Here is a 42,984-nt window from a genome sequence, read left to right as displayed (position 1 = left end):
CAACTCTCCTTGCGCCCGCTCTGGGGCGGTGGGTTTTCAAACAGTGACAATTAAATCGGATGTGGGTGGCTGATCCCCCCATAACCAAGAACCATGCCAAAAGGTTTTTATAATTGATTATACAAAAAAATCGCATGAATAGGATTATTATCTCCGTTTCATGCAATATTATCATTCCGCCAGAGTCCGGGATTCCGGACACTTTCAGACCAAATCAGTGTGTGAAAAAAAAGACAACTGTCACGATCAGGTTGAGCGGACGCTCAACCTGCTGCAACAAAAGGATTTAATTTGTCCGAAAAAAAAGACAGGGAGCTACAGGCTCAGCCCGTATTTCTTGAGGAGTGCGTAAAAATGGGAGCGTGACAGGCCGGATACGGAGAGGATGTCGGAGACCTCTCCCGACCCTTGTCGGATGAGCTCTTCAAGGTATGCCTTTTCAGCCATTCCTTTAAAGTCCCGCAATGTCGGGAGTTCCTGTTCGAAAATCTCTTCGAAGATATCCTGTCCGATTTTTCGGACAGGCTCGGGACCGGTTTCGGGCGCGCTTTCGACGCCGGTCATCTTCCTGACCTGCGCACGGGCGACCTTGATGCGCAGTTCACGCGGAAGGTGCATGGAATACAGGGTCTTTTCCTCCCCTGCTCCAACGACGGTCTGTTCGATGATGTTCAGGAGTTCACGAACGTTGCCCGGCCATTCATAGCTCTCCAGCGTGGGGATGAAGTCGGACCCGAAACCCTTTTCGGCCATGCCGTAACGGCGACAGACACGCTCGGCCTGCCACTGCGCCAGCGCACGGATATCCTCCGGCCGCATCCTGAGCGGCGGAAGATGGATCTGCATGGTTTTCAGCCGAAAAAGCAGGTCGCTACGGAACTCGCCCTGTTCTACCAGCAACTCCAGATTCTTGTTCGTTGCGGATAGCAACCTGAAATCACTGGATAATTCCGTGGTGCCGCCCACAGGCCGGAACGTGCGCTCCTGCAACACGCGCAGGAACGATTTCTGGATGGCCAGCGGCATCTCCCCGACCTCGTCGAGAAAGAGCGTCCCGCCGTCAGCGAGCTTGACAAGACCAGTGCGATCAGAGTGCGCGCCGGTGAACGCGCCCTTTCGATGGCCGAAAAGCGTACTTTCTACAAGGGTTTCCGTAAGTGCGGCACAGTCAACGACCACGAACTTTCCGCCCTTTCGGGCACTGTTCTGGTGGATGGTGCGCGCAAAAAGCTCCTTGCCTGTCCCGGTCTCCCCGGTGACGAGAATATTCGCGCCAGACCGTGCGCCTTCGGCAAGCTGACGGAGACTGCCCTGAAACGTGGGACTTTCGCCCACAACACCGCAAAGATCGAGACTGTCCATCACCGACTTGGTAAGCTTCTGCTCGCGGTATTTTAGGGCGCGTCCGAGGGTCAGGGTCATTTCACGCACGGAACTGGGCTTGAGGAGATAGTCCCACACGCCCTGCTGAATGGCGAGCTCCGCACCGTCTGGATCGCCCCGTCCGGTCAGGATGATCACTTCCGGGGCGTCGGGGAGCGACACGATCTCGGGCAGCAGATCCAGCCCGTTGCCGTCCGGCAGGCGGACGTCAAGAAAGACCACATCATATCCGCCCTCGCGGACCTGTTTTGCGCCTTGCGAAAGAGTAAGTGCCTGATCTGCCTCGTGCGCCATGCGCGTGGCAAGACTTTCAATCGTCCCGCAAACTTGAGGGTCGTCGTCTATGATCAGAATTCGCGCCACGTATTACCTCTCTTCCAAGCCGCCGAGAACGGCGGCAACGGCCTGTGCCATCATGGTTTTGTCGTACGGCTTGATAACAATGCGTCCTATATTTGGCAAACCGGAGGCCGCTGTCACGGCGTCTTCCCGTCCGGAGACCAGTATAACCGGAAGCCCCGGCGCTATGGCCTGCAACGCTTCAGCAAGTTCCACGCCATTGGCGCCCGGCATGTCGAAATCCGTGATGACGAGATCGAAGTCCTCTTCACGTACCAGCATCTCGAGCGCGGCAGTCACGTCGGCGGCAGCGGAGACTCTGTAGCCGAGGCTTTCGAGTATCCTCGGCGTTGTCTCAAGCTGATCGGGATCATCTTCGACAAAAAGAATGCGCCCGCGCCCCTGCATGGCCTGCATGTCCGTAAGAATGGAAAACTCGGCGATTTGATCGTGCACCGGAAGATGAATCTCGAAACGGGTGCTGACTCCCGCCTCGCTGGACACCCTTATGCCGCCGTTATGGCCCTTGACAATGCCATGCACCACCGCGAGCCCAAGCCCTGTGCCTTCGGCCTTGCCTTTGGTGGTAAAGAACGGGTCGAAAATCTTGTCCAATATCTCTGACGGGATACCGGGACCATCATCTGCCACCACGATCCTGACGAACCGCCCCGGTTCAAGGTTGATGGTCCGGGCCTCGTCCTCGCTCAGACGCACTTCCTCAAGCTCAAGCAAGAGCTCCCCGCCGCCCACGTCGCGAAGCGCCTGAAAAGAATTGGTGCAAAGGTTCAGGATGACCTGATGCAACTGCGTGGGGTCAGCCCAGACGAGCGGCACCTCGCAATTCTCGTTTGCGTTGATGCGAATGTTTCCCGGCATGGACGCTTTGACCAGCCCAAGCACCTCGGAGATAACCTCGCAGATGTTCGTGGCCCGAAAGCTTCCTGCGAGGGTCGGCTGAAGGCGAGGATCTGCTTCACCACATGCCCGCCCCGCCGGGCCGCCTTGAGCACACGATCCAGGTCCTTCCCGGTGAGCGACTCAGGGTCAACGTCACCCATGGCCAGCTCGGTGGAGTTGATTATTGAAGTCAATATATTGTTGAAATCATGTGCAATTCCACCGGCAAGAGTCCCGATGGCTTCCATCTTCTGGGACTGGATGAGCTGTTTCTCAAGATCGCGCTCCTTGGTGATGTTCTCCGCTGTGGTCAGCGTCCCCACAACGTTACCGGTGGGGTCGAAGAGCGGGACCTTGTTGAGTTCCAGCCAGGCGTTGTCGCCATTGTTGCGGGTGACGCGGCGCTTGAGCTTGCGAAGCGCCTTTCGGGTCCGGACCACCTGCCGATCAAGTGCGCCGACCCACCCGGCAAACTCTCGTTGCGGCAGGGCTTCATTGTCGGTCTTGCCCATGACAGCCTGCGGATCATCTATGCCGAAAAACTCGCCAAAAGCCCTGTTGGCCCCAAGATAGCGCTGGTCGTTGTCCTTCCAGCACACCAGTTGCGGGATGGTGTCCATGAGGATTTCCTGAAAGGCCAGCTGCTCTTTGATCCGCTTTTCGATCCGCCTGCGCTCAATGATCGTATAAATAAGGAAAATCAGCACGTTGACCAGCACGAACATGAATATCATGATGGTCCAGAAAAGCTGCTTGGGCAGTTCGTAGAACGCCTTGGGCATGTTGATGATCCGGCTGCCGTCAGGGAGCTGGGACTCGTCCACGCCGAGCTTGTTCATTACATTATAATCGAAAAAGTAGGTGCCGAGCGGCCGCTCCACCATGGGAAGCTTGTCGGCCGGTGTGCCGCGCAAAATATCCAATGCCAGCTCTGCCGCCATGCGCCCATGCTGCTTGCCGCTCAAAAGGCTCCCTCCAAGCGCGCCATGCCCTATCAGAAACTCCCACGCGGTGAAAATCGGGATGTCCGTGCCTTCGGAGATGGCTTCCGCCACCTCTTCAGAAGTGTAGGAGCGACCATTTATCGTAATGTAATACGGGATGAAGAACATGAAGGCGTTGTCGGAGAGCTGGCGCGCCCGTTCCCTGACCTGACTGGCGCTGAGGTCGGCCCAGTACTCGAACTTCAATCTGTCCTCGTAGAACGGCATTACGGCCTCGACCTGTGCTCGAATGGTCCGCCCTGCCGTGGAAGAATCACCAACCACGACGATCTTTTCCATTTCAGGCCGCAGATTCAGGGCAAGGTCGATGGTGTCGGCTATGGGGAAGTTCTCAATGACCCCGGTCACATTCGGAATGCTGCGTGATTTGAGATCGTTCACTCCGCAAAAGACGATGGGAACGCCCGGAAACAATGTGTCGCGGTGCTCAAGCGCAAAGTTGAAGGCGTCGTTGTCGGAAACGATCACGACATCAAAACGCTCGTTGCGGAACTTGTCCCTGAAAAGCGGCAGCAGACGCTGCGCCGAGAAGTCATACGCATACTTCTTGGTGTCCATGTACTCGATTTGAAGATTGATCTTGAACTCGCTCTCGTCCAGTGTTGAACGAATGCCCTCGAAGATGTTGTCCGACCATCGGTACCCGTGATGATACGAGTTGATGTACAAAACATTCTTCTTGACCTTTTCCGCATGGGACACTGCGGGGAAAAGGCACAGGGCGAAAAGAAAGATGGTGCAGAGTATTGATCTCATGAATGCGCTCCGAAAAAGGTCGGCGGCGTGCCGACCGGAAACGGAACATGCGAATACCGGGCCGTTTTGTCAATGCGGAGAAATCGCACAAGGAAGATGACAAAAAGCAAGTGAGCGCGTATATACAGGGTATTCAAAACTATTTCGTCAGGAGTTACGCATGAGAAAAATCTTCATCGCGGCGGTGCTTACCGCATTCGTCGTCTCGGGATACGGCTGCGCGAACAAGGCCCAGTCGGGTGCGGGAATCGGCGCGCTGGCTGGCGCGACCATCGGCGCGCTCACCTTCAACAACAAGATCAGCGGCGCGGCCATCGGCGCGGGCGTGGGCCTGCTCATGGGCTACATCGTCGGCAACGAGTGGGACAAGCACGACGAAAAACAGGTCCAGCACACGCTTGAAAAGGGCAAATCCGGAGAATCCCACGACTGGGTGAACCCCGACACCGGCGCAAGCTACAGCGCCACGCCTTCTCCGCCGTATCATGAAGACGGACGCCTTTACCGCGACGTAGTCATCACCGAAAACGGCCCGGACGGAGACAAGGTCATGGCCAAGGCCTACCGCGACTCCAACGGCGAATGGCGGCTCAAGCAGTAAGCAAAAGCCCAGCACAAAACACAAGCCCGGCAAATGCCGGGCTTTTTTACAACTCAATCATTGACAGCGGGCAAGACCCTGCTATTTTTGCAATCGTGCATAATAGAATCAGCCATATTCTTCTTTTCACAATTCTCCTGTTCGTCATCGGCGCTCCCGTTGCCTCGGCAACGCCCGATAACGGCGAACTGGTCTTCTTCATGCCCGACACGGACTGGCCGCCGTACATGACCGCCCAGGACCCTGGCGAACCCAAAGGCGTATTGGTTGAAATTCTGGAAGAGGCCATCCGGCCTCTCGGCTATACCCTGATTATAAGGACACTCCCCGACCGCCGTGGCTGGGTCCAGCTAGAAAACGGCGATGTGGACGCCCACGCCAAAGCCAAAGAGTGGGTTGACGATCCAGAGAGGTTTCTCTGGACCGTTCCCTTCATCGAGTCAGAGGACACGCTCATCACCGCTGCGGGGGAAAAGTTCGAATATGACAGCCCCGCCAACCTGAAAGGTATGCGTGTTGCGGTGATAGGCAGTTTCGCCTACCCGGCGCTTGCCCCATACTTCGCTGACGGCAGCGTCACCCGCATCAACGTCAGCGACCCTTACCGGATGCTTGACCTTGTTGAAAAAGGTCGAGCCGACGCCGCAGTGGTGAACAAACGCGAAACCGAGTGGCTTTTCAAGACGAGACAGGACCTCTCCGCCAACCGCTTCACCATTCACGAAAAGCCCATAGACTCGGCCTGGTACCGATTTGCGTTCACCAGAGCCAACGGCTGGCAGCCCCACATCAAAAGGCTCAACATGGAACTGGAAGCCATGATTCAGGACGGGCGTCTGGACGCAATTCTCCAACGCTACAAATAAAAAAGGCCCCTTGAAGGGGCCTTTTTGTTTGTATAAACCTGACGAGTTAGCCGTTTTCCAGCGCTTTTTTCTTGCGCCCTTCCATACGGTGACGCTCGGTACCGGAGAGTGTGATCTTGCGCAGCCGGATGTTCTCCGGAGTCACTTCCACAAGCTCGTCCTCGGTAATGAAGTTCAGCGCCCGCTCAAGGGTCATGGGCTTCACCGGAGTCAGCACCACGGCCTCGTCCTTGCCGGAGGCGCGGACGTTGGTGAGCTTCTTTTCCTTGCAGGGGTTGACGTTGATGTCGCCGGAACGGTTGCGCTCCCCGACGATCATGCCCTCGTAAACCGACTCGCCCGCAGTGATGAACAGTTGGCCGCGCGGTTCGAGGTTGAACAGCGCATAGGCCACGCTCTTGCCCGAGCGGTCGCTGACGATGGAGCCGGAGCGACGGCTGGGGAACTCGCCCCGGTAGTCGTCGTACCCTTCAAGGTAAGAGTTCATGATGCCGGTCCCCTTGGTGTCGGTCAGGAACTCGTCGCGGTAGCCGATAAGCGAACGGGACGGGACCGAAAACTCCATGCGCACGCGGCCGGTGCCGTGGTTTACCATGTTGGTCATGCGCGCCTTGCGGGCGGAGAGCTTTTCGGTGACAACGCCGGTGAACTCTTCGTCGCAGTCAACGAACAGGCGTTCAATGGGTTCCTGCATCACGCCGTCCGTCTTCTTCATGATGACTTCAGGGCGACCAACGGAAAGCTCGAAACCCTCGCGGCGCATGGTCTCCACGAGAATCGCCATCTGGAATTCGCCGCGGCCCTTGACCACGAAAGAATCACGGCCTTCGGCGTCTTCAACCTGAATGGCCACGTTGAGCAGCGTTTCGCGGAACAGGCGTTCACGAATCTTGGTGCCCTGCACGATTTTGCCTTCAGTTCCTGCCAGCGGCGATGTGTTGATGCTGAACCGCATGGCCACGGTAGGCTCGTCCACGGTTATGCGCGGCAGAGCCTTGGGTTCTTCGATGTTGCAGATGGTGTCCCCGATCTTCACGTCCTCAATACCGGCAAGCACGACGATGTCGCCGGCTCCGCCGAATCGGTGGGGACGAGCTTGGGGCCTTCGTAGGTCTGCAGTTTGGTGACCTTGAGGCGCGCAGGCTTCCCGTCCTCGCTTATGCAGGCCAGCGTGTCGTTGGCCTTGACCCTGCCGTGGTGCACCTTGCCCACGGCCAGCCTGCCGAGATAGTCGGAGTAGGAAAGGTCGGAAACGAGCATCTGGAACGGCTCGTTTTCGTTATGCGCAGGGCCGGGGATTTCCTTGAGGATGAGGTCCAGCAGGATGTGCAGGTTCTCGCCGCGCTCGTCCGGGGACTCCATGGCGATTCCGTCGCGGCCCACCGCATAAAGAAGGGGAAATTCGAGTTGGTCTTCGGTGGCGTCGAGGTCGATGAAGAGGTCGTAGATTTCATTGAGGACTTCATCGGGACGGGCGTCCTGACGGTCGACCTTGTTGATGACCACCACGATGTTCAGGCCGCGATCAAGGGCTTTCTTGAGCACGAAACGGGTCTGGGGAAGCGGGCCTTCGGAGGCGTCCACCAGCAGGATTGCACCGTCGGCCATGGACAGGCTGCGTTCCACTTCACCGCCGAAGTCGGCGTGGCCGGGGGTATCGATGATGTTGATTTTCGTGCCTTTCCAGTGAACCGAACAGTTCTTGGCCGCGATGGTAATGCCGCGCTCCCGCTCAAGGTCCATGCTGTCCATGATGCGGTCGTCCACTTCCTGACCTTCGCGGAACAGCCCGGACTGCTTGAACATTCCATCAACCAGCGTGGTCTTGCCGTGGTCGACGTGGGCGATAATGGCGATATTTCTCAACGTATCATTGCGGACAAGGTCCTTCATGTGCTTTCCTGCCTGTATAAGGATTATGGCCCACCGGATGGCGGCGTGAACGAGGTACGGCATATCCCGGGACTTGTAAACATATACTTGATGACATGCGTGTGATAATTCTTTCCGTAGCACTCGATTTTGTGGGGAGCACCTGATGGACTGGCTCATTCCTTCAGTAACGGCGTCAAGCCTCGGCGTCCTGCTGCTGACATGCATTTACGTGTATCTGTACATGCACGATCGCAGTCAGGTACTGCTGATCTGGGCTGGCGGCTGGTTCCTGTATTTCCTGCGATTCATATTCATGCTGCTCATTCTGAGCGGCCTGAACAATCCCTTCATGTTCTCCGCAAGCCAGTCCGCTTCGATATTCTCCGGCATGCTCCTGCTGCAAGGGTCGTTCATGCGCATGGAACAGAAGGTCAGGCGACGCTGGTGGTCGCTGGCGTTTCTTTGCCTCGTCTGGTCCGTTGCCAGCAACGCCTTCTCCATGTCTTTTGAAACCAGTGCCCTGCCATCGTTCTTCTTCATCGGAGCGGTCTTCATTCGCATCGGCATAGAATACCTTCGCCGCAAGGACGCCGCCGCACGCGAACGGCAACTGCTCGGCTGGACATTCATCATCTGGGGGCTCCACAAGTTCGACTACCCCTTGTTGCGGCCCATCGAGTGGATCGCGCCGTTCGGGTACGCGCTTGGCGCGGTGCTGGCCATGCTCGTGGCCGCCGGTCTGCTGCTGTACCACTTCCGGTTGGTGCGCCATGAGCTTGACGAAAGCCGCCAGCAACTCGGCAACATCATCGAAAACATGCCCGTGCTTGTGGATGCCTTTGACGACAAGGGCAATGTGGTGCTCTGGAACAGGGAGTGCGAACGTGTCACAGGCATCCCACGCGAAGAAATTCTCGGCAGAAACGACTTTCTTGAACGACTCTACCCGGACAAAGAGGAACGCGAAACCGTCAATGCCCTAATAGAAAAACGCAAAGGCGACTTCCGTGACGTCGAACTCCGCCTGACCGCGATCGACGGCACCAACCGCATTGTCTCATGGTCGAATATTTCCGATGAATTCCCCATCGCCCCTTTCGCCACATGGGCTGTGGGCAAGGATGTCACCGAACGAGTGAAGGCGGAAAACGAATTGCGCAAGGCCATGATCGCAGCTGAGGCGGCAACCAAAGCCAAGGGCGAATTTCTGGCAAACATGAGCCACGAAATCCGCACGCCGCTCAATGGAGCGCTCGGCATGCTGCAACTGCTCCTCAAGACCAACCTCGACGAAAACCAGCGTGATCTTGCTCAAACCGGACTGCAGTCCTGCCGCAACCTGACGCAACTGCTCACGGACATCCTCGACCTTTCGCGCATGGAGGCGGGCAAGCTCGTGCTTCGCAAAAGGCCCTTCTCCATCCGGGGCATCATGAAGGAGATGGAAGCGACATTCCGCGTCGACAGCGAAGCCAAGCGCCTGAACATGCAGTACACCGTGGACGATGCGGTGCCGGAATACGTACTCGGCGACGATGTCAGGACTCGGCAACTGCTCATGAATCTGGTGGGCAACGCCGTCAAGTTCACCAACAAAGGCGTCATCGCGGTCTCGGTCTCGGTGCTGGGCGACCCTGCCGAAACCCCGGTGCGTATTCTCTTCACGGTCAGGGACAGCGGCATCGGCATCTCCGAAGAACATCTGACGCAGATTTTCGAGCCGTTCACTCAGGCCGAAGGCGGACTGACAAGGACGCATCAGGGCGTGGGACTTGGCCTTGGAATCGTCAAGCGCATCATTGAAAACCTTGGCGGAACACTCTCCATGGATACGGCTCCGAATGAGGGAACCGAGGTCGCCTTCACGCTCCGTTACGATCACGCCGACGCACCAGACCAGAGCGAGCTCATAGAAGAAGCTGCGCCTGAAAACGGCTACCGCATCCTCGTGGCCGAGGACGACCGGGTGAACCGCATCGCCACCGTGCGCATGGTGGAGCACCTCGGCTGGACCGTGGACACCGCCAACAACGGCCGCGAAGCCCTCGACAAGCTCATGACGACCCCTTACGACTGCGTGCTCATGGACGTCCAGATGCCGGAAATGGACGGCCTTGAAGCTGTCAGACGACTACGCGAGGCAGACCCGCCGGGCCCGAACCGGAAGACGCCGATTATCGCCCTCACTGCGCACGCCATGCAGGGCGACGACGAAGCCATCATCCAGGCGGGCATGGACGGATACCTCGCAAAGCCCGTGGACCTTGGCAAGCTGCGGAAGGAAGTCGCCCGCCTCAGCGGTAAATCGAAAGGATTCTAACGCCTTTCTTCACCCGTTGAACTCTGCTATGTTGCCCTCAACATCTCGTATTCCCGTTCACGCCGCGAACGTCACAGGGGGACGATCATGCAGAAAGCGACCACACAGGCCACGATAACCAACGCGCTCGTCGTCACGGGCAACATGGTGGGAGCGGGCATCCTCGCCCTGCCGGTCAACCTCGGTCCGGCCGGCCTGCTCCCGGCCCTCTGCGCCATCGCCTTCATGTGGTGCCTGATGACATGGACCGCGCTCATCTACTCCGAGCAGAAAAGCCTCGTGCAAAACGAGACCGCGGACCTGCCGACCTTCTTCGGCGCGGAGCTCGGCCCGGCCGGGAAGTGGGTCAGCATCGCCGCCAACCTCATCATCCTGTACGGCGTACTCGTGGCGTACCTCGCCGGGGTTTCGTCCATCATCAACCACCTCTTCGCCACCAGCCTCCCGGACTGGGTCTCCATGGTGGCCTACTTCGCCTTTGCCACGCTGATGACCAGCTTCGGGGCCGCTGTCATGGCCCGCGGCAACGCCCTGCTGATGATTCTCATGTGGGGAACCTTCGGCGCGCTGGTCTTCATGACCATACCGAACATGAGCAACCAGAACCTCGGCTTCGCGGACTGGACCTTCCTGCCCACGGCCCTGCCGGTGCTCATCACGGCGTTCCACTTCCACAACATCATCCCGACCATCTGCCGCTCGCTCAAGCAGGACCGCAAGGCCATCCGCACGGCCATCGTGGGCGGCACCTTCCTCGGACTGTTCATGAACGTCATCTGGGTCATCGTGGTCTGCCTCGCCCTGCCGCTGGCAGGCGGCGACATGTCCGAGGTCTATGCCTACAAGCACAACCTCCCGGCCACCATCCCGCTGGCCGAGATGATAACCACGCCCGGCTTCATGCAGATCGGGCTGGTCTTCTCCATCGTGGCCATGACCACGTCGTTCATGGCCAACGGCACCGCGCTGCTCTCGTTCATTCGGGACCTTACCAGCACCTACCTGAACATCTCGAAGATGAGCCTCGTCTGGCCGCTGGCCTTCCTGCCGCCGCTGGCCGTGGGCATCTTCTACCCCGACGTCTTCCTCATCGCGCTGAACATCGCGGGCGGGCTCGGGGAGAACATCCTTTTCGGCATTCTTCCGGGCGTGCTGCTGATCCGGTACTCGGCAGCGGGCAGCCTGCGAAAGAAATCGGGCTGGTTCCTCGTAGCCGCATTCGGCGCGGTCCTGCTCATCGAGCTCGGGCAGGAATTCGGCCTGCTGACCATCTCGCCGCATGTGGAATCCTGGACCGCAAAGCACGTCCCCAACTAACCCCGGCCCACAGGAGATTACGACCATGACCAATACCTGCCGCCTTGAACATGACTGCATCGGCCAGCTCGAAGTCCCCGAAGACGCCTACTACGGGTGCCAGACGCTGCGCGCGGCCAACAACTATCATATTACGGGAATCCCCATTTCCCACTACCCGCGGCTGATCCGCTCGCTGGCCTACATCAAGATGGCCTGCGCCGAGGCCAACGCGTCCCTCGGCCTGCTCGACGAGCAGATCGCCCGCGCCATCTTCAAGGCCTGCGAGGAGCTCGTGGACGGCAAAATGCACGACCAGTTCATCGTGGACGCCATTCAGGGCGGGGCCGGAACCTCCACCAACATGAACGCCAACGAGGTCATCTGCAATCGCGCGCTTGAGATCATGGGCCATGAAAAAGGGTGCTACGACATCATCCACCCCAACATTCACGTGAACATGTCCCAGTCCACCAACGACGTGTACCCCACCGCGCTCAGATTGGCGCTGATCCTCGAGATTCGGGACCTGATGATCGCCGTGGAATACCTGCACGACGCGCTGGCCTCCAAGGGCAAGGAGTTCGCGCACATCCTCAAGATGGGCCGCACCCAGCTTCAGGACGCCGTGCCCATGACGCTGGGTCAGGAATTCGACGCATGGGCCACCATGGTCGGCGAAGACGTTGACCGACTGCGCGAGGCACAAATGCTGGTGCACGAGATCAACATGGGCGCCACGGCCATCGGCACCGGACTGAACGCCCATCCCGATTACCAGCGCACCGTTCTGGAAAAGCTCACGGCCCTGACCTCCCTGCCGCTGGTGGGCGCGGCCAACCTCGTGGAAGCCACGCAGGATACCGGCGCGTACGTCCAGCTCTCCGGGGTCCTCAAACGGGTGGTGGTCAAGATTTCCAAGATATGCAACGACCTGCGGCTGCTCTCCAGCGGGCCCCGCTGCGGACTGAACGAGATCAACCTGCCGCCCATGGCCCCCGGCTCGTCCATCATGCCCGGCAAGGTCAACCCGGTCATCCCCGAGGTCTTCAACCAGATCGCCTTCCGGGTGATCGGCAACGACCTCACCGTGACCATGGCCGCCGAAGCGGGACAGCTCGAACTGAACGTCATGGAGCCGGTGCTCGGCCACAGCCTTTTCGAGTCGCTGAACATCATCCGCCGGGGCTGCTACACCCTCTCCGACCTCTGCGTGAAGGGCATCACCGCCAACGAGGACCGCTGCCGGGAGCTGGTGCAGAACTCCATCGGGCTGGTCACGGCCCTCAACCCGTACATCGGCTATGAACGGGCCACGGAAATCGCCAAGGAAGCCCTCAAGACAGGGCGTTCGGTTTATGACATCGTGCTGGAAAAACAGTACCTCACCAAGGAGGAACTGGAGGATGTCCTGAGTCCTCAGAACATGACCAAGCCACGCTACTTCCATCGTAACTAATTGCAATAAAACGGGAACCCCGAATATCGAGGTTCCCGTTTTTCATTTGGCACGCACTTTGAAAGATCAGGCCATCCAGAGGGAAAAACGTCGGAAAACCGTCACCCTGTCCATGGACCGGACAGGGAAACAGGAGGCAAGGATGCGCCGCTTCATTATTCTCACCACTGCACTGGCAGCCCTGATGCTCTCGTCCGGTTGTGCGAGCCTGAGCAAGTACAACCCCTTCCCGCAGCATGTGTTCTCGAGCCCGAGCCACAGCTCCAAGGACTCAAGCACTGCCACCCGCAGCGCCAAGACCAATCCATACACGGTCATGGGCCGCACCTACTACCCGCTCAAGAGCGCGGCAGGATATGATGAGACCGGCGTGGCCTCGTGGTATGGCAAGGACTTTCACGGCCGCAAGACCGCCAATGGTCAGATTTATGATATGTACGGCGTCTCCGCCGCACACAAGACCCTGCCCCTCGGCACCCGCGTGCGCGTCTCCAATCTGGAAAACGGCCGCGAAGTGACCCTCGTTGTCAACGACCGAGGCCCCTTTGTGAAGGGCCGCCTCATCGACCTTTCCTATGGCGCAGCAGACGGCTTGACATCGTGGATCAGGGTACGGCCAAGGTCCGCATCAAGGCCATCGGCACCGCCCCCTCGCCCACGGCGAACATGGCTTCGCGCACGGTCTACCACGTCCGTGTCGGCGCATACTCCAACAGGGACAACGCCGTTCGCACACACCGCGAACTGGTCCGCTCCGGGCACAAGGGCGCGCGCATCGCCACCATCAACAGCAGCGGCAGAACGCTCCATGTGGTGCAGGCCGGTTCCTACTCCAACAAGTCCAGGGCCGAACGGATGCTCAGGCAGCTCAGGCGGCAGTTCCCGTCCAGCTATATCTCCAGCTAGTCAGCGGATACTCCGACAGTTTACCGAAAGAAACGAAAAAGGCCGGGTTTTCCCGGCCTTTTTTTCTTGTCACGAAAGCACTCGCCTATTCAAAACGATAGGCGGCGATGATGGAGATGGGGTCAACGGGCACGTCATCAAACCCCTGATAGGAGCGGGTCTTGGTCTTGGCGATCTTTTCCACGACATCCATGCCGTCGGACACCTGCCCGAACACGCAGTAGCCGAAGCCTTCGTCGGAATCGTCCTTGTAGTCGATGTCCGTGTTGTCGGCCACGTTGATGAAGAACTGCGCCCGTGCGCTGTGGGCCTCCGGCTCGCGCGCCATGGCGAGCGTGCCCTTGAGGTTGGACAGGCCGTTGTTGGCCTCGTTCCCGATGGCCTCGCCGGTCTCCTTTTCCTCCATGGAAAAGGTCAGCCCGCCCCCCTGAATCATGAATCCTTTGATGACTCTGTGGAAGAGGGTTCCTTCGTAGAATCCGTCGTCAACGTACTTGAGGAAGTTTTCAACGGTCTTGGGCGCTTTGTCAGGGAACAGTTCAACGAGTATTTCTCCTGCGGCGGTTTCAAGCAGGACAAGCGGATTTTCCATTTTTTCATCTCCTTGGCGAGCGGCGAGAGCGCCGCACCTCCTTGCGAAATAATCTGAGGCGGCAAAATACCCGCAGACACCGATTCAGGCAAGCATTTCCGTCCCCGTCTCATACCTTTAGGGTATGCATTTGCCATTGTCCTTTCGTGCTTGTCTCGTGTACCGTGACGGCCAAACGTCCCAATCAGGAGGATCAATGAAAAACGGCAATTCCAAGCTCGTCATCGTCGCCATGCTCGCCTTCATCGGCGGCGCGTTCATGGGCAACGCCATAACCATGATGTACGTCTCGTCCGGCGGTTCCAGCGCCCCCGCGCAACAGCCCTCCGGACCGGCCACTGCAGATGCCCTGACCCGACTGAAGGCCGCCACAGCCGCGCATCCGGACGATGCAGGCGCGTGGATCGCGCTTGGCAACTACTACTTCGACCACGAACAACCGCATCTGGCCGTGCCTGCCTACGAAAAGGCCGTGGAACTGGCACCCGGCAACCCCAATGTCTGGTCCGACCTCGGCGTGATGTACCGCCGTACCGGCGCTCCGGAAAAAGCAGTGGACGCTTTCGACCACGCCGCAAAACTCGACACCGAGCACACCACGTCCCTGTTCAACAAGGGCATCGTCCTCTTCTACGATCTCGGCCGCAAACAGGAGGCCGTCAAGGCCTGGCGCGCCATTCTCGAAAAAGATCCGCAGGCCAAGGCCCCCAACGGTATGCCCGTGACAGAGTTCATACAAATGGCACTTGAACAGTAACTCTTTCGGGCCGTGATACCTCACGGCCCGTTTCCCCCACCCCCCGAAAAGAAAACCCATCATCTGTTTGAATTAATATAATTTCTCCGGACTGTTTTTTTCCATATGGTTAAATACATGAGAAGAGCAGAAAACCGCTTTCTTATCGAAAAGTGGGTTTCAGCTACCTTTTTTAACAAGATGGGGGGGGACATGCTCAAAAATCTCAAGCTCGGAACCAAGCTCATAGGCGGTTTTCTGATTGCCGCGCTGATAACGCTGGTTGTTGGCGGTGTGGGGTTCATTGAACTCGGCAATATGGGAGACCATATTAACACATTGGGCAATTCGGCACTCCCTAGCGTAAGAAATCTTCAGGAAACCGAGATCGGTATTCGCAGGCTTCAAACTGCCATGCTAACTCTTTCCAGCCCGTATCTGAACAAAGAGCAACGTTCGGAGACCTTCGACATTCTCAAAAGCAGTCGTGAGCAGTACGGCAAGGCTTTGAATAATTACGATGCCATACCCAAGGACGAAGCTGAGGCCAGAGAGCACAAACAGTTCATGGACTCGGCCAAGACTGCAGCCGCCCTCAACAGTCGGGTGGTTGAACTATCCGAAAAGATTGTTGAATCCGACATTCTTAATCCCGAGAAACTCGCAGGCACACTCCAGTCTTTCAGAGGAGATCACTACGAACTCGAATCCAAAGTCGCAGAGCTCCTGATCGGGGACAAGGCTTTCGAAGGCGGGGATAACCCCGAAACCTGCCGTTTCGGAAAGTGGATAGCCTCATACTCAGGAACAAACCCGACAATTCTGAAGCTCATAGAAGAAATCAAAGCTCCCCACGACAGATTTCACCGAGCAGTTGGGACGATCAAAAAGCAATACAGTTATGGAAATGACATTCAAGCTGGATACATCTTCAGCAATCAGATGATCCCGGCCGCCGAGGATGTGTTTTCCCTTTTCGCTCAGATGCAAGCCGAGGCCGAAAACACACGAGGACTCTTCGACGAAATGATCGCTCTTCTTCTCGGCGAAGCGGACGAGGCCATGGACGTCGTCTTCACTGAGCTGGGCGAACTGGTTTCCATGAACATCGAGGAGGCGGATCATGATGTGGCGGCCGCATTTGATAACGCCGCAATGGGAAGGACCACGGCCATTACAGGAACGATAGTCGGTTTTGTTCTCGCCATGGTTCTCGGCTTTATACTGACACGCGCCATCACCGGTCCGGTTAACAAGGGAGTTCAATTTGCAGAAGACATGGCTGGCGGCGATTTTACCAAGACCCTCGACATCGACCAAAATGACGAAATAGGCGTCCTTGCCGCCTCTCTGAACGCCATGGCGGACAAGCTGCGTTCCGTGGTGCAGGATGTGCGCGAGGCTACCGACAACGTGTCTTCCGGCAGCGAGGAGCTCTCCTCCATGGCCCAGAGCCTGTCACAGGGAGCAACACAGCAGGCCGCATCCATCGAGGAAGTCTCCTCCAGCATGGAGCAGATGGCCTCCAATATCCGACAGAACGCGGAAAACGCCCAACAGACCAACACATTGGCCACACAGGCCGCAGGCGAAGCACGCGATACGGGGCAGGCCGTCACCCAGACCGTCGAGGCCATGACCAACATCGCCGAAAAAATCGCCATTATCGAGGAGATTGCACGCCAGACCAATCTGTTGGCCCTAAACGCCGCAATCGAGGCCGCCCGGGCCGGAGAGCATGGCAAGGGGTTTGCCGTGGTCGCAGCAGAAGTCCGAAAGCTGGCAGAACGCAGCGGCAACGCCGCCGCCGAGATCAGCGAGCTCTCCGGCACCAGCGTGGCCGTTGCCGAAGACGCGGGGCGCAAGCTGAACGATCTGGTCCCGACCATCGAAAAGACTGCCGAACTCGTGCAGGAAATATCAGCCGCCACCAACGAACAGAACTCCGGTGCCGACCAGATCAACTCGGCAGTGGGCCAGCTCGACACGGTCATCCAGCAGAACGCTTCCGGCTCCGAAGAGATGGCCTCCACGAGCGAAGAGCTTGCCAGCCAGAGCCAGATGCTCAACGACACCATGAGCTTCTTCAAGGTCAGCGATTCACGCACACGCAGGCAATCCGCTCACAAGCCTGCCAAGCTCGCCACAGCCCGGACCGCACAGGCGGCCATCCCGCCGGGTGAAGGAGACCACCCGGAAGACGCTTCCGGCGACGACGAGTTCGAACGGTTCTAAAACGAAAAAAAGGCCCGCCAAATGGCGGGCCTTTTTCATGCTGCTTTTCAGTATCCAGTCTTAAGCCATGGCAGGAACAGCATCAAAGGCGTCGGAAGTTTCGGGGGCTTCTTCGGCAGCGGTATCAGCCTTGAGGACGACCTTTTCAAGATACAGGTCGGCGTTGACTTCAAGGTGACGGAGGAATTCGTTGTTCAAAGCATGGCCGGAAGCGAATACTTCGAAATGGCCCTGAAGCGGCAGGCCCATGATGGCCATGTCGCCAACGAAGTCGAGAATCTTGTGCCTGACGAACTCGTCGTCGAAACGGAGCCCTTCGGCGTTCAGGACGCCGTACTCATCAAGCACCACCGCGTTGTCCAGCGAACCGCCGAGGGCGAGACCGTTGGCGTGCAGATATTCGACTTCCTTGAGGAAACCGAAAGTCCGCGCCTTGGAAAGATGCTTGGCGAATACCTCGGGGGTAATCTCCATGGACACGGTCTGGCGACCGATGAGCGGATGCGAAAAATCGATGGTGTAATCAACGGAGAAACCATCATGCGGCGTGGCCTTGATGGATTTGCCGTCCTGCTCGAAGCTTACGGGCTTCTTGATGGCCAGCACAGTGCGGGCGCGAGACTGCTTGCGAACGCCCGCCTGCTTGAGCAGGTAGACGAAGGAAGCGGCGCTTCCGTCCATGATGGGCAACTCATGCCCTTCAACTTCGATGCGTATATTGTCGATTCCCATTCCCCGAATGGCGGCGAGCAGGTGCTCGACCGTGGCCACGGTTTCAGTGCCGTTGCCGAGGGTGGTGGCAAGGCCGGTGTCCACGACCAGCGAGGGGTTGGGGGTCAGAAACGCGTTTCCAGAGCCGTTGCGGATTGCGAAGATGATACCGGTGTCTTCAGAGGCCGGACATAGGGCCATGGAGACCTGTTTTCCGCTGTGGAGGCCAACTCCGGTGCAACGTACGGTTTCGCGAATAGTGGTTTGCAGCATGAATCCTCCGTTTGAACTGGTGAGCATATAAGCAAAATCAGTGCCACCAGCCACAAACGAACTTAACCTATCTTTTTTATACAACTTTTACAAAAGAACAGACGTTTCACAACCTGTTGCATTCCAGCGACAGTTCGTGTTTTTTCAACATGATCAGTATCAATGTGTTGTTTTTTTGCAATTCCGCTTAGTGGCAAAAAGCACACGGTCGTGACCCGCAAGGTCCGTAAGAACGGCTATTTCTTCGAAATCACGACTATATTCCTCTGTTATTTTTTTTGCGGCTGCACCCTGTCGCCACCCGATTTCCACGAGAACGACACCTCCCTGTTTCAGGCGTCGGCCACATGCGGAAGCAGGCCCCTGAGGTGGTCAAGCCCATCCTCCCCGCTGACCAGCGCACCGGCCGGTTCAAATGCGGCGACCTCCCGGTCGAGCCCCTCGTATTCACCGGCGCTCACATAGGGAGGGTTGCTGACCACGAGATCAAGGCTTTCGCTCTCGGCAAACGGTTCCAGCATGCTCCCCTGCCACAGCTCAAGGCGCTCTCGAACGCCGTGCTTTTCGGCATTGGACGCAGCAAACTCCAGCGCTCCCACGCTGATATCGAGCAACAGGCCCCGTGCTTGAGGAAACAGAGAGGCAAGTGTCACGCCAAGGATGCCCGAGCCGGTGCCAAGGTCGGCAAAGGCCAGCGGCGCGGCGGGGTCGAACAGCTCTTCCACCTTTTCCACGATGTGCTCGGTTTCGGGGCGAGGAATGAGAACGCCCGGCCCAACCTTGAAGTCAAGGCCGTAAAACTCCTTGTGCCCAGTGATGTAGGCCACCGGTTCGCCGTTGCCACGGCGGGCCACCAGCGCCCGGATCGCTTCAACCTCTTTGGAATCGAGTTCGCGGCGCTTTTGCGTCAGCAGCCCGGTACGGTCGAGGCCAAGGACGTGGCAGGCAAGGATCTCTGCCGAAAGAAGCGGGGAGTCCACGCCCTTTCCTTCCAGAAAGGCCGCAGACTCCCCGATGCAGTCGTATAGAGTCTTGGTCATGCGCCTACTGTTCGGCCTGCTGTTGCAGCGCCTCGCTCTGGTAGTGTGCGACAAGGGCGTCCACGACCTCCTGAAGGTCACCTTCCATGACCTGATCCAGCTTGTAGAGGGTCAGGTTGATGCGGTGATCGGTCAGGCGGCCCTGCGGGAAATTGTAGGTGCGAATGCGCTCGGAGCGGTCGCCGGAGCCCACCTGACTCTTGCGGGCCGCAGCCTCTTCGGCGTGCTTTTTCTCCTGCTCGGCCTGCAGCAGACGGGAGCGCAGGACCTTCATGGCCTTGAGCTTGTTCTTGAGCTGCGACTTTTCATCCTGACAGGAAACCACCACGCCGGTGGGCACGTGGGTGATGCGGACCGCCGAGTCAGTGGTGTTGACCGACTGACCGCCGGGACCGGAGGCGCGAAAACGTCGATACGAAGGTCTTCGTTGCGGATCTCGAGGTCCACTTCCTCGGCCTCCGGCAGGATGGCCACAGTACAGGCGGAGGTGTGGATGCGCCCCTGCGACTCGGTGGCGGGCACGCGCTGAACACGGTGGGTGCCGGACTCGTACTTGAGGCGGCTGTACACCTTGTCCCCGGATACGTTGGCGATGACTTCCTTGAGGCCGCCCACGCCGGATTCACTCTCGCTCATGATTTCCACTTTCCAGCCGTTGTGCTCTGCATAGCGGGTGTACATGCGGAAAAGGTCGGCAGCGAAAAGCGCCGCCTCGTCTCCGCCGGTACCGGCACGGATTTCGAGAATGATGTTCTTGTCGTCGAGCGGGTCCTTGGGGAGCATGAGCATCTTGAGCTGCTCTTCCAGTTCCGGCAGCTTGGGCTCGATCTCGGCGATCTCGGCCTTGGCCATCTCGCGAATGTCCGCATCGTCGTCACGGGCCATTTCGCGGTTGTTCTCAAGCTCCTGCGCCAGTTCCTTGTACTCGCGGTAGACCTTGACTATATCGCCAAGTTCCGAGTGGCTCTTGGTGACCTTGCGGTACCGGTCCTGATCGTTGAAGATTTCGGGCTGCGAAAGCTCCTTTTCGAGATCGAGAAACGTGTTTTCGATCTCATCAAGTTTCCTGAACATCTACTACTCCTCCATTTGCACCGCGCACTTGAGGGCGGCAATGGCAACTTCAATCTGCCGGTCGTCGGGTTCACGGGTGGTCAGCGCCTGCAGCGCCAGCCCGGGCCAACAGATGACCTTGCAGAGCATCCGGCCTTCATGCTTGGCGGCGAACTTGATCAACTCATAGGCCATGGCGCTGATGGGAGCCATGAGCACGAGCTTGACCGAGACGATGTACAGGTGCTTGAGGACGAAGGTGTCCGGCACGTAAAAATGCATGAGCAGCGGAACCAGCACGGAATACAAAAGGATGCTGACCGTGAGCACGAACAGCATGAAGGCGGTTCCGCAGCGAGGGTGCAGGCGGCTGTTGATGCGGGCGTTCTCGGGCACGAGGCTGCCGCCCGCCTCATAGGTCCAGATGACCTTGTGCTCTGCCCCGTGGTACTGGAAGACCCGCTTGATGTCCGGGATAAACGAGATCACCCAGATGTAGCCGACGAAGATGAGCATCTTGAACAGGCCGTCCCACGCGTGGAAGCTCAGGGAATCGACGTCCCCGCCGAATCCGAGCCACTCCATACCCACAGAGAAGAAGTGCGGCACGACCACGAACAGGCCGAGCGCGGCGGCAATGGCGATGACCATGCTCAGCACGAGATGCCAGTTGCTCAGCTCGCCTTCGTCCTCGTCCACTGCTTGCGAAGCGGACCAGTTCAAGGCCTTGATGCCGTTGACGAGGGTCTCGAGAAGCACCGGGAAGCCGCGAATGAACGGCTTCTTGAGGATGGGATGATTGGTGAGGGAAAACCAGGGGCGCTCGTGCACCTCAACTGTTCCGTCGGGAAGACGCACGGCTATCGCCAGCCGGTTTTTCGAGCGCATCATGACGCCCTCGATCACGGCCTGTCCGCCGACAGTGTTTGCGGCGGCGAGAAGCAGATTCTTGAAGCTCAACAGCATATCCTCGGCTGAAATTGGAGGGAAAAACAGGTCCTCCTCCACCGGGCTTCACGTACGAAGGACCTTGCCGGAATGTAAGGATTCCTCGGCAAAAGTCAAAGCCCGATGAAAACAATATGCCCCTGCCGACGATCGGCAGAGGCATATTGAAAAAATCGTACCGGGACAGCTAATTCTTCTTGAAATTACCGTACTTCTTGTTGAAGCGGTCAATGCGGCCTGCGGTGTCGATGAGGCGCTGCTTGCCGGTGTAGAACGGGTGGCAGTTGGCGCAGATTTCAACGTCAATATGCTCGCCCTTGGTGGAAGCGGCCTTGCTTTCGTATCCGCAGTGGCAGCGGATGGTCGCTTCGAACGTCTTGGGATGAATATCTTTTTTCATTTTCTCACTCCTGATCGCTGGTTGCGTGGAACAGGGACTTGTACTCGAACAAACCGTGGTTGGCAAGAGAAAAATGCCTCCTCAAGCCTTAAAAACCGGAGCCTGCGACCGCCTCCCGACGAGCACGCGCATGGCGTTATGCACGACGAGCGTGAACCCGATGGTCGTCAGTGTGTGCCCCACCACCATGTCGTACTGCTTGACCCAATAATAGAATGCGATGCCCACGGCAAGGGAGATCAGCGCCAGCGGATCGGCGGCGCGGGTGCGCGCGTCGTGCCTGAGCAGGTAGTAATCACTGAGCAAAATGGCCATAAGCGGCGCGAACACCGAACCGAGAATGTAAAGAAACCACTCATACTGCGTGATGGGGAAGAACATGGCCAGCCCGGTGCCCACGGCGGCGAAAAAGACCGCAGTGAACCGGCGGCTCAGTTTCGGCAGCACGTTGAGCGTGGAAACGGCGGCGGAAAAGACGTCCATGAAGGTGGTGGTCACTGTGGAAAGGCCGATGACCATCAGGGCCACAATGCCCAGCTTTGCCGCGAGCATCATCTGGGTCGGATCGGCGGTGCCGGTGAAGATCGCCCCGCCCAGCCCTATGGAGTACATCCACGTGCTGCCGACAAAATAGCCGAGGAACGGTGCGACCCAGGCAGATTTCGAGTCCCGCGCCATGCTTGTGTAGTCGGCGATGAGCGGAAACCACGAGAGCGGCATGATGATGGCCAGCTCGAAGCCCATGCCGAACGTGCCGGTGGCGGCCGGGGCCTCGGCGGGCGCGGGCTGGGTAAAGATCACCCAGCTCATGACCACGGTCAGGCCGAGCAGCAGCCCCACGGCGATCATGTTCAGCCACTTGAACCCCTGAATCCCGATAAAGACCCAGAAAGCGATGAACAGCCCCACCAGCGCGGACATGAGCACTTGATTATCGATGCCCCAGAGCGTCTTGCACAGCGCGTTGATGGCGTCCCCGCCCAACAGGATCATGACTGCGGTCCAGCCGATGAGCTGGAGGATGTTGACCAGCGAGAGCAGATAGGACCCCTGCTTGCCGAAGGAAATCCGCATGGACATGATGGACGGCAGCTTTTCGCGATAGCCGATGACGCCGCCGAGCACGAGGATGACCGTGCCCACGAGGTGGCCGAGCACGTTGGCGGTCATGCCTTGGGCAAAGCCGAGGTCGGCGAGGTAGCCGCCGGTGAAGATTTCTGCCACGGAAACCGCGGCACCGAACCACAGAAAGAACAGGTTGGCAAAGGTGAGTTTGCTGGTGTTCACAGTACACTCCTTGGGAATTCGCTTGGAGTCGAGACCGTGAAGGGAGAAAAAGGACAGGCGGGATGAGCCTTCCGATTCCCTACGACAGCGTCAACTGCTTCAGGTTCTGAGGGTGTGATCTCAGTCCCGCCGTGCGGGACACCCCTATCGGACAGGGCGAGGTGTAACAGGCTGATAATGAATCCGCAAGAGGCAATGCCTAACGGGTGGCGGCGATGCGGCGAATGACGACGGGACGTTCTTCCCGGACAGGCTCCCGACCGACACGCACGGCTTCAAGGACCGAATGCCGTACGGCCTCCAGATCATCCCGTGTACGGGCGTGGATGGTGCACAGCGGCTTGCCTGGGCCGACGGCATCCCCAACTCGCGCGATGTTCGTGAGGCCCACCGCATGGTCGACGCCGTCCTGCGGCCGTGTCCTGCCGCCTCCGAGCGTGACCACGGCAAGCCCAAGCGAGCGGGCGTCAACGCCTTGCAGCGTTCCGCCAAGCTTGGGCAGCACGTCTTCCACAACGGGTGCAGCCGGAAGCAGGGTCTCGATTCTGGAAAGCACATCCGAAGGCCCACCGAGCATGGACACCATGCGCTCGAACCGCTCTGCCGCCGCCCCGCTGTCCAGCGCATCATGAAGCCGCTCGCGGGCCGATGCCGCATCATCCGCAATGCCGCCCAAGAGAAGCATCTCCGTGCCGAGAGAAATGACCGCCTCCTCCAGCCGGGGATCGCGCTCCCCGGTCAGGAAACGAACCGCCTCCAGCACTTCGACGGCATTGCCCGCGCACGGGGCAAGCGGCTGATCCATGTCGGTGACGAGCGCGGTGCAGGGCAGCCCTGCCCCTGCCGCAACGCTGCCGATGCTGTCCGCCAGCTCCACGGCGTCCTGAAGCGACTGCATGAACGCCCCGGACCCGGTCTTCACGTCCATGACCAATGCATCCAGCCCGGCTGCGAGTTTCTTGGAAAGAATGGAAGCGGTGATGAGCGGCACGGACTCCACCGTGGCGGTGACGTCGCGCACGGCGTAGAAAATCCGGTCAGCCGGGGCAAGATCGGCGGTCTGGCCGATGATGGCGCATCCGGCCTGCTCCACCGTTTCTCTGAAAAGCGCCTCGTCTGGCACGGCCACGTATCCGGGGATGGATTCCAGCTTGTCCAGCGTGCCGCCGGTATGCCCGAGCCCGCGGCCGGAGATCATGGGCACGAATCCGCCGCAGGCCGCCACCAGCGGGCCGAGTGCCAGACTGACGAGATCGCCAACGCCGCCGGTGGAATGCTTGTCGAGCACCGGCCCGGGCAAATCCCAGTCAAGCACCCGCCCGGAACGGGTCATGGCCTCGGTGAGCGACACGCACTCGTCCATGGACATGCCCTGAAAGAAAACCGCCATGCCGAGGGCGGCCACCTGCCCTTCCGACACCGTGCCCTCGACGATGCCTTTGATAAAAGCCGCGATGTCCTTGGCGTAAAGCGGACGCCCGTCGCGTTTCCTGCGAATGAGCTCCTGCGGCAGCATCAGCCATCTCCCGCCTTGCGGAAGGTGAAAGCGTCCGGCAGCAGATCACTCACGGTCCACTCCTTGATTTCGGGACCGTCGCATACGGCGCGCACCCTGCCACGGGGCGAAAAGAACTCGGACATGACCTGACGGCAGGCTCCGCACGGGCTGACAGGCTCCAGAGTGGGCGTATACACGGCAATGGCCCGGGCCTCGCCGGGCTTCAAGCCTCCAGTGACGGCAGAGAAAACGGCGGTGCGCTCCGCGCAGTTGGTCAGGCCGAACGAGGCGTTCTCGACATTGCTGCCCGGAACCATGCGTCCGTCGGGCATGAGCAGCGCCGCGCCCACGGCAAGACCGCTTTCGGGACAGTATGCGTTCTTCGACGCAACGCGCGCCTCGGCCACAAGGTCTTCCCAGACGGATTCGTCAATGCGCCCCATGCTTCCTCCTTGTCTCAGTTCAGACGCGACTTGAGCTTCATTATCCTCTTATATGACTCCCTGACGCGCTCTTCGGACACCTCGCCCGAGCGAACCAGATCGAGAATCGTCTGGTGCGCCTTGGCGACCACGCCGGGGTCGTAACGAAGGTTGTTGCCGTAAAGGATGATGTCCGCCCCGGCCAGAATGGCCAGCCGGATGGACTCCCGCATGCCGTAGCGCTCGCTCACGGCCTTCATGTCCATGTCGTCGGTGATGACCACCCCGTCCCAGCCGAGCCCGTCACGCAGGATGCCGGTGATGACAGGCCTGGAAAGCGTGGCCGGATGGTCAGGTCCAGATTTGCGTTGAAAACGTGCGCGGTCATGATCATGCCGTCAAAACCCTGCTCAACGAGTCTTCTGTAGGGAATGAGCTCAATGTCGCTCCACGTGCGGGTCACATCCGTGACGCCGAGGTGGCTGTCCGAGCTCGCGCTGCCGTGTCCGGGGAAATGCTTCAGGCAGGAGATGACGCCATGGGAAGAAAGCCCTTTGATAAATGCCGCCGCATCGCGGGCCACGACTTCGGGGTCGGCGGAAAAACTGCGCCCGATGGCACCGATGGCCGGGCTCTCGGGGTCCACGTTCACGTCCACCACCGGGGCGTAGTCCATGGTGAACCCGACGTCGGCAAGCGTCCTGCCGATGATGCTCCCGGCGGTCCGGGCGGCATCGGGCCCTCGCTGGCCGAGCACTTCGGCGGAAGGCGTTTCGGGAAAGCCCCACTTGGCCTTGAGCCGCTGCACCTTGCCACCTTCCTGATCCACGGCCACCAGCAACGGGATATCGGCCCGGGATTTCAGTTCGGCGATCAGTTCGCGGACCTGTTCGGGACTCTTGACGTTCCGATCAGGCCGCCCGAGGGCCACGTCGTAATCGAACAGCACCACTCCACCGAGGTGACGGGTACGTATGTCACGAACGATGGGACTCTCGGCGTCCACATGGTCGCCGCGAAAACCCGCCATGAGCATCTGACCGGCCATGACATCAAGAGAAGCGATATCAGCCTGAACAGGAAATGAAACCAACATGAGAATGAGAAAGATGATAAAGCGCATTCTTTCAATTTATGGATTCCCGCGCATCCATGCAAGTTTTTTTGCACCCCTACAATCCTTCTTTACACAAAAGAGACTGCGTCTCCGTCTTTTTGATTGGCTGCAAACAGTTCGACATGATATGTTTCACGCAACTCGTACCACATATGAAATCACACCACCTGACACAGAAAATGCCAGCGAGGAACCATGACGCAACTCAATGAACTGCTGAACCGCATTCAGGGACTGGAAAAGGAACTCACCGAAGAACTCGGCAGGCGGCGCAACGAACTGCGCTATACAATCGAAAAGCGAAAGGTGTATTTCCGTACGGAAATCGCCCGCCAGCACAAGGAGATGGCCGCAAAGCTCTCCGAGTACGTCTACGACTCGGGCTTCTTCATCGTCCTGACCATCCCCATCATCTGGGCCCCGCTTATCCCGGCCGCAATCCTTGATATCGCCACATGGGTCTACCAGCTCATCTGCTTCCCGATCTACGGCATTCCGCGCGTCAGGCGCAGGGACTACGTGGTCATCGACAGGCAGGCGCTCCAGTATCTCAACTGGCTGGAAAAGGTGAACTGCATGTACTGCGGCTACTTCAACGGGCTCATAAGCTTTGTCCGCGAGGTGGCAGCGCGCACCGAGCAGTACTGGTGTCCCATCCGGCACGCGCGTCCGGTGAAGTCGGTCCACAGCCGCTACCGACATTTCTTCGAATACGGTGACGCCGAAGGCTACAGGTCACGGCTTGCGGAAGTCCGAAAGGAATATGATGACGCCGAATAGCATGAAGCCGGGCGGTTCTCCTGAAGAGCCGCCCGGTATTTTTTTGTCACGCGCCTTGCCCGCGGAATCGATTTTCTGATACGCAAGTAGTGCTATCCAATTCATATTTAATGAAACACGAGCAGCAAAACCGGGAGTCAGCATGAGCAAAAGCGGCAAAAAGAGCATGAGCGTCTTCACCCTTTCCATGATGACCGTGGCGGCGGTGGTCAGCCTTCGCGGCCTGCCGATGATGGCCAAGGAAGGGCTCTCCATGATCTTCTACATCCTGTTCGCGTCGGTCATGTTCCTCATCCCGGCATCGCTGGTGGCCGCAGAGCTTGGCGGCGCGTTCGGCAAACAGGGCGGCGGCGTATACACATGGATCAAGGCCGCGTTCGGCTCGCGCTGGGGGTTCACGGCCATCTGGCTGCAGTGGATACAGAACGTGGTCTGGTACCCCACCGTGCTCGCCTTTGCCGCAAGCGCGCTGGCTTACCTGTTCATGGACCCGGAGCTGGCAAACAGCGGCGTGTATACGGGCATCGTCATCCTTGCCTGCTACTGGAGCGCAACCCTGCTCACCCTCGCCGGAAGCGACGTGGCAAGCCGCGTCACCAAATACGGCGTGCTGCTCGGAACGGTCCTGCCCGGCATCCTCATCATCCTGCTCGGGCTGCTTTGGGTGGATCAGGGCAACCCGGTCATGTTCCTCGACGCCGGGACCGGATCCCACGCACGACTCTTCCCGCATCTGACCGGCCTCGGCAGTGTGGCGTTTCTGGCGGGCATCATCCTGCTCTTTGCGGGCGTGGAGGTGCACGCGGTCCACGCCAACGAGCTCGAGAACCCCAGCACGCAGTTCCCGCGCAGCATGTTTCTGGCCGCGGCAATAATCTTCACGCTGTTCACGCTCGGCTCCATGGCCGTGGCCGCAGTCATCCCGGCCAAGGAGATCAGCCTCACCGCCGGGCTCATGCAGGCGTTCCAGCAACTGCTGAACAAGTTCCACATTGGATTCCTCACCCCGATCATCGGTCTGCTGGTGGCCTTCGGTGCCATCGGCGGGGTCATGAGCTGGGTCGGCGGCCCGAGCCGGGGACTGCTCGAAACCGCCAAGCAGGGCGAGATTCCCCCGTTCATGGCCAAGGTGAACAAGAACGGCGTGCAGGTGACCATCCTGATGATACAGGCGGTCATCGTCAGCCTGCTCGCTATGCTCTATTTCATCATGAAGAACGTCTCGGTCGCGTTCTTTGTGCTCTCCGCCATGACCGTGACCCTGTATCTGGTCATGTACATCCTGATGTACGCCGCAGCCATCAAGCTCCGCATTGAACGACCGGACCTGCCGCGCACCTACAAGGTTCCCGGCGGCGTGGGCGGGCTCTGCGCCGTGGCGGGCATCGGTCTGCTGGGCGTCTGCTTTTCCCTGCTGGTGGGATTCTTCCCCCCAAGCAACCTGCCCGTGGGCAACCCGGCGCTGTACGTCGGTCTCGTGGCGGCCGGGCTGGTCGTGTTCGTGGGCCTGCCCATGATCATCCACGCCTGCAAGAAGCCCGAGTGGAAGCAGTCCGAAACCGATCAATAACCAACCACTGAACGACGAGGTAGCCATGGCATTACACGACAAAAACAGCGTTCGCTCCAACCTTCTCGACGACGTCTACGCGTCCACAGACATCGACGTTTCCATGCCCAAGTACCGCTTCCCGGACAAGGAGCACCACCCCCGGCACGTCTATCAGGTGGTTCATGACGAGCTGATGCTGGACGGCAACTCGCGCCAGAACCTCGCCACCTTCTGCCAGACGTGGGTGGAACCGGAGATTCACCGGCTCATGGACGAGTGCGTGGACAAGAACATGATCGACAAGGACGAGTATCCGCAGACCGCAGAACTGGAAGCGCGCTGCGTGCACATGCTGGCCAGCCTCTGGAACTCGCCGGACGCTGCCAACACCATGGGCTGCTCCACCACCGGCTCCAGCGAGGCCGCGATGCTCGGCGGCATGGCCATGAAGTGGCGCTGGCGCGACAGGATGCGCCAAGCCGGGAAACCCACGGACAAACCGAACCTCATCTGCGGCCCGGTACAGGTCTGCTGGCACAAGTTCGCCCGCTACTGGGACATCGAACTGCGCGAGATTCCCATGGAAAAGAACCGGCTCATCATGAGTCCCGAAGAAGTCATCAAACGCTGCGACGAGAACACCATCGGCGTGGTCCCGACCCTCGGCGTAACCTTCACCTGCCAGTACGAACCAGTGGAAGCGGTCTGCCGCGCGCTGGACAAGCTTCAGGAAGACACGGGCCTCGACATCCCGGTGCACGTTGACGGCGCAAGCGGCGCGTTCCTCGCCCCGTTCTGCGACCCGGACCTCGTGTGGGATTTCCGCCTTGAGCGCGTCAAGTCCATCAACGCCTCGGGCCACAAGTTCGGCCTCTCCCCCCTCGGCGTGGGCTGGGTAGTCTGGCGCGACGCAAAAGACCTTCCCGAAGACCTTGTCTTCCAAGTCAATTACCTCGGCGGCAACATGCCGACCTTTGCCCTGAACTTCTCCCGGCCGGGCGGCCAGATCGTGGCGCAGTACTACAACTTCCTCCGGCTCGGGCGCGAAGGCTACCGCAAGATTCACGAAGCCTGCTACAAAACGGCTGCCTACCTCGCCGACGAAGTGGACAAGCTCGGCATCTTCCAGATCATCTATGACGGACGCGGCGGCATCCCGGCCCTGAGCTGGGCGCTGAAGGACGGCGAAGACCCCGGATTCACGCTCTACGACCTTTCCGAAAAGCTGCGCGCCCGCGGCTGGCAGGTTCCGGCCTACTCCATGCCCCCCAACCGCGAGGATTTCGTGATCATGAGAGCGCTTGTCCGTCACGGTTTCAGCCGCGACCTCGCCGACCTTTTCATGAATGATTTGCGCCGCAGTGTCGAAAATCTTAAACAAAACCCCATTTCGCATTCGCATCCCGAAAACGACACGGGCGGTTTCGATCACGGTGGTCGTTAACACCGAGAACAGCACCCCTCTGCTTCGACGTGAGGGGTGCTACATCCCCATAAATGACACATAAAAACAGGTAGATACAGAATGACACAAACTATGAGCAATGCGCCACAGCTGCATCATGCGGGAAGTACAACCTTTTCCACACCCTGTTCAAAGCAACTCGAAAGGAGGCACATCTGCCCATACGTGAGCAATATTGAAGGTTGCGCGAATTCATATTCGGATTAAAGAAACAGTTATCATGTTGATACATGGGACCATACCACGAGCTCTTGCATTGAGCGTCACCATCTTTCTGATGATGACCTGTCAGGCGCTTGGCGCTGACGCCACCCCCAAAAAGGTCGTGGTCATTGGTCCCTCGTGGGAAAACTTCACCAACAAAGACGGGACCGGTCTCTACCATGAACTGCTCCGCGCCGCCTACGCGCCTCTCGGCATCGAGGTGAAACGGATTTATGCGCCGTCAGAACGCGCGTATGAGATGGTTCGGCGGGGCCGGGCCGACTTCATGACCTGCAACGACCTCCCGGTTCCCCAACTCGTCCCCGCCTCCCGTCCCATGTACGAAAACGACTTTCACGCCTTCTTCAGGAAATCCAATGTCCCGGACTGGAAGGGAGCAAAAAGCCTCGTGGGGCGCGAGGTCGTTTGGCGAAAGGGCTACTACACACCCGAAAACTTCCCGGACGGCATCCGACACCGCGAACTGGTATCCGGGGCCTCCTGTCTCGGTGTTGTCATCCTTGGCCGGGCCGATTTTTATATAGATGACATCGCGCTCATTCGCATGTCCCTCAAAGAAAACAAAATGCCCTTCAACATGGATGATTTCGCCATCCGGCCAGTCGGCAAACGAGCGTATTACCCCATGTTTGCCAAGACCCGGTTGGGTGAAAAGGCCATGAAAATATATAACGATGCCATGGACGTCCTCTACAGAAGCGGAGAGATGAAAAAGATCTTCGACAAGTGGAACTTCGAAGTTCCGACCTTCTACACCCACCAACTGTAACACCTGATCCGGAAACAGTTGCCCGGACTGCCCTTCCTGAGGCATACTCCCGAAATCAAAAACCATCGGGAGGCGCTTCATGGACACCATCACCACATCCATATTCGAACTGTTCAAGGTCGGCCCCGGTCCGTCCAGTTCCCACACCATCGGCCCCATGAAGGCCGGTTCCGACTTCATGGCCCTGAGCAGGGCGCTGCCGGTGGACACAAAGGAACTCGTCGAGAAACTGGAAATCCGTCTCTTCGGCTCCCTCAGCGCCACCGGCGCGGGGCACGGCACCCGCAAGGCCGTCATATCCGGCCTGTTGGGACACAGCCCCGAACACTGCCCGCCCGAAGTGCTGGACAACCTTGACCGCACCCCCGACGAAACGCACGAGCTTGACCTTGTGGGCACCTTCGTCACCTTCCACGCCAACAACATCATCATGGACGCCGTGGAGCACGACTACCCCCACAGCAACACCATGGTCTTCCGACTCCTTGACAAAAACGAAAACACCCTTCTGGAGCGCGAATACTACTCCATCGGCGGCGGTTTCCTGCGCTGGAAGGGATATGTGGAGCCGGAGCGCGGCCGCCCGAAGTATCCGTACAACAACATGGCCGCCCTCAAGAAACACCTGACAGACAACGACATCAGGCTTCATGAACTGATCCTTGAAAACGAAAAAGCCATCACCGGCAGAACCGAACAGGAGATCAACGACGCCCTCGACAATCTCATCGAGGTCATGGAGCACGCCGTTGAAAAAGGCATCACCACCACGGGCAAGCTCCCCGGCCCGATAGGGCTGCACCGCAAGGCGCCGACCATGTACGGCCATGCCCGAAACGAACACTTTCAGGGGTCCGGATTCATCAAGGCCCTGAACGCATACGCGCTGGCCGCATCCGAGGAAAACGCCGCCGGACACTGCATCGTGACAGCGCCGACCGCCGGGGCAGCGGGCGTCATTCCCGCCATACTCTTTGTCTTGAAACGACACATGGGCGCGCTGACAGAGGAGATCCGCGAGGGCCTGCTCGCAGCATCGGCCATAGGGTTTCTCGTGAAGCATAACGCGAGCATCTCGGGCGCGGAGGTAGGCTGCCAGGGCGAGGTGGGCACCGCGTCGGCCATGGCCGCGGCAATGCTCGCCTATGCACGCGGCTACCGCTTCCAGATCACGGAGAACTCCGCCGAAATCGCACTGGAGCACCATCTCGGCCTGACCTGCGACCCCGTGGGCGGCTTCGTGCAGATACCATGCATCGAAAGAAACGCCATGGGCGCGGTCAAGGCATACAACGCCTACCTGATAGCCACCACGGTGGAGGCCGCCTACCACATGGTCGATCTGGACAAGGTGGTGCAGGCCATGAAGGAAACCGGCCACGACATGTCCCAAAAATACAAGGAGACGTCAGAGGGCGGTTTGGCCCTGTCCATGACTGAATGTTAGTTTACGTTTTTCGCAACAATCATCGTGGAAATTAATGTAAATCGCAAGAAATCATAGCCTCGCCTTTTCGTTTGCTCGGCAATGCAATCGCATAGCTGCCTGACAACATTAAAAAAAAAATTTGCCCAGCAGCTGTTTTTCTGCTAGTGGCTGCTTTGTCTTTTTCGAATGGAACGAAACGAGGAAAAAACGTGATTTCTTTCAAAAACGTCAATAAATGGTTCGGAGACCTGCACGTTCTCCAAAACATCAACCTGGAAATTGAGAAAGGCGAAGTCGTGGTCATCTGCGGGCCCAGCGGCTCCGGAAAAAGCACGCTTATTCGCTGTATCAACCGCCTCGAGCCCATCCAGAAGGGCGACATCGTCGTGGACGGCATGAACGTCAACGACCCGCGCACCAACATGACCACCCTGCGCGCCGAAGTGGGCTTCGTCTTCCAGTCGTTCAACCTCTATCCGCACATGAGCGTTATCGAGAACGTCATCCTCGCGCCCATGCTCGTTCGCGGCATGCCTCGCGGTCAGGCCACCGAGATCGGCATGCACCTTCTCAAAAAAGTAAACATTCCAGACAAGGCCGGAGCATACCCCACGCAGCTTTCCGGCGGTCAGCAGCAGCGCGTGGCCATCGCCCGCGGGCTGGCAATGCAGCCGAAAATCATGCTGTTCGACGAGCCGACCTCCGCCCTTGACCCGGAAATGATCAACGAGGTTCTCGACGTCATGAAGTCGCTCGCCCGCGAGGGCATGACCATGGTCTGCGTCACCCACGAGATGGGCTTTGCCCGCGAGGTCGCCGACAGGGTCATCTTCATGGATGAGGGTGCGATGGTGGAACAGAACACCCCCGAGGAGTTCTTCCACAACCCGCAGAGCGACCGTACAAAGGACTTCCTGAGCAAGATACTCAGCCACTAGCGAATAACGATCTTTCGGGCCGGATGTCCGGGGGGTCTTTTTCGGTTTTAACCACAACAAGGAGAGGTTATGCGTATTCTCAAAATCATGGCGCTTTCCGCCGCCATGCTGATGATCGCGGCCAGCATGGTCTTCGCCGGTCCCACCTTCGACCGTGTGATGGGCGACAAAGTCGTTCGTGCGGGCATTTCCAACAAGGGCAAGCCCTTCGGCTTCATCAACGACAAGAACGAATGGGTCGGCTTCGACATGGACATGGCCAAGGAAATCGCCAAGCGCCTCGGCGTGAAGCTCGAGCCGGTCGTTGTCAACAACAAGACCCGCATCTCCTTCGTGCAGACCACTCCGCCGAAGGTCGACATGGTTCTTTCCAACATGACCCACAAGCGCGTCCGTGACGAAAAGATCGACTTCTCCATCACCTACTTCTTCGATGGCCAGAAGTTCCTCGCCCCGGTCGGCACCATCAAGGCCCCGAAGGACCTCGCCGGCAAGAAGATCGGCTCCATGCAGGGCACCACTTCCATCATCAACGTGAAGAAGTACCTGAAGTCTCTGGGCGACAACAATCCCCAGGTCATCGGCTACCAGAACGAAGTCGAAATGTTCGAAGCCCTGCGTCAGGGCCGCGTTCAGGCCATCTCCACCGACTCCACCCTGCTCATCGCCCTTGCCGCCAAGACCCCCGGCAAATACGAGCTGGTCGGCGAATTCATCTCCGACGAGCCTTACGGCGTGGGCCTGCCCGAAGACGATTCCAAGTGGCGCGACGCCATCAACTTCGCCATTCAGGACATCTGGAAGGACGGAACCTACAAGACCATCTACATGAAGTGGTTCGGTCCGGATTCCGAGACCCCCTTCCCCCTGACCTCCAAGATCGAAATGTGGCCCTAGGCTGCATCCGAGCCTGTAAAAACCGAGTCCCGGGACGTTTGTCCCGGGGCTCGTCCCTGAAGAAGAGACAATGCTGAATCGACTATTCGAAAAAACCTGGGTCCAGAATGCGACCCTGCTGGCTATTCTCAGCCTTGCCGTCTACTATTTCGGCTTCATCTTCCAGTTCAACTACGAGTTCGACTGGGGGATACTGATCAACGAGACCGAGGAATACGGGCACATGGGCAAGCTCATGCTCAACGGCCTGAGCCTGACCATCTCCATTTCCCTGTACTCGGCGGCCATCGCCATCGGCCTCGGCACGCTGTTCGGCCTTGCACGACTGTCCAAGTTCAAGCCCGTGTACGGCTTTGCCACCGCCTACGTCGAATTTTTCCGCAACACTCCGCTTCTGGTCCAGCTCTTCTTCTGGAACTTCGCGCTGCCCAACGCCTTCCCCGAAGAGATTCGCTTCAAGCTCTTCGCCCTGAATTTCGAGTTCTGGGCAGCAACCATCGGCCTCGGCATCTTCACCTCCGCATTCATGGCCGAAATCATCCGCGCCGGGATGCAGTCCATTCCCAAGGGGCTGCTCGAAGCCGCCTACTCGTCCGGCATGAGCTTCGGCCAGACGCTTCGCAAGATCATCCTGCCGCTGGCCTTCCGCGAGATCATTCCGCCGCTCGGCTCCGAATTTCTGAACAACATGAAGAACTCCTCGCTGGCCATGACCCTCGCGTCGCCGAAGTCTGCTGGTCCATGCAGGAGGTCGAATCCCTGACCTACTCCGGGTTCGAGGCCACCACCGCGGCCACGGCCATCTATCTTACACTTTCGCTCATCATCGCCAGCTTCATGAACCTCGTGAACATGAAGCTCAAGATCATCCCCGCAGGCAAAAAACCGCTGGCCCGCAAAATCGCAGACATGGTCTTCATGCCCTTCGGCTGGGCATGGGAACTCTTCGCACGCCCGCTACGCAGGATGATGCGTCCCCGTCAGGGCGGCAAGCAGCTCACTCCCTTTCAGGAGTTCATGCACCGCTCAAAGTCCACCCTTTGGAAGATCACGGTCAATGGCTCCAAGACGCTTTTTGTCATGGCGCTTCTGTACCTCGGCTATCAGGTCGTCAAGGGCGTGGCCTCCTTCAACTTTCAGGTCATCTGGGACAACCTGCGCGCGCTGCTCATCTGGCGCTTTCCCAACGGCGGCAGCACCGAACCGCTCTGGGGACTCGGCGGTCTGTCCATGTCCATCTTCATGGCCGCGTTCTCCATCAGTGTCAGTTTCTTCATCGGCCTGCTGGTGGGCATGGGCCGCACGGCAAAGAACAACGCCATTCGCATTCCCTGTCTCGTCTACATCGAGCTGATTCGCGGCAACCCGCTCATCATCGTCATCTTCTGGGTCTATTTCTTCCTGCCCATCATCATCAAGACCCAGATCGGCGTGTTCTGGAGCGCCACATGGGCCATGACCGTGTTCTTCGGCGCCTACATCGCCGAGATCGTGCGCGGCGGCATCGAGAACATCCCGCCCGGTCAGGTCGAGGCCGCCAAGTCCACGGGTCTGAGCTACCTGCAGACCATGCGGAAGATCATCCTTCCGCAGGCCCTCAAACAAATGCTCCCGGCCATCGTGGGCATGTTCATCGCCGCGTTCAAGGACACCTCGCTGGCCTACATCATCGGCGTCACCGAGCTCACCACGGCGGCCTACTCCATCAACAACCGCCTGATGCTCTACCCCTTTGAGATCTACACCACCATCGCGGTGCTCTACTTCCTGTGCTGCTACGCCATGAGCCGCTACTCCAAGCATCTGGAAAACAAACTGAGCCCCGAAAAGGTCCGGCTGGAAATGTAGCCGCCACCATTACAGACCCAAAAAAGACCGGGAAGGCATGCCTTCCCGGTCTTTTTTATCTCTCGGTCAAAAAGCCGAACGATCAGTCGCTCTGAATAACCGCGAACGCGGAATGGTTGTGGATGGACTCGAAGCTCTCCACTTCGACCCGGAACCACTCGATCTGCTCGTGCTCGGCCAGCCCTTTGGCACAGTTTCGGACCACATCCTCCACAAAGCACGGGTTGGCGAACGCGGCCTCGGTCACGTACTTCTCATCCTCGCGCTTCAGCAGCGAGTACACCGGCGACGAGGCGGACTTCTCGGCAATGGCGATGATGTCCTCCAGCCAGAGGAACCCGGTGAAGCGACAGCGCACCCGGACGATGGCCCGCTGGCTGTGCGCTCCCTCGCTGGATATCGCCTTGGAGCACGGGCACACGGTCATGACCGGCACGTCCGCGCCGAGGGTGAAGGTCAGCTTGCCGTCCTTGAGCTCGCCGTCCACCTGACAGTCATAGTCCATCATGGCGCTGGCCCCGCTGCTGGGCGACTCCTGCCGCAAGAAGTAGGGGAACCGGAACCGACAGTGGGCGCTCTGGGCTTCAAGGCGCTCGGCAATGTCGGCGAGCAGTCCCTTGAAGGAGTTGTAGTCGAACTCCTCGCACCCTTCGAGGGCCTCGATGAACCGGCTCATGTGCGTCCCCTTGAAGACACCGGGCAGGTCCACGGAAAGGTCGATCTTGGCCACGGTGTGGCGGATGCCCTTCTCCCTGTGGCGCACGATGAGCGGCATGGTCAGGCCCTTGACCCCGACCCGGTCGATGGACATGTCGATGTCCGCCGGGTCACGCTGTACGTCCTGCATGGGAGCACTCATCAGATGAGATCCTTTCCGGTGGTGGTCAGGGCCAGTTCGCCGTGTTTCACCCCCTTGGTGGAGATAAGCTTCTGGCCGAGGTTCTTGATTGTCACGGCGTCGCCCTTGAGCACGATCACCTCAAGGCAGTTGTGATGGTCGAGGTGGATGTGCATGGTGGTCTGGATGACGTCGTGCGCGTCGTGCTGTATTTCGGTCAGCTTCTGGGTCAGACCGCTGCTGTGATGGTCGTAGACGAGGGTCAGCGTTCCGGCCAGCTCGCCTTCAGCGTCCTCCCACTCGCGCTCCACGAGCGCCTTGCGGATCAGGTCGCGGATGGCCTCGGACCGGGTCTGGTAGCTGCGGTCGTCGCAGAGCTTGTCGAACTTGTGCAGCAGGTCTGAGTCAAGTGACACGCCGAATCGGATTGTCTTGCCCATGGTCGGTTCTCTCCTTCTGTTGATTGCCGGACGCCTGCGCCCGGTGCGCCGGATCAACCGACGCGTGATATTCCCTTGTCCACCAGATGCTTCAGCCTTCCGGCAGACGTATTTCCCAAAGGTTCACCGTTGGCTCCTGTCCGCAGAGCGCCACTTTCTCCGTGGTCAGCTTCCGGGGCACAAAGCCTTCCCGCTCAAGATCGTCCCACACGGGGCGGGAGACCGTGCGGACCGGCTCGCCCACCCATATCCTTCCGCCGGGCGCAAGCGCATGACGAAAGAGCGCGGTGAGCGGCTCGAAAAATCGTTTTTCATAGAGTACATCCCCGGCCCAGATGAACTCGAAAGCCCCTTGGGGCAGCGCGGGAAACCGCCAGTCCATGACCGTCCAGAGCGGCTGGGGCACGCCATTGAGTTCGGCGTTGTGACGGGCGTAAGCCAGCGCCTCGGGCACGTAATCAAAAGCCAGTACTCGCGCCCCGAGGTCGGCGGCGATCATGGCGGTCAGGCCGAGCCCGCAGCCCACGTCGAGACACCGCTTCCCGGCCACCATATCACGGTTTCTCACCAGCCATTCGCCGAGAAGCAGACTCGCGGGCCATACCTCGGCCCAGTAGGGAAGCCGTTCATCCTCGTCCAGCGCATCGTTGTCCATGCGGTCCCAGAGGGTCTCAAGATCGGCCTCGCGGTCCAGCAGCCAATGCCTGCCGCCCACGCTTGCCTCAACCCTGTTGGCGCTGTTTATACGAAGTTCACCGTGCGTCATGTCCTTTTTCTATCGCCCCAATGTGCCACTGTCAACACTAAAAGTAACATCATATGATGAAAATTTTCACATAAGACCCACACCGGAGGTGCCCGCAGCCACCAACGCGTATACTGCAAACCCATACGATCCAAAGGCCATGCACGCTTTTGTCATTATGTTGACACAGCGCTGCCGCACTTTTTTTGAAAAATGAAACTTGTCAATATTTTAACAGTTTTCATGAATGGTGGAGAATGCTAGGTAGCAGCAAACTCGGTCAACCATCTTATTCATATCAATAGAAGGAGGAAGCCCCATGATCCCCAAGGAACTCAAGTACGCCAAATCCCACGAGTGGGTTCTCATCGAAGGCGACACCGCCACCGTCGGCATCACCCAGTTCGCTCAGGAGCAGTTGGGCGACCTGACGTTCGTGGAAGTGCCGGAAGTCGGCGACACCTTTGAACAGGGCGACGAGTTCGGCTCTGTGGAGTCCGTGAAGGCCGCAAGCGAAATCTACGCGCCCGTGGCCGGTGAAGTCATCGAAGTGAACGAAGCGCTCGAAGACGCTCCGGAACAGATCAACGAAGACCCTTACGGCAAGGGCTGGATCATCAAGCTGAAGATCAATGGCGAGCCCGAAGGCTCATGGACGCCGACGGCTATCAGGCCCAGCTTGACTCCGAAGATCACTAGAGCTTCTTTTCAGGGCGGTTCCTTGCGGGCCGCCCTTCGACTTTTCACAAGGATTGCCAACCATGCCTTACGTTCCCCATACCCCGGATGAAGTCCGGGAAATGCTCGACACCATCGGCGTGTCCTCCATGGAGGAACTCTTCGCGGAGATTCCCGAGGACCTGCGCCCCAAAAGCTTCGACATCCCCGAAGGCCTGAGCGAGATGGACGTGCTCATGCGTCTGGAAGCCATGGCCGCACGCAACGCCACCGACAAGGTCAGCTTCCTCGGCGCCGGGTTCTACGACCACTACATCCCGGCCACCGTCGACGCCCTGACCATGCGCGGCGAGTTCTACACCGCCTACACGCCCTACCAGCCCGAAGCCAGTCAGGGCACCCTGCAGGCCATCTTCGAATACCAGACCGCGGTCTGTCGCCTGCTCGGCATGGACTGCGCCAACGCCTCGGTCTACGACGGCGGCACCGCCCTCTACGAAGGCCTCATGATGGCGGTCCGCAAGACCAAGCGCCGCAAGGTGGTGGTCAGCGAAGCCCTGAACCCGATCTACCGGGTCATGCTCGACTCCTACACCTCGAACCTGAATCTGGAGTTCGTCACCGTCGCGCACAAGGACGGCATGACCGACATCGAAGGCATCAAGGCAGCCATCGACAAGGACACCGCGGCAGTCATGGTCCAGAACCCGAACTTCTTCGGCTCGGTCAACGACTTCACCGAACTCTTCAAGGCAGCCGCCGAACAGAAGGCAGTCTCCATCATTTCCTCCTATCCGGTGCTTCAGACCCTTCTGAAGACGCCCGGCGACATGGGCGCGGACATCGCCGTGGCCGAAGGCCAGAGCCTCGGCATGCCCCTCTCCTTCGGCGGCCCGTACCTCGGCATCATGACCTGCACCAAGAAGATGGTGCGCCAGATGCCCGGCCGCATCGTCGGCCGCACGCAGGACACCGAAGGCCGCACCGGCTACGTCCTGACCCTTCAGCCCGCGAGCAGCACATCCGCCGCCAGAAGGCCACCTCCAACATCTGCTCCAACCAGTCGCTGTGCGCCCTGCGTGCCCTCGTGCACATGTGCGCCCTCGGCGAGCAGGGCCTGCGCCGCGCCGCGCGCCTGTCCATTGAGCGCGCACACCAGCTGGCAGACCGTCTCACCGCCATTGACGGCGTGGAGATGCTCACCAAGGGTTCCTTCGGCAATGAATTCGCCGTGACCCTGCCCGTCCCGGCCTACGACCTCGTCGGCAAAATGTCCGACAAGGGCTTCATCCCGGGCTTCCCGCTGGGCCGCTACTATGAAGGGCTGGAAAACGGCCTGCTGCTGGCCTGCACCGAAAAGACCACGGAAGAACAGATCGGCGTGTTCGTCGAGATGATGAAGGGGGCGATGAAGTAATGAAGACCATATTCGAAAAATCCGTACCCGGCCGCGAAGGCTGCTGGCCCTGCGACGGCATCGGCGAAGAGGCATACATCCCCCGCGAACTGCTGCGCGAGAACGAAGCCGGTCTGCCCAGCGCGGGCGAGCTGGACGTGGTGCGCCACTTCACCAAGCTCTCCCAGCGCAACTTCGGCGTGGACGGAAACTTCTATCCGCTCGGCTCCTGCACCATGAAGTACAACCCCAAGTTCACCGAGCAGGTTGCCGCGCTGCCGGGCTTCACCCGGCTGCACCCGGTCATGCCCCAGCTTCAGGGCGCGGGCCGCTTCTGCCAGGGCGCGCTCGAGGTCATGTACGAGACCGAGCAACTTCTCTGCGAAGTCACCGGCATGCACTCCTACACCCTGCACCCCATGGCGGGCGCGCACGGCGAGCTGACCGGCGTCATGCTCATGGCCGCCTACCACAAGGACAAGGGCAACAAGAAGACCAAGATCATCGTCCCCGACTCCGCCCACGGCACCAACCCGGCCTCGGCCGCAGTGGCCGGATACGACGTCGTCTCCATCGAGTCCCGCGACGGCATCGTTGACCCGGGAGCCCTGCGCGAAGTCCTCGACGACGAAGTGGCGGGCATGATGATGACCTGCCCCAACACCCTCGGCCTGTTCGAGAAGCACCTGCCTGAAATCGTGGCCATGCTGCGTGAGGTCGACGCCCTGCTCTACTACGACGGCGCAAACCTCAACGCCATCATGGGCCAGATGCGCGTGGGCGACGCAGGCTTCGACATCGTGCACCTCAACCTGCACAAGACCTTCGGCACCCCGCACGGCGGCGGCGGCCCCGGCTCCGGCCCGGTCGGCGTGTCCGAACGCGTCGAGCCATACCTGCCCATCTCCCGCGTGGAAAAGCTCGAAGACGGCCAGTTCGCCCTGAACTACGACTACCCGAAATCCATCGGCTACGTGGCGCCCTTCTACGGCAACTTCGGCGTCTACCTCAAAGCCTACGCCTACATGCTGCGCCTCGGAAAGCAGGGCCTGTCCCGCGCCTCCGAAAACGCGGTGCTGGCCGCCAACTACATGCGCAAGCGCCTCGAAGACCACTTCGAGATCCCCTACAACCGCATCTGCATGCACGAGTTCGTCGCCAGCGCGGTTCGTCAGGCGGAAAAAGGCGTGCGCGCCCTCGATATTGCCAAGGCGCTGCTCGACAAAGGCCACCACGCGCCCACCGTGTACTTCCCGCTGATCGTCAAGGAGTGCATCATGGTCGAGCCCACGGAGACCGAAAGCAAGGCCACGCTGGACCACTTCGTGGATGACCTCATCGCCATCGCCGAAGAGGCCGAGGCAAACCCCGAAGCCGTGCAGCAGTGCCCCGTTACCCTGCCCGTCACCCGTCTCGACGAGACGCAGGCGGCGCGCGCCATGCAACTGACACAGGACCTTGTCGAGGACTAGCATGACCTACGATCTCGTTGTCATCGGCGCAGGCCCGGGCGGCTACGACGCCGCCACAGAGGCTGCCGGATTCGGCATCAAGGTCGCGCTCGTGGAAAAGCGCGACCTCGGCGGAACCTGCCTCAACCGGGGCTGCATCCCAACCAAGGTAATCCTCGGCGCCACTTCGGCCATCGAGGAACTCTCGGCCCAGAAGAAAATGAAAGTTGCGGACGGCAGCATCACCGTGGACTATGCCGCGCTTGCCGCCCGCAAGGAAAAACTCATAGCCGGCACCAGAAAGGCCATGGCCCAGCGCCTCAAGCAGCTCGGCGTGGACCTCTTCACCGGCACCGGAACCGTCCCGGAAAAAGGCAAGGTCGTCGTGGAAACCGAGGAAGGCACCAAGGAGCTCGACTGCGAGAATATTCTCGTGGCCACCGGCTCCAAGCCGACCTTCTTCCCCGGCCTCGAACCGGACAACGACTGCGTTGTCGACTCGGACGGATTCCTCGAAATGACGGCCATGCCCGAAAGCCTCATCGTCGTCGGTGCAGGCTACATCGGCCTCGAAATGGCTCAGGCCGCCCACCGCATGGGCGCGAAAATCACCGTGGTTGACGCCATGGACCGCGTCGCGCCCCTTGAGGACCCGGAAGTCTCCAAGGCCCTGCGCTCCATCTTCAAGCGCTGGAAATGGGACATCCGCCTCGGCGTGCGCGTCCAGTCCGTCAAGACCGAAAACGGCAAGGCCGTGCTCACCCTCGACGGCGGCGACGTCATCGAAGCCGAAAAGGCCCTCGTGGCCGTCGGGCGCGGTCCCGTCTCCGACAAACTCGGCCTCGAAGCCCTCGGCGTCACGCTGGAACGCGGAAACGTCACGGTGAACGACTACCTCGAAGCAGCCCCCGGCATCTACGCAGTGGGCGACGTCAACGGCCGCATCCAGCTTGCGCACGCCGCCAGCCATCAGGCCCACTACGTCGCCAGCCGCGTGGCCGGAAAAATCGACACGCCCTACGCGCCCGGTCCGATCCCAAGCGTCCTCTACGGCTCGCCCGAAACCATGCGCGTCGGCCTCATGCCCGAAGAACTCAAGGCACAAGGCAAAAGCTGCGAAACCTCCAAGTTCGCCTTTGCCGGCAACCCCATCGCCCAGTCCCACGCCGCCACACAAGGCTTCTGCAAAGTGGTCTGGCTTGAGAACAAGGTCGTCGGCGTCACCGCCGTGGGCCACGACGCCTCACGGCTCACCACGCCCGCAACCATGATCGTGCAGGAAGGATGGACTCCCGACGACATCCACAACACCATCTTCCCGCACCCCACCCTCGACGAAGTGCTTCTCAACGCACTCAAGGCGGAACGCTCCGAGGGCTAACCCCTCTGCCGCATAAAAAACACCAAGACCCCGAGGCAAAACCTCGGGGTCTTTTTTTGCCTCCGGCGGCTGAGGGGAAGGGAAGAGGGGAACCCCTTTTTGCAAAAAGCGGTTCCCCTCTTCCCTTCCCCTCAG

General features: G+C 59.3%; 33 protein-coding genes, 6 pseudogenes and 1 riboswitch. Of the genes and pseudogenes, 21 read left to right on the top strand and 18 right to left on the bottom strand.

Going from position 1 to position 42,984, the window contains the following annotated elements:
• Window positions 1-315: 315 nt before the first annotated feature.
• Genes JCM12178_RS07190 through JCM12178_RS07185 form a run of 3 tightly spaced genes read right to left on the bottom strand, consistent with a single transcriptional unit; the run spans window position 316 to window position 4,382 of the window.
• A complete protein-coding gene (locus JCM12178_RS07190; protein WP_054650052.1) occupies window positions 316-1,746 on the bottom strand; it encodes a sigma-54-dependent transcriptional regulator in 1,431 nt (476 codons plus the stop codon).
• Between the two features lie 3 nt (window positions 1,747-1,749).
• On the bottom strand, window positions 1,750-2,559 hold the full coding sequence (locus tag JCM12178_RS19530) for an ATP-binding protein (protein WP_245628662.1): 810 nt from the start codon (window positions 2,557-2,559) through the stop codon (window positions 1,750-1,752).
• Window positions 2,511-4,382: an ABC transporter substrate binding protein gene (locus JCM12178_RS07185; RefSeq protein ID WP_245628661.1), complete on the bottom strand. Its 1,872-nt coding sequence runs from the start codon at window positions 4,380-4,382 to the stop codon at window positions 2,511-2,513. The genes JCM12178_RS19530 and JCM12178_RS07185 overlap by 49 nt, the downstream gene beginning before the upstream one ends.
• A gap of 160 nt (window positions 4,383-4,542) precedes the next feature.
• On the opposite strand from JCM12178_RS07185, the gene JCM12178_RS07180 reads away from it, so the two are divergent.
• Both JCM12178_RS07180 and JCM12178_RS07175 read left to right on the top strand, forming a co-directional pair.
• On the top strand, window positions 4,543-4,983 hold the full coding sequence (locus tag JCM12178_RS07180; protein ID WP_054650050.1) for an RT0821/Lpp0805 family surface protein: 441 nt from the start codon (window positions 4,543-4,545) through the stop codon (window positions 4,981-4,983).
• A 95-nt stretch (window positions 4,984-5,078) separates the two neighbouring features.
• On the top strand, window positions 5,079-5,849 hold the full coding sequence (locus tag JCM12178_RS07175; protein ID WP_054650048.1) for a substrate-binding periplasmic protein: 771 nt from the start codon (window positions 5,079-5,081) through the stop codon (window positions 5,847-5,849).
• 46 nt (window positions 5,850-5,895) lie between these two features.
• Here JCM12178_RS07175 and typA read toward each other — a convergent pair.
• Window positions 5,896-7,742, bottom strand: a pseudogene (typA, locus tag JCM12178_RS07170) (translational GTPase TypA).
• Between the two features lie 145 nt (window positions 7,743-7,887).
• Here typA and JCM12178_RS07165 point away from each other — a divergent pair.
• From JCM12178_RS07165 to JCM12178_RS19520, 5 genes and pseudogenes are all read left to right on the top strand, one after another.
• On the top strand, window positions 7,888-10,044 hold the full coding sequence (locus tag JCM12178_RS07165) for a hybrid sensor histidine kinase/response regulator (protein ID WP_054650046.1): 2,157 nt from the start codon (window positions 7,888-7,890) through the stop codon (window positions 10,042-10,044).
• Between the two features lie 87 nt (window positions 10,045-10,131).
• Window positions 10,132-11,361 (top strand): aromatic amino acid transport family protein, encoded by a 1,230-nt coding sequence (locus JCM12178_RS07160; protein ID WP_054650044.1) that lies wholly within the window; start codon window positions 10,132-10,134, stop codon window positions 11,359-11,361.
• A gap of 25 nt (window positions 11,362-11,386) precedes the next feature.
• On the top strand, window positions 11,387-12,799 hold the full coding sequence (aspA, locus tag JCM12178_RS07155; protein WP_054650042.1) for an aspartate ammonia-lyase: 1,413 nt from the start codon (window positions 11,387-11,389) through the stop codon (window positions 12,797-12,799).
• A gap of 112 nt (window positions 12,800-12,911) precedes the next feature.
• A pseudogene (locus JCM12178_RS20745) lies at window positions 12,912-13,334 on the top strand (septal ring lytic transglycosylase RlpA family protein); the annotation flags it as partial.
• A gap of 65 nt (window positions 13,335-13,399) precedes the next feature.
• Entirely contained in the window at window positions 13,400-13,705 is a 306-nt protein-coding gene (locus JCM12178_RS19520) for an SPOR domain-containing protein (protein WP_083465794.1), read from the top strand.
• A gap of 85 nt (window positions 13,706-13,790) precedes the next feature.
• Here the strand turns inward: JCM12178_RS19520 and JCM12178_RS07145 are convergent, their stop codons facing one another.
• On the bottom strand, window positions 13,791-14,297 hold the full coding sequence (locus JCM12178_RS07145) for a peptidylprolyl isomerase (RefSeq protein WP_054650040.1): 507 nt from the start codon (window positions 14,295-14,297) through the stop codon (window positions 13,791-13,793).
• A gap of 196 nt (window positions 14,298-14,493) precedes the next feature.
• On the opposite strand from JCM12178_RS07145, the gene JCM12178_RS07140 reads away from it, so the two are divergent.
• Both JCM12178_RS07140 and JCM12178_RS07135 read left to right on the top strand, forming a co-directional pair.
• Window positions 14,494-15,054: a tetratricopeptide repeat protein gene (locus JCM12178_RS07140; RefSeq protein ID WP_054650038.1), complete on the top strand. Its 561-nt coding sequence runs from the start codon at window positions 14,494-14,496 to the stop codon at window positions 15,052-15,054.
• A 192-nt stretch (window positions 15,055-15,246) separates the two neighbouring features.
• The gene (locus tag JCM12178_RS07135) at window positions 15,247-17,268 is read left to right on the top strand and encodes a methyl-accepting chemotaxis protein (protein ID WP_054650037.1); all 2,022 of its coding nucleotides are present in this window, start codon (window positions 15,247-15,249) and stop codon (window positions 17,266-17,268) included.
• A gap of 60 nt (window positions 17,269-17,328) precedes the next feature.
• On the opposite strand, the gene lpxC is transcribed toward JCM12178_RS07135, so the two are convergent.
• The 10 genes and pseudogenes from lpxC to JCM12178_RS07090 form a co-directional block, all read right to left on the bottom strand.
• Window positions 17,329-18,252, bottom strand: coding sequence for a UDP-3-O-acyl-N-acetylglucosamine deacetylase (gene lpxC / locus JCM12178_RS07130; RefSeq protein ID WP_054650035.1), 924 nt, complete (start codon window positions 18,250-18,252; stop codon window positions 17,329-17,331).
• 332 nt (window positions 18,253-18,584) lie between these two features.
• Window positions 18,585-19,292: a peptide chain release factor N(5)-glutamine methyltransferase gene (gene prmC / locus JCM12178_RS07125; protein ID WP_369404469.1), complete on the bottom strand. Its 708-nt coding sequence runs from the start codon at window positions 19,290-19,292 to the stop codon at window positions 18,585-18,587.
• Window positions 19,293-19,296: 4 nt separating this feature from the next.
• Window positions 19,297-20,366: pseudogene (gene prfA / locus JCM12178_RS07120) on the bottom strand (peptide chain release factor 1).
• A gap of 3 nt (window positions 20,367-20,369) precedes the next feature.
• Window positions 20,370-21,311: a DUF1385 domain-containing protein gene (locus JCM12178_RS07115; RefSeq protein ID WP_054650034.1), complete on the bottom strand. Its 942-nt coding sequence runs from the start codon at window positions 21,309-21,311 to the stop codon at window positions 20,370-20,372.
• A 169-nt stretch (window positions 21,312-21,480) separates the two neighbouring features.
• The gene (rpmE, locus tag JCM12178_RS07110) at window positions 21,481-21,693 is read right to left on the bottom strand and encodes a 50S ribosomal protein L31 (protein WP_054650032.1); all 213 of its coding nucleotides are present in this window, start codon (window positions 21,691-21,693) and stop codon (window positions 21,481-21,483) included.
• 81 nt (window positions 21,694-21,774) lie between these two features.
• A complete protein-coding gene (cytX, locus tag JCM12178_RS07105) occupies window positions 21,775-22,980 on the bottom strand; it encodes a putative hydroxymethylpyrimidine transporter CytX (RefSeq protein WP_054650030.1) in 1,206 nt (401 codons plus the stop codon).
• A gap of 59 nt (window positions 22,981-23,039) precedes the next feature.
• Window positions 23,040-23,136, bottom strand: a riboswitch (TPP riboswitch).
• A gap of 43 nt (window positions 23,137-23,179) precedes the next feature.
• On the bottom strand, window positions 23,180-24,496 hold the full coding sequence (gene deoA, locus JCM12178_RS07100) for a thymidine phosphorylase (RefSeq protein WP_054650028.1): 1,317 nt from the start codon (window positions 24,494-24,496) through the stop codon (window positions 23,180-23,182).
• Window positions 24,496-24,921, bottom strand: coding sequence for a cytidine deaminase (locus JCM12178_RS07095; protein ID WP_054650026.1), 426 nt, complete (start codon window positions 24,919-24,921; stop codon window positions 24,496-24,498). The genes deoA and JCM12178_RS07095 overlap by 1 nt, the downstream gene beginning before the upstream one ends.
• 14 nt (window positions 24,922-24,935) lie before the next feature.
• The gene (locus JCM12178_RS20280) at window positions 24,936-25,211 is read right to left on the bottom strand and encodes a glycoside hydrolase family 3 N-terminal domain-containing protein (RefSeq protein ID WP_250635937.1); all 276 of its coding nucleotides are present in this window, start codon (window positions 25,209-25,211) and stop codon (window positions 24,936-24,938) included.
• A complete protein-coding gene (locus JCM12178_RS07090; RefSeq protein WP_250635936.1) occupies window positions 25,157-26,023 on the bottom strand; it encodes a glycoside hydrolase family 3 N-terminal domain-containing protein in 867 nt (288 codons plus the stop codon). The genes JCM12178_RS20280 and JCM12178_RS07090 overlap by 55 nt, the downstream gene beginning before the upstream one ends.
• A gap of 189 nt (window positions 26,024-26,212) precedes the next feature.
• Here JCM12178_RS07090 and JCM12178_RS07085 point away from each other — a divergent pair, with 189 nt between their 5' ends.
• From JCM12178_RS07085 to JCM12178_RS07050, 8 genes and pseudogenes are all read left to right on the top strand, one after another.
• Window positions 26,213-26,797 carry a hypothetical protein gene (locus JCM12178_RS07085; protein ID WP_054650024.1) on the top strand — a complete coding sequence of 195 codons (585 nt, stop codon included), beginning with the start codon at window positions 26,213-26,215 and terminating at the stop codon, window positions 26,795-26,797.
• A gap of 142 nt (window positions 26,798-26,939) precedes the next feature.
• Window positions 26,940-28,367 (top strand): amino acid permease, encoded by a 1,428-nt coding sequence (locus JCM12178_RS07080; RefSeq protein ID WP_054650022.1) that lies wholly within the window; start codon window positions 26,940-26,942, stop codon window positions 28,365-28,367.
• A 25-nt stretch (window positions 28,368-28,392) separates the two neighbouring features.
• Window positions 28,393-29,793, top strand: a complete 1,401-nt coding sequence (gad, locus tag JCM12178_RS07075; RefSeq protein WP_054650020.1) for a glutamate decarboxylase — start codon at window positions 28,393-28,395, stop codon at window positions 29,791-29,793.
• 277 nt (window positions 29,794-30,070) lie between these two features.
• On the top strand, window positions 30,071-30,808 hold the full coding sequence (locus JCM12178_RS07070) for a substrate-binding periplasmic protein (protein WP_054650018.1): 738 nt from the start codon (window positions 30,071-30,073) through the stop codon (window positions 30,806-30,808).
• Window positions 30,809-30,887: 79 nt separating this feature from the next.
• Window positions 30,888-32,255 carry an L-serine ammonia-lyase gene (locus JCM12178_RS07065; protein WP_054650016.1) on the top strand — a complete coding sequence of 456 codons (1,368 nt, stop codon included), beginning with the start codon at window positions 30,888-30,890 and terminating at the stop codon, window positions 32,253-32,255.
• A gap of 191 nt (window positions 32,256-32,446) precedes the next feature.
• The gene (locus JCM12178_RS07060; protein WP_054650014.1) at window positions 32,447-33,175 is read left to right on the top strand and encodes an amino acid ABC transporter ATP-binding protein; all 729 of its coding nucleotides are present in this window, start codon (window positions 32,447-32,449) and stop codon (window positions 33,173-33,175) included.
• A gap of 69 nt (window positions 33,176-33,244) precedes the next feature.
• Window positions 33,245-34,072, top strand: a complete 828-nt coding sequence (locus JCM12178_RS07055) for an ABC transporter substrate-binding protein (RefSeq protein WP_054650012.1) — start codon at window positions 33,245-33,247, stop codon at window positions 34,070-34,072.
• A gap of 70 nt (window positions 34,073-34,142) precedes the next feature.
• A pseudogene (locus tag JCM12178_RS07050) lies at window positions 34,143-35,920 on the top strand (amino acid ABC transporter permease).
• A gap of 82 nt (window positions 35,921-36,002) precedes the next feature.
• Here the strand turns inward: JCM12178_RS07050 and folE2 are convergent.
• The 3 genes from folE2 to JCM12178_RS07035 form a co-directional block, all read right to left on the bottom strand.
• On the bottom strand, window positions 36,003-36,767 hold the full coding sequence (gene folE2 / locus JCM12178_RS07045) for a GTP cyclohydrolase FolE2 (RefSeq protein WP_157054815.1): 765 nt from the start codon (window positions 36,765-36,767) through the stop codon (window positions 36,003-36,005).
• Between the two features lie 11 nt (window positions 36,768-36,778).
• Window positions 36,779-37,198, bottom strand: coding sequence for a nickel-responsive transcriptional regulator NikR (gene nikR, locus JCM12178_RS07040; RefSeq protein ID WP_054650008.1), 420 nt, complete (start codon window positions 37,196-37,198; stop codon window positions 36,779-36,781).
• Between the two features lie 91 nt (window positions 37,199-37,289).
• On the bottom strand, window positions 37,290-37,964 hold the full coding sequence (locus tag JCM12178_RS07035) for a class I SAM-dependent methyltransferase (protein ID WP_054650006.1): 675 nt from the start codon (window positions 37,962-37,964) through the stop codon (window positions 37,290-37,292).
• Between the two features lie 298 nt (window positions 37,965-38,262).
• Between JCM12178_RS07035 and gcvH the strand changes: the two are divergent.
• The 4 genes and pseudogenes from gcvH (at window position 38,263) to lpdA (ending at window position 42,849) form a co-directional block, all read left to right on the top strand.
• Window positions 38,263-38,642: pseudogene (gene gcvH, locus JCM12178_RS07030) on the top strand (glycine cleavage system protein GcvH).
• A 62-nt stretch (window positions 38,643-38,704) separates the two neighbouring features.
• Window positions 38,705-40,038 (top strand): annotated as a pseudogene (gene gcvPA, locus JCM12178_RS07025) (aminomethyl-transferring glycine dehydrogenase subunit GcvPA).
• Window positions 40,038-41,489 carry an aminomethyl-transferring glycine dehydrogenase subunit GcvPB gene (gcvPB, locus tag JCM12178_RS07020; RefSeq protein WP_054650004.1) on the top strand — a complete coding sequence of 484 codons (1,452 nt, stop codon included), beginning with the start codon at window positions 40,038-40,040 and terminating at the stop codon, window positions 41,487-41,489. The pseudogene gcvPA and the gene gcvPB overlap by 1 nt, the downstream one beginning before the upstream one ends.
• 1 nt (window position 41,490) lies before the next feature.
• A complete protein-coding gene (gene lpdA / locus JCM12178_RS07015) occupies window positions 41,491-42,849 on the top strand; it encodes a dihydrolipoyl dehydrogenase (protein WP_054650002.1) in 1,359 nt (452 codons plus the stop codon).
• The last annotated feature ends 135 nt before the right edge of the window (window positions 42,850-42,984 follow it).

The sequence above is a fragment of the Salidesulfovibrio brasiliensis JCM 12178 genome, assembly GCF_001311825.1.
Taxonomy (GTDB): domain Bacteria; phylum Desulfobacterota; class Desulfovibrionia; order Desulfovibrionales; family Desulfovibrionaceae; genus Pseudodesulfovibrio; species Pseudodesulfovibrio brasiliensis.
This window is presented reverse-complemented; position numbering and strand designations above follow the sequence as displayed.

What these genes read in the sequence shown, in the direction of transcription:
- JCM12178_RS07185 (WP_245628661.1), bottom strand. Translation starts at nt 4,382, where the DNA reads ATGAGATCAATACTCTGCACCATCTTTCTTTTCGCCCTGTGCCTTTTC.
- JCM12178_RS07180 (WP_054650050.1), top strand. Translation starts at nt 4,543, where the DNA reads ATGAGAAAAATCTTCATCGCGGCGGTGCTTACCGCATTCGTCGTCTCG.
- JCM12178_RS07165 (WP_054650046.1), top strand. Translation starts at nt 7,888, where the DNA reads ATGGACTGGCTCATTCCTTCAGTAACGGCGTCAAGCCTCGGCGTCCTG.
- JCM12178_RS07160 (WP_054650044.1), top strand. Translation starts at nt 10,132, where the DNA reads ATGCAGAAAGCGACCACACAGGCCACGATAACCAACGCGCTCGTCGTC.
- aspA (WP_054650042.1), top strand. Translation starts at nt 11,387, where the DNA reads ATGACCAATACCTGCCGCCTTGAACATGACTGCATCGGCCAGCTCGAA.
- JCM12178_RS07145 (WP_054650040.1), bottom strand. Translation starts at nt 14,297, where the DNA reads ATGGAAAATCCGCTTGTCCTGCTTGAAACCGCCGCAGGAGAAATACTC.
- JCM12178_RS07140 (WP_054650038.1), top strand. Translation starts at nt 14,494, where the DNA reads ATGAAAAACGGCAATTCCAAGCTCGTCATCGTCGCCATGCTCGCCTTC.
- JCM12178_RS07135 (WP_054650037.1), top strand. Translation starts at nt 15,247, where the DNA reads ATGCTCAAAAATCTCAAGCTCGGAACCAAGCTCATAGGCGGTTTTCTG.
- lpxC (WP_054650035.1), bottom strand. Translation starts at nt 18,252, where the DNA reads ATGCTGCAAACCACTATTCGCGAAACCGTACGTTGCACCGGAGTTGGC.
- prmC (WP_369404469.1), bottom strand. Translation starts at nt 19,292, where the DNA reads ATGACCAAGACTCTATACGACTGCATCGGGGAGTCTGCGGCCTTTCTG.
- JCM12178_RS07115 (WP_054650034.1), bottom strand. Translation starts at nt 21,311, where the DNA reads ATGCTGTTGAGCTTCAAGAATCTGCTTCTCGCCGCCGCAAACACTGTC.
- rpmE (WP_054650032.1), bottom strand. Translation starts at nt 21,693, where the DNA reads ATGAAAAAAGATATTCATCCCAAGACGTTCGAAGCGACCATCCGCTGC.
- deoA (WP_054650028.1), bottom strand. Translation starts at nt 24,496, where the DNA reads ATGCTGCCGCAGGAGCTCATTCGCAGGAAACGCGACGGGCGTCCGCTT.
- JCM12178_RS07095 (WP_054650026.1), bottom strand. Translation starts at nt 24,921, where the DNA reads ATGGGGCGCATTGACGAATCCGTCTGGGAAGACCTTGTGGCCGAGGCG.
- JCM12178_RS07090 (WP_250635936.1), bottom strand. Translation starts at nt 26,023, where the DNA reads ATGCGCTTTATCATCTTTCTCATTCTCATGTTGGTTTCATTTCCTGTT.
- JCM12178_RS07085 (WP_054650024.1), top strand. Translation starts at nt 26,213, where the DNA reads ATGACGCAACTCAATGAACTGCTGAACCGCATTCAGGGACTGGAAAAG.
- JCM12178_RS07080 (WP_054650022.1), top strand. Translation starts at nt 26,940, where the DNA reads ATGAGCAAAAGCGGCAAAAAGAGCATGAGCGTCTTCACCCTTTCCATG.
- gad (WP_054650020.1), top strand. Translation starts at nt 28,393, where the DNA reads ATGGCATTACACGACAAAAACAGCGTTCGCTCCAACCTTCTCGACGAC.
- JCM12178_RS07065 (WP_054650016.1), top strand. Translation starts at nt 30,888, where the DNA reads ATGGACACCATCACCACATCCATATTCGAACTGTTCAAGGTCGGCCCC.
- JCM12178_RS07055 (WP_054650012.1), top strand. Translation starts at nt 33,245, where the DNA reads ATGCGTATTCTCAAAATCATGGCGCTTTCCGCCGCCATGCTGATGATC.
- folE2 (WP_157054815.1), bottom strand. Translation starts at nt 36,767, where the DNA reads ATGCAGGACGTACAGCGTGACCCGGCGGACATCGACATGTCCATCGAC.
- nikR (WP_054650008.1), bottom strand. Translation starts at nt 37,198, where the DNA reads ATGGGCAAGACAATCCGATTCGGCGTGTCACTTGACTCAGACCTGCTG.
- JCM12178_RS07035 (WP_054650006.1), bottom strand. Translation starts at nt 37,964, where the DNA reads ATGACGCACGGTGAACTTCGTATAAACAGCGCCAACAGGGTTGAGGCA.
- gcvPB (WP_054650004.1), top strand. Translation starts at nt 40,038, where the DNA reads ATGAAGACCATATTCGAAAAATCCGTACCCGGCCGCGAAGGCTGCTGG.
- lpdA (WP_054650002.1), top strand. Translation starts at nt 41,491, where the DNA reads ATGACCTACGATCTCGTTGTCATCGGCGCAGGCCCGGGCGGCTACGAC.